This is a genomic window from Aliikangiella maris, from assembly GCF_040719265.1.
Classification (GTDB): Bacteria; Pseudomonadota; Gammaproteobacteria; order Enterobacterales; family Kangiellaceae; genus Aliikangiella; species Aliikangiella maris.
The window spans coordinates 173015-230685 of record NZ_JBFDAH010000004.1 but is presented as its reverse complement, the minus strand read 5'-3'; the positions used below and the strand labels follow the sequence as shown (position 1 = coordinate 230685).

44 protein-coding genes (2 of these 44 running past the window's edge) are annotated in these 57671 nt (G+C 40.6%); 3 read left to right on the top strand and 41 right to left on the bottom strand.

All coding sequences use genetic code 11. From position 1 onward, the window contains the following. The 26 genes from ABVT42_RS05335 to ABVT42_RS05210 all read right to left on the bottom strand — a co-directional run. Positions 1 to 233, bottom strand: partial view of a pyrimidine dimer DNA glycosylase/endonuclease V gene (locus ABVT42_RS05335; RefSeq protein ID WP_353873778.1) — the beginning only. The gene continues 247 nt to the left of window position 1, outside the view; the window shows 233 of its 480 coding nt (coding positions 1-233); it begins with the start codon at positions 231 to 233; its stop codon lies beyond the left edge, outside the window. 139 nt (positions 234 to 372) lie between these two features. Beyond that, positions 373 to 912 carry a manganese efflux pump MntP gene (locus ABVT42_RS05330; RefSeq protein ID WP_353873779.1) on the bottom strand — a complete coding sequence of 180 codons (540 nt, stop codon included), beginning with the start codon at positions 910 to 912 and terminating at the stop codon, positions 373 to 375. Between the two features lie 54 nt (positions 913 to 966). Next, positions 967 to 1950: a signal peptidase I gene (gene lepB / locus ABVT42_RS05325; protein ID WP_353873780.1), complete on the bottom strand. Its 984-nt coding sequence runs from the start codon at positions 1948 to 1950 to the stop codon at positions 967 to 969. Between the two features lie 221 nt (positions 1951 to 2171). Further along, positions 2172 to 2816, bottom strand: coding sequence for an OmpW/AlkL family protein (locus tag ABVT42_RS05320; RefSeq protein ID WP_353873781.1), 645 nt, complete (start codon positions 2814 to 2816; stop codon positions 2172 to 2174). Between the two features lie 656 nt (positions 2817 to 3472). Beyond that, the gene (locus ABVT42_RS05315) at positions 3473 to 7012 is read right to left on the bottom strand and encodes an eCIS core domain-containing protein (RefSeq protein ID WP_353873782.1); all 3540 of its coding nucleotides are present in this window, start codon (positions 7010 to 7012) and stop codon (positions 3473 to 3475) included. A 234-nt stretch (positions 7013 to 7246) separates the two neighbouring features. Next, complete coding sequence (locus ABVT42_RS05310) at positions 7247 to 7678, bottom strand: tetratricopeptide repeat protein (RefSeq protein WP_353873783.1); 432 nt, start codon at positions 7676 to 7678, stop codon at positions 7247 to 7249. Positions 7679 to 7769: 91 nt separating this feature from the next. Continuing rightward, a complete protein-coding gene (locus ABVT42_RS05305; protein WP_353873784.1) occupies positions 7770 to 11420 on the bottom strand; it encodes an eCIS core domain-containing protein in 3651 nt (1216 codons plus the stop codon). 48 nt (positions 11421 to 11468) lie between these two features. Continuing rightward, the gene (locus tag ABVT42_RS05300) at positions 11469 to 13664 is read right to left on the bottom strand and encodes an ATP-binding protein (protein WP_353873785.1); all 2196 of its coding nucleotides are present in this window, start codon (positions 13662 to 13664) and stop codon (positions 11469 to 11471) included. A 9-nt stretch (positions 13665 to 13673) separates the two neighbouring features. Continuing rightward, the gene (locus ABVT42_RS05295; RefSeq protein ID WP_353873786.1) at positions 13674 to 15683 is read right to left on the bottom strand and encodes a hypothetical protein; all 2010 of its coding nucleotides are present in this window, start codon (positions 15681 to 15683) and stop codon (positions 13674 to 13676) included. 109 nt (positions 15684 to 15792) lie between these two features. Then, positions 15793 to 19839 (bottom strand): hypothetical protein, encoded by a 4047-nt coding sequence (locus tag ABVT42_RS05290; protein WP_353873787.1) that lies wholly within the window; start codon positions 19837 to 19839, stop codon positions 15793 to 15795. Continuing rightward, positions 19836 to 21707 carry a hypothetical protein gene (locus ABVT42_RS05285; RefSeq protein ID WP_367023466.1) on the bottom strand — a complete coding sequence of 624 codons (1872 nt, stop codon included), beginning with the start codon at positions 21705 to 21707 and terminating at the stop codon, positions 19836 to 19838. The genes ABVT42_RS05290 and ABVT42_RS05285 overlap by 4 nt, the downstream gene beginning before the upstream one ends. A 5-nt stretch (positions 21708 to 21712) precedes the next feature. Next, positions 21713 to 22570, bottom strand: coding sequence for a hypothetical protein (locus tag ABVT42_RS05280; protein ID WP_353873789.1), 858 nt, complete (start codon positions 22568 to 22570; stop codon positions 21713 to 21715). 74 nt (positions 22571 to 22644) lie between these two features. Next, entirely contained in the window at positions 22645 to 25164 is a 2520-nt protein-coding gene (locus ABVT42_RS05275) for a phage tail protein (protein ID WP_353873790.1), read from the bottom strand. Next, positions 25164 to 27359, bottom strand: coding sequence for a baseplate J/gp47 family protein (locus ABVT42_RS05270; protein ID WP_353873791.1), 2196 nt, complete (start codon positions 27357 to 27359; stop codon positions 25164 to 25166). The genes ABVT42_RS05275 and ABVT42_RS05270 overlap by 1 nt, the downstream gene beginning before the upstream one ends. A 4-nt stretch (positions 27360 to 27363) precedes the next feature. Next, the gene (locus tag ABVT42_RS05265) at positions 27364 to 27762 is read right to left on the bottom strand and encodes a GPW/gp25 family protein (protein ID WP_353873792.1); all 399 of its coding nucleotides are present in this window, start codon (positions 27760 to 27762) and stop codon (positions 27364 to 27366) included. A gap of 117 nt (positions 27763 to 27879) precedes the next feature. Further along, positions 27880 to 29451, bottom strand: a complete 1572-nt coding sequence (locus tag ABVT42_RS05260) for a hypothetical protein (RefSeq protein ID WP_353873793.1) — start codon at positions 29449 to 29451, stop codon at positions 27880 to 27882. Beyond that, positions 29445 to 30134 (bottom strand): phage baseplate assembly protein V, encoded by a 690-nt coding sequence (locus ABVT42_RS05255; protein WP_353873794.1) that lies wholly within the window; start codon positions 30132 to 30134, stop codon positions 29445 to 29447. Before ABVT42_RS05255 ends, ABVT42_RS05260 begins: the two co-directional genes overlap by 7 nt. Then, positions 30135 to 31229, bottom strand: coding sequence for a phage late control D family protein (locus tag ABVT42_RS05250; protein WP_353873795.1), 1095 nt, complete (start codon positions 31227 to 31229; stop codon positions 30135 to 30137). Positions 31230 to 31250: 21 nt separating this feature from the next. Beyond that, entirely contained in the window at positions 31251 to 31421 is a 171-nt protein-coding gene (locus ABVT42_RS05245; protein WP_353873796.1) for a hypothetical protein, read from the bottom strand. 25 nt (positions 31422 to 31446) lie between these two features. After that, on the bottom strand, positions 31447 to 32541 hold the full coding sequence (locus ABVT42_RS05240) for a CIS tube protein (RefSeq protein ID WP_353873797.1): 1095 nt from the start codon (positions 32539 to 32541) through the stop codon (positions 31447 to 31449). Continuing rightward, on the bottom strand, positions 32534 to 33010 hold the full coding sequence (locus ABVT42_RS05235; protein WP_353873798.1) for a phage tail protein: 477 nt from the start codon (positions 33008 to 33010) through the stop codon (positions 32534 to 32536). Before ABVT42_RS05235 ends, ABVT42_RS05240 begins: the two co-directional genes overlap by 8 nt. Continuing rightward, on the bottom strand, positions 33007 to 34938 hold the full coding sequence (locus ABVT42_RS05230) for a hypothetical protein (RefSeq protein ID WP_353873799.1): 1932 nt from the start codon (positions 34936 to 34938) through the stop codon (positions 33007 to 33009). Before ABVT42_RS05230 ends, ABVT42_RS05235 begins: the two co-directional genes overlap by 4 nt. Before the next feature lie 56 nt (positions 34939 to 34994). Beyond that, a complete protein-coding gene (locus ABVT42_RS05225; RefSeq protein ID WP_353873800.1) occupies positions 34995 to 35441 on the bottom strand; it encodes a phage tail protein in 447 nt (148 codons plus the stop codon). A gap of 30 nt (positions 35442 to 35471) precedes the next feature. Beyond that, positions 35472 to 37823, bottom strand: coding sequence for a phage tail sheath subtilisin-like domain-containing protein (locus tag ABVT42_RS05220; protein WP_353873801.1), 2352 nt, complete (start codon positions 37821 to 37823; stop codon positions 35472 to 35474). 18 nt (positions 37824 to 37841) lie between these two features. Then, entirely contained in the window at positions 37842 to 38753 is a 912-nt protein-coding gene (locus tag ABVT42_RS05215; RefSeq protein WP_353873802.1) for a hypothetical protein, read from the bottom strand. Continuing rightward, positions 38743 to 39327 carry a Pvc16 family protein gene (locus ABVT42_RS05210; protein WP_353873803.1) on the bottom strand — a complete coding sequence of 195 codons (585 nt, stop codon included), beginning with the start codon at positions 39325 to 39327 and terminating at the stop codon, positions 38743 to 38745. Before ABVT42_RS05210 ends, ABVT42_RS05215 begins: the two co-directional genes overlap by 11 nt. A 111-nt stretch (positions 39328 to 39438) precedes the next feature. On the opposite strand from ABVT42_RS05210, the gene ABVT42_RS05205 reads away from it, so the two are divergent. Next, complete coding sequence (locus ABVT42_RS05205) at positions 39439 to 39633, top strand: hypothetical protein (RefSeq protein WP_353873804.1); 195 nt, start codon at positions 39439 to 39441, stop codon at positions 39631 to 39633. Positions 39634 to 40958: 1325 nt separating this feature from the next. On the opposite strand, the gene ABVT42_RS05200 is transcribed toward ABVT42_RS05205, so the two are convergent. Both ABVT42_RS05200 and ABVT42_RS05195 read right to left on the bottom strand, forming a co-directional pair. Beyond that, the gene (locus ABVT42_RS05200; RefSeq protein WP_353873805.1) at positions 40959 to 41891 is read right to left on the bottom strand and encodes an electron transfer flavoprotein subunit alpha/FixB family protein; all 933 of its coding nucleotides are present in this window, start codon (positions 41889 to 41891) and stop codon (positions 40959 to 40961) included. Between the two features lies 1 nt (position 41892). Next, positions 41893 to 42642, bottom strand: a complete 750-nt coding sequence (locus ABVT42_RS05195) for an electron transfer flavoprotein subunit beta/FixA family protein (protein ID WP_353873807.1) — start codon at positions 42640 to 42642, stop codon at positions 41893 to 41895. Positions 42643 to 43008: 366 nt separating this feature from the next. Here ABVT42_RS05195 and ABVT42_RS05190 point away from each other — a divergent pair, with 366 nt between their 5' ends. Further along, complete coding sequence (locus ABVT42_RS05190; RefSeq protein ID WP_353873808.1) at positions 43009 to 44664, top strand: electron transfer flavoprotein-ubiquinone oxidoreductase; 1656 nt, start codon at positions 43009 to 43011, stop codon at positions 44662 to 44664. Between the two features lie 122 nt (positions 44665 to 44786). On the opposite strand, the gene ABVT42_RS05185 is transcribed toward ABVT42_RS05190, so the two are convergent. The 13 genes from ABVT42_RS05185 to paaG form a co-directional block, all read right to left on the bottom strand. Continuing rightward, positions 44787 to 46106 carry a DUF3466 family protein gene (locus ABVT42_RS05185; protein ID WP_353873809.1) on the bottom strand — a complete coding sequence of 440 codons (1320 nt, stop codon included), beginning with the start codon at positions 46104 to 46106 and terminating at the stop codon, positions 44787 to 44789. 34 nt (positions 46107 to 46140) lie between these two features. Then, positions 46141 to 46791, bottom strand: a complete 651-nt coding sequence (maiA, locus tag ABVT42_RS05180) for a maleylacetoacetate isomerase (protein ID WP_353873810.1) — start codon at positions 46789 to 46791, stop codon at positions 46141 to 46143. Between the two features lie 218 nt (positions 46792 to 47009). Next, positions 47010 to 47597: a MarR family winged helix-turn-helix transcriptional regulator gene (locus ABVT42_RS05175; RefSeq protein WP_353873811.1), complete on the bottom strand. Its 588-nt coding sequence runs from the start codon at positions 47595 to 47597 to the stop codon at positions 47010 to 47012. A 67-nt stretch (positions 47598 to 47664) separates the two neighbouring features. Beyond that, on the bottom strand, positions 47665 to 49722 hold the full coding sequence (locus tag ABVT42_RS05170; RefSeq protein ID WP_353873812.1) for a 3-hydroxyacyl-CoA dehydrogenase NAD-binding domain-containing protein: 2058 nt from the start codon (positions 49720 to 49722) through the stop codon (positions 47665 to 47667). Between the two features lie 137 nt (positions 49723 to 49859). After that, positions 49860 to 50765: a PaaX family transcriptional regulator gene (locus ABVT42_RS05165; RefSeq protein WP_353873813.1), complete on the bottom strand. Its 906-nt coding sequence runs from the start codon at positions 50763 to 50765 to the stop codon at positions 49860 to 49862. Between the two features lie 47 nt (positions 50766 to 50812). After that, positions 50813 to 51904 (bottom strand): 1,2-phenylacetyl-CoA epoxidase subunit PaaE, encoded by a 1092-nt coding sequence (gene paaE / locus ABVT42_RS05160; protein ID WP_353873814.1) that lies wholly within the window; start codon positions 51902 to 51904, stop codon positions 50813 to 50815. A 107-nt stretch (positions 51905 to 52011) separates the two neighbouring features. Further along, positions 52012 to 52536, bottom strand: coding sequence for a 1,2-phenylacetyl-CoA epoxidase subunit PaaD (paaD, locus tag ABVT42_RS05155; protein WP_353873815.1), 525 nt, complete (start codon positions 52534 to 52536; stop codon positions 52012 to 52014). A 75-nt stretch (positions 52537 to 52611) separates the two neighbouring features. Then, positions 52612 to 53373, bottom strand: a complete 762-nt coding sequence (gene paaC / locus ABVT42_RS05150) for a 1,2-phenylacetyl-CoA epoxidase subunit PaaC (RefSeq protein WP_353873816.1) — start codon at positions 53371 to 53373, stop codon at positions 52612 to 52614. A gap of 10 nt (positions 53374 to 53383) precedes the next feature. Further along, on the bottom strand, positions 53384 to 53671 hold the full coding sequence (gene paaB / locus ABVT42_RS05145; RefSeq protein WP_353873817.1) for a 1,2-phenylacetyl-CoA epoxidase subunit PaaB: 288 nt from the start codon (positions 53669 to 53671) through the stop codon (positions 53384 to 53386). Between the two features lie 23 nt (positions 53672 to 53694). Next, positions 53695 to 54651: a 1,2-phenylacetyl-CoA epoxidase subunit PaaA gene (paaA, locus tag ABVT42_RS05140; RefSeq protein ID WP_353873818.1), complete on the bottom strand. Its 957-nt coding sequence runs from the start codon at positions 54649 to 54651 to the stop codon at positions 53695 to 53697. 325 nt (positions 54652 to 54976) lie between these two features. After that, positions 54977 to 56179 (bottom strand): 3-oxoadipyl-CoA thiolase, encoded by a 1203-nt coding sequence (gene pcaF, locus ABVT42_RS05135; RefSeq protein WP_353873819.1) that lies wholly within the window; start codon positions 56177 to 56179, stop codon positions 54977 to 54979. Next, positions 56179 to 56607, bottom strand: a complete 429-nt coding sequence (locus tag ABVT42_RS05130; RefSeq protein ID WP_353873820.1) for a PaaI family thioesterase — start codon at positions 56605 to 56607, stop codon at positions 56179 to 56181. Before ABVT42_RS05130 ends, pcaF begins: the two co-directional genes overlap by 1 nt. Before the next feature lie 57 nt (positions 56608 to 56664). After that, positions 56665 to 57453: a 2-(1,2-epoxy-1,2-dihydrophenyl)acetyl-CoA isomerase PaaG gene (gene paaG / locus ABVT42_RS05125; protein ID WP_353873821.1), complete on the bottom strand. Its 789-nt coding sequence runs from the start codon at positions 57451 to 57453 to the stop codon at positions 56665 to 56667. Positions 57454 to 57641: 188 nt separating this feature from the next. Here paaG and ABVT42_RS05120 point away from each other — a divergent pair, with 188 nt between their 5' ends. After that, positions 57642 to 57671, top strand: the start of a protein-coding gene (locus ABVT42_RS05120; protein ID WP_353873822.1) for an acyltransferase. It continues 558 nt past the right edge of the window; 30 of the gene's 588 nt are visible here — the first part of the coding sequence; the start codon lies at positions 57642 to 57644; its stop codon lies off the right edge, out of view.

Here is a 57671-nt window from a genome sequence, read left to right as displayed (position 1 = left end):
GCATTAAGTGCGATAGTTAAATCAATTAACCATTCAAAATTATCAAATGACGACTCAACCCACAACACACAAGGATGCTTCATATGCGTTGACTTGTAGGGTGTTTTAAATCCTTTTTTATTTAATGCGGTACAGAGTAGCTGAACGCTTTCTAATATCATTTTAACGACATGTTTATCACAGTGATATTCAGCACAGCGCTGAATATCTTCATCGAGAATAAATATATTCATTTAGGTTTAACCTGATAAGTATTGTTTTTTTTAAAGCAAATAAAGCACTATCAGGCTACATACGCTAATTATAAGATTTTGGAGCACCCGAATGACATAATACTAAAGCATCAAACAAGCACTCAATTAAATTGAATAATCAGAATAGTAGAATTTTAATACCAATTAATATGAGTATCACGCCACCTAAAAGCTCAGCTTTACTCTCTAGCCAGGTACCATTTTTTATACCAACTATTACCCCAAACCAGCTCATTATGAAAGTTATTATACCAATCAGTAGACAAGCAATAAAAGCATTCACGTTCAGTAAAGTTAAACTAAAGCCAGCGGCCATCGCATCAATACTCGTTGCAATTGCCAGCGTCAACATCACTCGATGAGAAATTTTCACAATATCTTCTTCAATGCCTTCACTAATTGACTCATAAATCATTTTTGCACCAATTAAGAGTAATAAAGCAAAAGCTATCCAATTAGCATAATCTTCAATAAATCCTAAGACGCCCTTTCCACCTAAGTAGCCAATCAAAGGCATCAAGCCTTGAAATAAGCCAAAATAAATTGCGCAAGTTAACCCTAAACGAAATTGGCTTTGCTGATTTTTAGAACCTAAACCAACAGAAACAGCAAATGCATCCATACTCAATGCAAACGCTAATACAAATACTTCAATCAAATTAAATCACTCAATAACTTTATTAATAATCATTCGGTTTATTACTGATTTAAATTACAGCACTTCACCAATAATATTTGAAATAGAAACCATTCCAAAAAATCGAGAATCATAACTGTTATCCCGGTTATCTCCCATAATAAAAACCTGATCAGGCAAAACTTGAAAAGTATTACCATCTACTAACTGGCAACTTTCTGAAAATCCATTTTGGTTGTGCAAAATATTAAATGTTACATTCTCTATCTTTTGCTCATAAAGAAGTAACTCATCTGAATTAGCAAGCTGTTCATTCTCTATCAAATGATGCTGATTATTCAATAGCTGACGACCTACAACAACCTCATTACATCCCTGTTCATTACAGTGTGTAATTTCGAATGAATGCCCAGTAAAGTGAAGCGTATCACCCGGCACACCGATAATTCTACCTTGAAACGCCTGCGGACTGTCGATCGACTTTAAGTATAAAACGGTATTACCACGTTTTGCCATTTCGTACATTGCGCTATTTTCATTGATATATAATACATTACCGTTTAAATAAGTTAATGCTGACTTTCTTTTATCAACATATAAAATATCATTTCGGTAATAATTAGGCGCCATGTTAACTGAGCTCACCTGATAAGTTTCAACTAAAAAGCTTTTTACCAAATTAATCCCTATTATATAACCAAAGACATAGGGTAATACCACATACCAGCGACTATATAGTGGCATAAGCGTATGTGGCTTAATTTGCTTATAACAACGCCAGCAATCAAATATGCCGACAAGGAGAATGATTAGTTGTATCAGCCAGATAGATTCAACTGAAAATTTTTCTATTATTTTTAAATCGGCATAAAAGGTCGAAATAGCGAGCAAAACAAATGCTAAATACACTAATCCCCTTTTAAATCGACCCAAATACAACATGCCACAAAATGGCGTTCCCAAAATACAAAATATGAGTGCTAGAATAAAGCTTTTTGGTGGTTGACTTGAAGTATTAACAGTGCCTGCTTGTCCCGGCTGATAATAAGAGTTATCCATATGTTACCCGTTTAATACCTTTTTATTCACTCAGTATATTATGAACTGAATGACTTTAATATTAACATAATTTGTTATCAAAGTTCATGCAGCGACACGGCGTAAAAATCGATAAAATATTGGCAATAGCTTAAAATAAAAAAGCAAACCTTTACAATAAGGTTTGCTTTAATGCAGTCTTAACGATGTGCCCTAGAACTTAGACACATCCGTATTATTAATTAAAAAGTTGTTGAAACACCTAACATTACAACCCAAGGGTCAATATCAACATCAACACTGGCGGCTACAGAGTCATTGATAATAACATCAGCAGTTGTGTCAATCTGAATATAACGAAGGCTACCAGTAAATTTCCAGCCATCAGTCATTGGTGTATCAAAGCCTACTTTAAATGCAAGACCCGTTGAAGATTCCAGATCTAACTTAGCTTGTGCATTTAATGCTGTGTCTAATGTGCTACTGCTCTCTTCTTCAAAGAAAACGGTATAGTTTAAACCAGCACCAACATGGAATTGGGTTTCTTCACCCCATTGGTAAACCAGACTGACCACTGGAGGTAAATGTTTAGTTTCACCTAATTTGGCACCTGATAAAGAACCAGTACCAACAATATCATGAGAAAATGGCAGTGCGCCTAATACTTCAACACCCCAGTTTGCATCAACCATATAAGTTGCACTAAATGCTAATCCTGTATCTGAATCAACACCAACGCCGCCACCTAAAACTTCTCCACTGTCATCATTAGGAGAAACATGCGCGACGCCAACGCGGAAAATCCAGTTATCAGCATTGTCTTGTGCAGCAACGAAAGGTGTCGATAAGGCAGCAGAAATTGCCAAAGCAATGGTTAGTTTTTTCATTGTCATTAACCTTAGTTATAATGTTAGTTAGAAGCGCGCACAGTCTAATCAGACTGACCGCAAAGAATATTGATAAATATCAATTGATTTTGAAATTTTGCGGCATTCTAAATTAAAAAGATTGATAATGACATGTGAATTTAGTGACTATTTTGTGAACTGATAGACAATAATTAAGATGCTTTTTAAGATTTCTTCTATTGATTACAAACTGACATATTTTTGCGCTTAATACTTAGATTAAAACCCGCTTGCATATCAGTTTATTATAAAACGTTCAACTAAAAAGTTGAGCAAAATCAATAACTTTAACCACAATTTATTTAGGTTTAATTTTAAATATCCTGGCTAACAAATGGTAAAAAAATATCGATAATCAGCATTTAACTTCGTGTATTTATCAAGCAACTGACTCCCATGGTTGCGACATTTTTCTTGTCATTTCGGCATAATCAAACTGTTGACTCTGTTGATTTTGCTGCCACCAAAATTTTTCGTCGGTAATAAAAATTGTCTTAACCAGATTGCTTCTGGCACAAATGCTAACTCACATTTTCGCTTTTTTAATTTGATTATTTTTATTTTTTAGTCACATTTTTAATAGATAACCAATTTACTTTTCACACATGCAATATCCACGTAATATGTTCTTAAGTTCAACCCATTTGAGTCTGTCCACTTGGTATAGGAAAATCACCAAGCTCCGGTACTGGTTCAAGTAAACTTTTGTCAATTTCTACCATACCCGATTCAAGCGCTACTGAGGTTGTTTCTTCCCACATTCCTCTTTGACCAATATTCAACTGCGTTTTTTGCGTAGTGAGTCGGCGCAACGCAGCGTAAGTATTATAATCAGCCCCACCAACCTGATATCGACCACCTTGTTCTCCATAAACATAAAAACTTGGATTACTTGACCACCACTCTACTTCTCGAGCAAGCAATCCGATATTACGTCCTTGAGTGGCAACATAAACCGTGGTCGAAGATTGCGGCGTTTTAAATTCAGCTTTCCAGGGTTTGTTGCCAAATCGAGTTTGTATGGCAACAGTTAAACCGCCCAGTTTCGGATCAGGTTGTTCCGCAGTTGGTGCTTCACCTCGCCCCTGCATATCAAGTAATGTTTCGGTATTGGTAATCATGTGACGAACATAAGTTTGCATTAATTGCGTCAACAGCGGCACTTCAACCCACCTTTCAGTGGTTTCATTTTCCCAATCGGTATCATAGCCACCGGCTTTCACCAACCACCTGCGCTCAGAAAAACTGCCATCGCCCACCCAAGTAATTGCATCTTGGCCACCATCAATAAAATAAGCGGCAAACTCATCATAGTTTCGAATATTTTGAGCTAAAAATACGCCGAGTCTGAGTACTTGCGCATCAGGCAATGCTGGATCATTATCACTATGAGCAATCCATAGACCATCCCAGCGATCTTCTTTTAATCCTTCAATAACAGTTGCCGGATTACTAAAATAATCATTTGAAAATATCCCCTCATCTACAGCCCCTAAACGTGGCATTACGCCCATTTGGTTCCACCAGGCAATACGTCTTAAAAATGGTGCAACATGTCTGCGACGGCTGGTATTGTGGGCCATTTGATAACTTTGATAACCTTCCATACCAATATTAGCCAGTTCTATACCCGCCAGTAGCCCGCCAACTCCGCGAGCCCCTATTCGGCGTCCCCGCGACATACCAGCTAACGAAACAGTATGACCATTTGGCAAGATATTTTGTTGAAATATATACTGCGCACGCAACCGGCGAAAAGCCACATCCCTGGGTCTTGGTCCGCCTCTTTTGCCATATAAAACACTATCGCGAATAGTCGGATCCATTTGTGAAAGCATATAACTAAAAGCGGTATCAGAATAAGTGCCGTTTCTTAATGCCGCTTCCAAAGCAACTTGTCTAGGCGCTTGATTAATGTTGCGCCGTCGATACTGACGCAAAGTTTCAAATCCAGCAGGCCCAATCATGGTTTCCGCTGGCGTCGTTGCAGGAATGGCAGCCAGTGCACGCTGATAAGCTGCGCCCTGTGTCCCTGCGGTATAGTCACGTGCCCCCGCAGCGGTAGTACCACCGCTGGTTCTAACTCTGGCAGCCGCTTCACTGGCTTGCCGAATACTGCCTCGCAGCGTCTCCATTGAGGTGTCAATTTCACTGATTGTCCTATCCACATCGACACCACGGCCACTAAATACTGAGCGCCAGGCACGTAATGTTGACTTTGACTCATGTAAGGTTTGTAGTCGCTGAATAGCACCAGTCAATGGGCTTTGGATAGTGGTTAACTGTGTCGCTCGGCTACCGTAAGCGGTCACACTATCGCGGGTTGCCGTAACACCCGATGAACCTTCTCCAACGGCTTGTGCACGCTCACTGATCGTGACGTTAATACCCAAGCGACGCATCAATTCGATCGTATCTTGCCTAGTTTGAGAATGCTGCGTTAAATCAGTCTGCACAACCACATTAAGTTGTCCGTTTTTATAGAGCGTTGCATCTAGCATTGCCATTAAGCCGCGAATATCCCCGGTTTCCATACGGCCCGCATGGTGACTGAATCCATTAATTGTAGTGACGCCTCTAAAAAAATCATTAAAACGAGTTGCTCCCATGGCATTACGAAACAGTTCGAGATCATTAAATCGCACATCCCCTAAAGTAATCACCCTGGCACCGTCACTACGACGGGTCACTCGCGTGATAAAGCTGGCGGTATCGACTTGTTTAGCGGTGACTCTTGAACCACTAGATAAATGCTGCATTGCGCCTGGCAGCGATAAGTATTCAATGGTGACATCACCATGAGTTGAACGAGTTAAAGTAAATTCATTGGTACCACTGCGATTTTTGCTGATTTGTCCGGGTACCCAACCGGTCCAGTCACCACCTTGATTGCGCAACTCTCGAATAGCACGCTGTAAATCACGTCGAATAGTGCCGGTAACAAACTCTTGAGGAATGGCAATGCTGCCGGGTGACAGATTAAATTCGACTGCAATACGTGCGATTTCAGAAACATGGTCTCGATGAATATGAATAATTTTCAGTTGCGATATTTCACTTAACCCCATACGCCCCATCAATCCATGTACCTGATCCATATAAATTGCCGCCGTCACTCGAGCCCCACGTCCCGCATCGAGCTGAATGGCTCGACGTGTACCAATTCGAATAAATCGAGAACCTGATGCGCCGGTTGAGGGTACGCCCATAATAGTACCCTGATCAGCCAGTCGTCCATTAACGCCTTGCGCTGCTTCTAGCGTTGACGGTTGATGAGTGAGAATAAAGCCACCAGGTAACAGTGCCCACTGTCCACCCAGATTAAGTAGTGCTAAATGATCACCTGAAGCCTGCCATTCTGACTCATCATTTTCAATCAGCTGCTCTAGCGGATCTCGAAAAACATTGGCTTCACCGACCGATAAAGCACCCAAAGTTTGCTGCACGACGTGAGTGGCTTCATGCGCCATAAGTTGCAAATCGTTGGCACTTTGTCCTGCGCCCAAAAAGATATGGTTATCGGTTGTAAATGCCTTAGCATTAATCGAATTGGCCGCTTGCCGGGCTTGCGGGTTATCATGGACTCTCGCATGACTTAAGTCGGCATTGACGACAGGTTCAATACGCGTACGAATTGACTCACTTAACGGTTTGCCAGCCCCAGGTGAACCAATGGCTTGTGCGGCCTGTTTTGTAACGGGTGCACCGCCATCATGGTGTCTTTTAGGTTGTAGCAATGCTTGTCTTGATCGTCCCGACTCACTGCTGGCAGAATACTTATGTGAAGGTGAGCGATAAGGTGTCAAACGCGGTTTCAGTGCAACCGCTGAATCATTAATGGCGCTTTCAATTTGCTGAGACGGGTTTGTTGCCGTCACTTGCTGCGCGACTTCATCGGCTTGTTTCTCTTGTGGACTGTCGATGGCACCAATCTTGAGCTGCGGTTGAATGAAAGGCGATGGAATATGCGTAGTAAAGCTAGTTTGTGCTTGTTTTGCATGATTCAAAAACAGATGATGAATATAAGCTGGATTGTTCGAGTTAACCAGCGGACTTGCTGCCTCAGTTGTGAGGTGTTGCTTAACTACCGTGTCGGCATTTGCAGTACTGGATTTACGGGCATTACCCGAAGAAGTCACCGATTCGGCATTGGATTGACGATTTGAAGTAATCATAAAACGCTAACACTCCTGACTCAATTCACAACAGCTTTCTACAAGATTTTTACCATAATTATTTTTCAGTTCACCAACTTACTTTACACTCGACATTTTAGTTTTACACCGATCAATTTGCTCTTAAGCTAATCACATTGGTTTTAAACTCAGATTTTCGGTTTCAGACTCAGATTAAAAACAAAACACTTCAATTGATATTCGATTGATTGATAATTGTAAAAATGCTTTAGGTTAATTCAAAATAATCTTACTTTTTAAAAAGTTTAGATATTTTTCATCTTCTTCACCCAATAAATCGAGTTCGGAGCCCATATAGCAACGGGTTAAATGGTCGGCCGCTTTATCCAAATCATTCACTTCATAATAGGCTTGTCCCAAACGCAAATGAATATAAGGGTTACCCAAACCGCCAGGACAAGCCAGCGCATATTCAAGTGTTGAAATCACATGTGCAAAATCTTTAGAATAAAAGTACACATCACCAAGTGCAGTCATAATCCAGGTAGCCGCTTCCCATTCGTGTTGTGGTTCTGGCAACATATCCCATGCTTTTTTATAGTGTTGGTAAGCCTGATTTAAATCATTTTGTTGCATGGCTGAATCCCCTTCACTACACAACTGAGTGATCTGTTCATAGGTCTTTTCATCAAGTTCGAGTTTCAAAATCTTTTCCTTTAATCTTTCATCAATATTATTACTGCTAGATGATTATGCCATTTATCATGAGTTTCATAATTACCAGTACGACCAATAACTACGGCGATATGGTTGGCGGTGGTAAATCAGGTACTACCGGCGGCAAATAGGTTTCGCCCAATCGCGCTCCTGCTGAACGATTGATACTTCGAGGTTGAAACTCATAGTTTGAAGAGTCCAACATAAAAGTTCGTACCGGTTGACTACGCGCGCCGTGAAAACGTCCCACTCGATTCCACCAGCTCACAGCATCGTCAATATGCCCCATATCAATCGTGTGATCAATAGCATACCAATTTCCGTCACTGGCTTGCACCTCGAGTCCGTGACCCGAGCCAGATGAAAATTCAACCGGTTGCCAACTTCCATCAGGTGCTCGCACTTCGAGGCTGCTACTACCGCTAGTGCCCGCGCGTAATTCTCTCGGACCTCTGATTTTACCCTGACCAAACATGCGCCTTAATACTTCTCGACCAGTTCTGGAGTATTTACTGGGAGTTGAGCCCATGTACAGCAAGCGGCGAGAAATACTGGCATGACTGCCTGCCCCAGCAATGCGGTGGTAATGACCATCTAAAAAATAAGAAGTCGTTGGGTTGTCTCGTGCCCACTGTGGTGGACTGGCTCCCGCATCAAGGCGTTGTTGAATAGTTTGCGCCCCTGCGGGTAGTTCAACATCGGGTGCGGCCAGTCCTGGCGACGCTGTTGAAGCGGTTGATGTTGCAGCGGATGGTGTACCCGATGCCGATACCGTCGACGATGGCGGTGGTAAATCGGGCACCGTCGTTGAAGTGCTGGGTAAATCAACCGGTGTATCGCCGGTGGCTGCCGAAGCAGGCACATCTGGAGCACCGGATGCTGGGACATCAGCAGTCAATCTTGGAGTCCCATCAGCATCGGCGTCCAGTCGAACACGACCGTTTGGTCCGGCACTGATATCTCGCGCGCCACTAGCGACACCAAACAGCATCACTCCGCCCGTTAAAACCCCTGTTAGTACTAACCTTGTTAATGCCGCATCTCGCTCTCCGGGTGGCAATGATGAGTTATTTTTCAACGCATTGTATTGCGCTAAAAATTGTCCGGTTACCGCAAATACTTGAATCAAATTAACCGAAAAATCTACCACCTTGGCTCGAAACAAATAACGTCCGGCCAACAACGCGGCGTTGGCCAGTCGCGTTCCAGCCTGAGCCGAAATACTGGCTATTTTGCCCATGCCTAGAGTAAAAATTGATGCGATATCGGCGGCAATACTTATCCCACCGATCACCAAGTCACCCGTAGTCAACATGCCATGCTGCGACCGCTCGTGCCAACCAGCAAGTGTAGAACCAATACTCGCAGCCGCAGCCAAACCAAACGCCAGCGGCACACCGGCGGCACCGGCGGTAAATAAAATTAGCCCCAAGACTGCCAGCGCAATGCCTAAAGCCGCCAAAAAGCTCGACACAGTCCAGGGTTCTGTTGTTCTGAGTGACCAGATTCTGCCACTTGGCATAGTCCAATAAAGTTTTCCCTTTGAAAAACGCAGTGCTGAATTCAATTGCTCAAACAAAGCCGTTGGCGGATCGACCTGCCTGCCTGCAGCCAGAGCGGATGCATCAGTATCACTGATTGGCTGAGTATTCGAACGCCGATCACTGGCCATTAAGTCTTCGAGTACCCAGTTATTACCTTGTCGATACAAATAAAACTGCCAGGGAATTGCTTTTGCCACGTTGTCAGTTTGGCCATCGTCCCGGCGGACATCCATGAATTGATCTTCTGGATAAAATACCGCTGGTATGCGCACGGCATCTTCATGACGGCGTTGCAGGTCCTGCTGTCGGCTGAGTAATGACTGAAAATATTCAAATCCCTGACGAGCCTGCGAATTTGCAGGTAATCGATAAGTCAGTAAACCGTCCATTGATGCCGTTGAGTGAGCAAAATCCTGCAATACTGCTCGCCAGTCGGCATCAACCTGAGCGGCATAAACCCGGCGTAATCTAGCTCGCAACTCAGCCACAATTGACGCGGGTGCACGATAAGGCGGCGAAGGACGCGGAAAACTGATCGACATACCAGCGCAAAATGCACGCTCCCCCGGTTCTCCTATTGGTGAAGAACGCATTGCACTTTGTTGCGCGCGCCAGCTTTGCATATCTGATTCGTATTGTGTCTGCTCTTGTTCTGCGCGTGTCCGTTGACGTGATTCAGTATCGCTAACAAACGGAATAAGATAGGTATAAAAGTCAGCCATCGCCCGACGAGGCACTTCGACATCAACATCTGAAACATTTTCTGTCAGTAAATCGGTATTAATCGCTACGGTACTTTGCTGAGCCGCAGCCCAACTGGACTGTAATTCAGGATTACTCATTTCAACCAGCATGGCAACGCGCTGCTGGGTCAGCATACCTTGGGTGCGTCCCATTTCACCACTGAGTGTTGTTTGCTGTCCGCGTAATGTGCCACGGAACTCTCTGTCTCGAGAGCTGGTCCAGCGGTCACGCGTCTGCCTTTCCCGTTGCAATTGCTCATAAACCATTCGCCCCATTGTCTCAGCGTATCGATCCGCAATCGGTCCATCAGGTAAACGAGAAATTAAATTAAGTGGTGGTAAATTTTGCTGTTGAACCACATGGGTTGCTTCGTGAGCCATTAAAGGTAGATCAAACGGGCTTTGTCCTGCGCCAAGAAAAATATGGTTTTGATGGGTAAAAGCCTTCGCATGTAATGTTTGCGCAGCTCGATTAGCCTGACTGTCGTTGTGCACTTTTGCCTGCGACAAATCAGCACCAAGTACAGGCTCTACTCGGTTTTTCACCACAGATGGAATACTCATTCCCCCAACGGGCGATCGTATCGTATTTAGTGTTAATGCAGTGGCTGAATGTGCTACTCCCCCGCCGTCAACGCCGATACTGCTCACAGATTGTTGCTTTTTAGCGAGTTTTGGCGAAATTTTACGTTGCAAATACTGACGAGGCAAATAAGCAGCAGAGGTTGGCGCTACCTGATTGCATGTCGGTAAACCTACAGCGATTTTGTTATTGCTTAGTGCCGATTCTTGAACAGCCACCTGAGCCGCAACTTGGTCCGCCTGCTTTTCATATTCGTCATCAGGTGCACCAATCATCAATTTTGTTTGCACTATCGGTGAGTTCAGTTCTTCATTATCTTGTTCCTCAACAATTGCTCCGTTGTCCGTTGCATTGCTTTGCGGTTTGCGTTGAACAACCTTTTGATTACCATGAGATGCAGTATTTACTGATGTTTGGTTAGTTGGCAAAATTGTTTTTTGAAAATTTTTCGTACTTGCCGGGGCGCTGGTATTTGAAGGTATATTTGTATTGGAAAGTGTATTTGTATTGGAAAGTGTATTTGTATTGGAAAGTGTATTTGTAGAATTTTCTATTTGACTATTGGTAAATTGGCTATGAGCAAATTGAGCATTGGCAATTTGAGTATTAGTAGCTTGCGAAGCCAGGCCAGTTCGTTTTAAAAATATGGGTAATGTAGCTATTGACTCTGCATTATCAATATCAGACTCAACCGTTGAATGAAAAGATATATTATTAAGTAAAGCTTTTTGCTGATTCGCTTGTTTTGAATTTAAGTTTCGCTCTGATTGTTCAATTGATGTCTGATTTTTTTTCGAATTAAAATGCTTTAGACTATTTTGCTGATCACTCGACTTTGATTTCTTTTGACTAAAGCTCATTTGATATTATCCTGTCGTCGATTGCATTTTCATTCATAGTGTTCACATTCAATGAATGAGTTGCGCGAGCTCGGGAGAAATCTGTTTTCCCAGCTTTCGATACTCGATAGTTAACGCCTGAATAATATGTGACAACTGAATTGGCGTGCTCTCACTTTTTGCCAACACGGCAGCCGCTAACACCGCATTGCGAATATGTCCGCCGGTTAAATCACTTTTAACCGCAACCTGATTAATTTCTTTAGTCGTTAATTGGTGATGTGTGCCCAGATGCTTTAACCAAATGGCTCGACGCGTCGATGGCTCAGGATGAGCAAATTCAATGATGGCATCTAAGCGTCTAATAAACGCTTCATCAAATCGGGTTTTACTATTGCTGGTCAGCAATACGATACCTTTATAGGATTCGATTCTTTGTAATAAATAGTTGGTTTGGGCATTAGCAAATCGATCATTGGCATCTTTAACATCGGTGCGTTTACCGAACATTGAATCTGCTTCATCAAACAGTAAAATAATTTCATCTTTTTCTGCTTGAGTGAGTAACTTCGCGAGATTTTTTTCTGTCTCACCAATATATTTACTGGTTACTGATGCCAAATCCACCCGGTATAAAGGCAATCCTATTTCACTCGCCAACCAGCTTGCCGCCAATGTTTTTCCCGTACCTGAAGGACCAACAAGCAGCCCTTTCACTCCCATTTGATAACGAGCATTAAACGTAATACCAAGGTTGTCAGCCAAATGCTCGCGGTACATACAACGCTGTTTCAATAAATCAAGCTCTTGGCGGGTTTGTTTCCGTACAACCAAAGCTTCACTGTCCACCTGAAAACGAATTGGTTCAGCCAGCCCACTCATCGGTCCCCCGTCATTTAACCAGGCGACACTTCGAATATCTGACAATTCAATGTACTCTCGCTGTGCAATCCTTGCCTGATGCTGCGCTAATTGACCTAATGTTTCAATTCGCGAAGCCGCATGAATATGATCACAAGAAAGCTTGTCCACCAAAGCAGTATCCGTAATATATTTTGACCAAAGTAGTTTTCTCTCCTGCTGGTTTGGATAAGGAATCTGCCAATGGATGATTTGTCCTGAATCACATGCAAAAAATTCATCAACACCAGCAATAACAATTATCGGTCCTTGAAAACCAACAATTTCTGGCAGTTTTTTATTTTCCGGGAGATTATTTTCTAAAATCAATACTGGTAATAAATGGTGACAGTTGAGTAACACAGCAATCCCATCATGCGCTTGTTGCCAATTATGAATAAGTAACATTTGTTGTCTTAAATGTTCGCTGATAATTAGTGCCGCAGTAACTGCCTCTTGGCGTGCAACACTGTGAATAACTAAAATGCCTTCAGAAAAATGCGCCAGTGCAGCTGCCTGAATTTGTGCCTGATGTACAACTGACTGACTTAATCCCTGCATGTTTGACCAACAATTGAGTCTTTCAGTACCCGGCCAAGTTGCACTTTGCTGAGTGAGAGCAATCGCTAAGTTTAGCGGCGTAATAACTGATTGTTCGGGCAAAGGTAAATCAGATTGCAAACATTTCAATAATCCCAGTTGAAATGCACGCCCTTGAATGAGCTGACTAATCGAATGACTAGCAAAACTATTCAACATGGAAACATGACTCGACTCCGGCCATATACCGGCAAATACCGTATTGAGCAATCCTAAAGTTGGTCGAGAAAAAGCGAGTGGCTTTTGCAAGCAAGCCAGTATTCTTCCAGTAATAACATCAAACTCGACCATAAGGGTGAGACTGACAGTTAACATTTCAATTGGGGTTAAACCAAGTTTTTTAAGCGCAGCAATAAAATAGCTATCTTCGGCATTAGGCGCAGCAATATAGTCTTCAATAAATTCAGACCAGGAATGGTTGTTTAGCAAAGGCTCGAAATAAAGTGTGTATTGATACAGAAAATTGATTTCATCTGAAATCTGGTGATGATTATTTGAAACTGGTATTGATGCATTTTGGGTAGCAGGACAATCGATTTCATCTGAAGCTTGCTCTTGACTCAGGTTTTTGCGCTTTAATAACAGAAGTATTTCATCTGACAACAAACCCGCCAACAATCCATAAACGATAGTTTTCATTGTTAAACTCATTGAGCTTTCCTGCTGCGCATAACTTTCTGCCTGGTCAGACTGATTGTTTACACAATTCGGTTCTTCTTGTGGCGTCAATAACGCTTGATCGATTTGATTTTGAGGATTCTGCATAGTTTCGCCTTAATCCTGATAATGAATCGTGACAACTTTACCAAGCCAATTAACCCATCCTGGGTTAATATCGAAACCGGCCAGTCGTATCGCAAGATTTAACTGTGAAAAGTCGTAAAGCACGTCAACATGAGTTTGTGTGAAAGCAATTTTTCCTTGCCGCTTAATCAACCATTTAGCCGATTTTCCCAATTTTTGGCGAATAGAAAATAAAATATTTTTTATCCAGTGGTACATAATTTGCTGACCACTTGCAGTCGTCGAAAGCGGTTGCTCTTTAATGACTTGACGCCATAATTTAGGTAATGCATAAATATAATCAGTTTGTAACAATATGGGTTCAATAGATTGCGTTTGAGGCGACTGTCGTTGAAAATAAAGATGCTCAGTATTAAACCAAGCAATAGCGGGATCGATAGAGTCAATAGACAAATGCCGCGAAAAGTAATGAATAATCGCGCCAGGCAGCCAATATAGCATTGGATATTTCTCAATAAATGTTCCCATCGATAGCTGGTTCATTATTTGAATCAACAATGGAAGTCCGGCAAATTCAGTTGACTTGGGCATACCATCAGTGAAATTTTTCTCAATCGCAATATATAATGGTTTTTTATCTCGGTTATCTAAGCCTGAATAATGATAAGACGGCGCTCGATTTTCTTTGTTAGAAACAATTCCTTTCAGTTCATGAGTGGTCGACTGATTGGGCAGACTGATTGATGAATTTTGATATTGATTATCTGAATCTATTATTGCCTCTTGAACCTGCGGCCAAGCAATTTGATCATGACCTGGTTCAATTTTATTTGACGAATTGCCAAGTGAATGATCAGACTGGCTATCATGAGATGACATTTTAATTTGATCACACTCACGGTGACTCATATTTTGCTTGATAAAATCATTATTAGGATAATATTTATCAGATCGATGAGTATTTTTCTCAGTGATGATATGACCAGTAACTTTATCTTTTAATAAATCGAGTTCGTACCAATCAGGCTTATTTTCGAGCCGCTGCAAAAGATGAATTGCCTCTTGTTGCTGAGAGACATCCATTTTGTATATTCCGCCAGTTTCCTGACTGGTATTTGAAGCCAAGTAAAAATCAATCACTCGCCATGTTGCCAAAGATGATTTTAATTGCTGTGCAATGTAACACACACTAATATGACTCACTCTTTGAGATGCCATTATGCATAGCCAGTTTAATCGCTCATCAGTCATCAAGCATCGTGGCATTAAACCACTAAATAACTTACACCAACTCGTTGAAAATTGACTGCTTAATTGTTGATTTATTTGATGCTTAAGTTTAATCATTTGTGTCGTGAAATTGTTTGTGCTCAACATGTCATCATTAGCTTGCATTTTTGATAACAGGTTTGCTAGCAAAGTAAGCGGCCGACTCGCCAATTGATAATCAGGATTAAAATCTATGGGTGAATGTTGCTGGTTATACTTATCCATCCACTGTTTGACAGACTCAGTTTTAAGATGCGCCCATAGGTTTTGTACAGTTTGGTGCTCAAGCAAACTCTCAAAAACCCGACCCATTGCATGTAACGCATTCTCTCTTTTAACCAATTGTAACATGCAAAAATTGAGCATTTCCTCTGTTGAAAAATCTGGTTGCCAATGTGGTTTAAATATACTTTTCCAGTACCATGCCGTTAGTTTTTTTTGATGACAGCTTGCTCTAAGTAAAATTTCAAATGGCACAATATCATCGGCAAACTTGACACATTCAACCGAAGAATAATCAATATTTGGCCAGCTGATATCTTGAGGAAAAAGCTTTAATGACTGTTGGTCAATATGATAGCTAATTTGTGTTACCCCAAAATTCTTGGCCACTTTATCCAAAATTAATTGTTTAACAATAATGAGCGAAAACGAAGAAAGCCTTGGCAAACTGGCTGTGGCTAGTGCATCAGTTAGCTTTACTCGTAACGCATTAGCCTGAGCAGTATCTGGTGCTCGGATAGTTAACTTATTAACTTGTCGATAGTTCAAAAAACTCTCGCTTAAATTTTAGTTATTTTAATCGTTATATTATTTGAAATTCGCATTTAATTTCTTCTTTTCTATGCAACCCTTTAAAATAATTTTAGTTTTTTCTCGTTTACACTTTTTGTAAAAAACGCGCCTGTGCGCCACTATCAATATCAAATCGTTGATCGTTATTTGTTGATTGCAATACTTTAACTCGGGCAGACTGGGCAACGATATCCTCTACGATAGCCTGTACCACCATATTTTGACCTTGATAAATGGCGACCTTCATACCAACTTTAGGCCGTCCTTTATTGACAATTAAATCAAACATATCACCTATTTTTCCTTTAACCGGTTTAGGCAAGTGTCCGCTGATAATACTGCTAACTGGTGCATGACTGGCAAGCAAAATACAAACCCTCACGAGATCATTCATTAAATTCAAAGCGTCACTATAAGTTTGATCTACTCGACTAAATAACCAATCAACAAACCCTTGAAGTTCACGCTGTAATTCAAACGGTACACCTCCCCAGCCATCTAGAATCGATAAGTCGCCGAGTAGCACAGGTTGATCAAAAATACTGATTTGATCGGCCCACTTAAGTCGAAGTGCAGGTTCAATTTGGGCTAAACGATAATTCAAGCAAACCGCAACATCTTCTAAGTTTTCCATTCCTTGTATTGCTTTACGCGCCACACTTGAGGTTGCTTTTCCCGCATCAATAAGGTCAGCCAGAGACAAAGAGTCATTTGCTTTTTCAGTGGTTTCTTTCCATGAAAAACCAGCGAGATGCTGCTCATTTAAATGCATTTTCTGGGAGAATGTATTTTTTCTGATTTCATATGCAGACTGCATAACTTTATTAATCGACAAGCCATACTTTTGCGGTGTATAACTGGCTAGCTGATTAGTCGTTAATGCTTTTTCAAGCTGACTTAATTGTAACTGGGCACGTTTAGCCGCATACGCCATAATTTGGGCAATACGTTCTGGTCGCTTGATTTGCTTAATTAAGGGCTTGGCATAATTAAGCCACTTCAGAGGAACTTCGCGAAATAAGTCCAGCATTTCGGCTAATTCTTCTGTTGCTTCATAGTCTTCTTTTAGACATGCGGGCACCGGATTTCGATATTGCGCAAATAAAGGCTTACTGATTACATTCTCACGTAATGATACCATTCTCGGTCTGACAAATATTATTTGGTTAACCTGCGTTGCCAAGGTTTTCTTGCGGCGTAAATTAATCTCATTAACTCGCATTTTTTCTTCTTCATAAAGTGACCGAGTAACCGCTAAATCATGTCGATATTCAGCCAGCTTATCATTAATTGCACTCAATAGTTTTTGCCAAGCGGTTTGTACCGGAATTGATTCCCCAAGGCTTCTTTTTATTTCAATCAGTGCTAATTCATAAATGCCTGCGCGTTGTTCAACTAGACGTAAAGTAGCAACCGCTTTTTCTAATGAGGCAATACCAGCCGAAAAGTAATCGGCTTCATCCGCATCAACAGGCTCAGGGTCAAATATTCCAGAGCGGGTAAGATACGCAAGATCAGGGTGAGTTAAATCAATGACACTCCGTTTAGTGGGCATATCCTGTACCAACTTGATCAGTTTTTCCAATTTTAATAATTCATCACTATGTAATTGTTTTCTTTCAATCGCGGTAAGGGCATAAACTCGAACGACGACATCAACGCTTCCTTTTGAAGTACGATTTAAAAATGCGTTTTTAACATTAAGTTTATTTACCGTTTCCGAATTTTGAATTTTTTCTATCGCATCAAGAATGGCTTGATATTCAACTAACGTAATAATCGCAAACTCATTCGTATCAAGTGTTATCGTCAAACCACTTAAATCAATTGGAATTTGGCTTAAAGACTCATAGACCGATGCTTTAGTGCGTACTGCATTATTTCGCAATTGTACACTGGGTGATTGATAAACTCGTTCTTTTAAGCCTAAGTTGCGCAATGGCTCGATTGGCGTATAAATTTTATCAAAAACGTTTTTATACTTATCTTGAATTAACTGATATTCAGGTTGAATCAGCAGTCCACTGTCGATGGTGGCAACTTTATTGAAGTCGATGGCAAATTGGCTATCTGCGCTAGTGGCTTGTTTGTCGCCTGTAAAACGTTGATTGTCAGACTTGGTTCTCTTTTCGGTAAATCCTTGCTCGCTACCAAAATCATAAGGATAGTTAGCACGAGCTATTCGAGCATAGTCATGATTATCGCTTGATGCGCGTTTAAAAATATCAGTACTATCTTGATTATCGGATATAGCCGCAGTTGGTTTATCGCTATTTTTTGCATTTACTTCCGTTGTATCGGCTTCGGTCACACCAGTTTCCAGTGAAGCATGACTTGCTACAGCCATCTCATCAAAGTTTTGGTAATCATCCGTTACCCGCTTTACTGTAGATGGGCTTGGAGCCCCCACTACCGCTTGCTTAAAAAACAAATTAATGTTTTTTGCAGTTGGTTCGCTAAGCTGCCCCTTTAGAATATTGGCCAGTGCAGGTGAAGTTGATAAACGGCTGGCTTTTTCATTGCCCAACAAAGCTTGACGCAAACGATATGATTCAGCCTGTAACTGCATAAAGCCCGAGTCCAGGTGATCATTAGTTTTTTCAATTTGCTCAGTGTAATGTTTAGCTAAATGAATTAGCCCCTTAAATTTTTGTTTCATCAGAATCGATGGGTGGAATTGCTTTTTTTCCTGATCAGACCAAAAGTTCATATTTTTATCAATCCAATCATATAGGTTTTGCAAAATATCAAGCGTCTGCTGTGAAAACTTTTCATCATCATTCAGTTGATAATCATCAACTATCACATTCGGGTCTGATTCATCAGGCAACGCTTCATTGTCCTGTTCGGTGAAAATAATGATATTTTGCGGATCAATCATGCCTTGTACAATCTGAGCCATTTGCTGAATTTGCAAACGATGCTCTTTTTCTATCTTGATTTTAGCCACAAGCTTTTTTAACGTTTGAATAAAAACCGGATCAACGGTTTCGCCGAATAACAATTCTGCTTCATAAAAAGCTTGTGGAACTGGTACATAAATTTTTACACGGTCGGGCTGATAAAGGTCAAAGCAATTTAATGATGCGCAGGCTTCTAGAATCACTTCCACTTCTTCAATTGGTACTGGCGCCGCTTCAATTCGAAACTGACTAGGAAAGAACTCACACACTCGATTTTCAAAGTCAACGGCATCTCTCGGTAAAAAACCCATCGGAGGCAAGTAGCGAAAATGCGCAATGGCAGGATAAATTGATTGTTGCTCATTAATTAATGTTTGCAAATGCTCAGTAAATCCCTGAATTCTCGCCTGCCACAGAAAAGGTGTGCCATTCTGCCAATTTTTGGGCATTACACTCAGTGGCGCTCCCCCTTGGCGAATCACTGCAAAACGATCAATAAAAGCAACTTCTCCGCCAGGTAAAATCTGACTTAATCCAAGCGGAACACCGATTTCTTCCCAAGGCGCAATAAAAGAAGGGTCATTTTGTTGCTTTTGATAAATCAGATAACTAAGCGTATTTCTCAGTAATGCCGGTTCAACATCTGGTAATGGTGCGAATGATTCAGGCCACGGAAACCATAACAGGCGCGCACCATCGGTGTAAAGCTGATCATCAAAAGCATAGCTTTCGACATCTTGTTGACAAGTATTATTCCGATCAACCAGCATATCTTCTGCTTTTATCGGCTGTAATAAAAAAATACCGACACCTTCGATAACCTGCTCAATAGATTCAGGTGAGTTGACTGACGGTATTTGATTAACAGCAATCTGACGGCGCTGATTGACTGCGATATCATCGCCATAATGGGTAACACCAATACCGGCTGTTAATTCAATATGCCAGATATCTTGCAGACTTTCGTCCGCTTGTCTGACAGGCAATAATCGGGCAGAAAGCGTTAACCCATCGATAATACCCGCAGACAACTGACGACCAAATAACGCCAGATGTTGATCGTGATGCTTCACTTCAATATCCATGGCAGCTTTAGTCAGTGTTCGTCCACTCACATAATTTAGTCGCCGCAAAGTAATTTCGTTACTGGCCAATCGATTAGATATTTCTGGTACAACGTCAATCACCCGTTCAGAATCCAACCACTGTGGCACCTTGTGCAAGCTCATTGTTGTAATTCCTTCATTTTACTTTTAATAAATTTTGCCAAAGTGGTTGGTGTTTGTGGTTTATCACCACTGACTCTGGATTTAATTTCTTCCGCAAAGTTGATCAAGGATTCTTCTGGTAAATGTTGCGCAACATAATCTAGTTCGGGGGTACTCTTACTCAAGGCCAGTGCAATTGTTGCTTGTTGGTCTAATTGCATCATGGGTTCTATTTTACGAATCCCTTCGCCAACATTTTGTTGGGTAAAGCGATCATTGATTCGATTAACAGCTTGTTCACTCAATCTTTTTTCTGCTTTATACTCAAGTAACGCACTGCGCATTAATAATTCTGACTGTGTAAACTTAGGTATAGTTAATAGGCGCACCATATTCATGTCGGCAGCAGCGCTACCTTTTATTTTTAAATGGACAAAATCATCATATAATCCCAAATCAGTTAAGTAACGACGCATTTCAGTTTCGTCGCCGAATTCATCGGCTAGAATATTAACAGCTTTACCGGCAACCTCTTCCTTGTAGCTTAAATGCCTACGCCGAACAAACCAGATGTTTTCATGCACACCAAGTAAACTTTGCCAGTCAACTTCATTGAGTTGTGCAATCACATTATCTGATGGCTGAATATACTCGGGTAGCTTACGCTGAATTTTACTTAATCGTTCTCTAGGTGACATTGTTGATACAGCTCGTTCAATGCGTGTTTTGTTTAATATTTTTGCGGGCACCTGTTTTTTGAGGCTGTTTAAAACACTATTAAACTGAATTCGTGGTACAGGTATTAAAATCATCACTGCCGTCGCATCAATTTGCTTTGCGTCGGCATCCAATTCAATTGGTGGTAGTAATAGACTTTCTTCAATAAGCGGAGCGACTTCATCATCAGGAATCACCGAGATTTCCACATCCATTTTGTCAGGGAAAAAATATTGGGTGCTGGATTGGATATCAATACAGGCGGTTGGCATTTGTCCAGCTGATGGTAATGACAAAAAATAATCACTTGCCGCAAATCGCGAATCATTACTGCCACGCTGTTGTAAAATATCAAAATACATTTGTTGATATTGTTTAAAATGCGCATGACGCAGTCCGCGAGGCGCAATTCCTAAACCGAGGACATCACTAAATGCACTACCCATTTCTCGCCGAGCCAAATGATTATCGATCCACTTTATCAGTCCATTATTAATTTGGATCAATGCTAGTGGTAACGTATTTGGTGGAATTTCAAGTGATTCCTGTCGATTAAACAAGCTATCTGCTAACTGCGCTCTGACCGATGCACCATTGGCAAAGTGGCTGAAGTTCTGTTTTATTTCGATCAGACTAAGTGCGGTTGCTTCAATAATATCACCATCATGAAACTGACGTTTTTCGCCGATATTGTCTGGATACGCAGCAATAGGATTAGCGGTATATTCCAATGGTCTAAGTACCACCAAATAAATGCCATTTAAACTGCGCAGAGGTGCTTTGGGTGACTGGCTTAATCCTAACTTAATATTTAATTGGCGAATGTGAGTAATGTTACTCAATTGAATATTAAGTAGCTGGGCAATAACCACTCGCTCCCCCTGTTCAGTCACCCCAAATCCCGGTGTGATAGTTAGGCGATTATTTTCTCCATCCATACTCACCATTAATCCTTCTACCACGCCGGTACCGGTGGCAATTGACAAGTCAGCTTGGCGTGTCAAAAAATATTCTGTCTGTCGATTAAAGTCAGCCGCTCGAGCAAAACGCCCGTCAAACCATAGCGGCCGAACACGTTGTGAATCGAGAAAAACGGTGTTGGCAGCGTTTAGCGAGGTAAGTTCATCAATATCAATTTTCTCGCGCTTTGAGTGGTATTTATCAATTGCCATAGTCATTATTCTCCCGCTTGTTGAATCCAGCTCAGTTCATGAGTTGAATAAACAAACCTTCTCAGTTGATTATCAAAGTGAATTGATAAAGAATCGTTGTAAGTCACAGGTTCAGTCGTTGCGGGAATGCGCAATCGAGCTAAAAAAACTTCACTGCCATCTTGATCTTGCAAGTGTTCCTGATCTTTGTTGAGCTGACCATCGATGGTGCTCCACTGTGTATTTTCACGCCAGCCAAAATCAAGTTTAAAGTTTTCAACTGCCGACTTTCTTTGTAGTTTAGAATTTCCGGTTAAATCAGCAATACCTTTGTTAGGCACAGGAATATTTTCAATACCATCATCACGAATACGTAATTCCAATTTGAAAGCATCACGCATTCTGGCAAAGGTAAATGCATCAGTTACCTCTTGATTGCCATGACTGAACGCAGGTGTTTTACCACGTTCACAAATTGCAAACTTAATAAATAAATCGACAACGATACCTGCGGGTATTTCCCCGTCTGCTTCTCGAAAAGCTTGTGACATTCGCGTGAGTCCCAAGCTGGATTGCAGTTGTGCATTGAACCAGTCAGCAATATTGAGGCAGTAATTTTGAGGAACTTCGATCATACGCCCAAGACGATCAATTGCCAGTCCTGGCTCGATCACTAAAGTGGTAATATCATCAGGCTTTTCTCGAACCTTTAATCCCGCAACCGTACCTGAACCATGCAAATAAGCGAGTAATCTTGAAAGCCTTCCGCGGTGATATGTTTGCTCTGCTTTAAAATCTACTTCATCGAGCAGCACGCCGTTTTCATAGTTCACCCGGTCAGGGGGGATATTGTGCATTAGCGGATCATCAAAACGTACACTCATTGGTTTACTCCGTAATTTTACAAGCTGTAAAGCACGAATCGCTCTTCTGACTGTTTAAGAGAGCGATTAAATCTTTACATTAATCGCTCATCAACGCTTGGCTGACGAATAATCTGACCATCAGCACCAAAATAAAAATCATCTAGTTTTGCGGGTTGAAGTCCCGGTTCAGGTTTTAAGTAGGTATCTACACCAACCAGACTATACAATCCCACAATAAGTGGTTGGCTGGCTTCAAGTACTCGAGTTTGAATATGTGCAGGTGCTTCTAGCGATACTACTTTTCTAATCAGTTTAAAAATTGCCTCAGGTTTTTGTCGGTGCACTAAAATTGTAATTCGATTAGCCAATCGCGCGAAAAATTCGATAACGGCACTTTTTTCACGTCGATTAATCAACATACTGGCATCGAATAATGCCAACAGTTCTTGTTCAATCTGATTATTCGCTAAAGCTGTTTCACCAAGAAAAAAGGTATCTCCCAAATAAGAATTAGCACTAGTAATACTGTTCATCATTAAGGGATCAAACTTTTCTTCTAAATCAATACCTATAATCGTGGCAAAAGTCCGTCTAAGTTTGAAGTCTTCCAAAATAACCAGTTCGCCCCGTTCGACCATGCCACCCGTTGCAATATTTAATGCCAGCGATAATCCTGCATAAGTACCACGTATTCGATAAAGCGGCATCGCCTGTTTTATCATGTTACGTCGCTGCGCCGTATTGACACCTTGTTCAATACTTAAACCAACCCAATTTGCCAGCCAGTCTAATGACTCGGCAGGTACAGTATCCGGATTAGTCACTAAATGTGCATGGGCAATGCGGTCTTCTAGTGGTGTTAATACACTTTCAAATAGGCTCAGGTAACGCTGTAAAAAATCGCTACCACTCGCGCTCCCAGTTTCATCTGCTTTTTCACCAAAAAGTGTTTCTTGATAAATTTCAGGTAAGTAATGTTTCAAATAAGAAAACCGCGGTGAATAAATACGAATGGCCGCTATTTCCGGTGAAGCTTGTCCATTACCAAACAACTCCACTTTCACCTTTAGAAAACGCCCTTTGAGCTCTCTTACTCGGCGCCCTGTACGCTGAACCAGTAAGGTAAATAATCCACTTTGTTCTGGTTGATGCTGACAATAAAGTAAACTTTTATTTGATGGAGATTCAGATACCATCGTACAAAATGCTGCTTTAGGAATTTGTTGAATCGCAGCAGTCGAAAAATGATTCAAGGTATGAATATGTGCAGGCAGTTGCTCAGCTGGTAATTGAGTAAACGCAGGCACATAGCCGAAGTCGTGAGGAAATGCTTGAGCGACATCAAATGCCAGTTGCTCATCGCTGGCCATCAACCAAATACGAATGCCTGTTTCGGGTGGGATTTTTGCTTCAATGTAAATTCTATGCCAGCAAGTTGCAGGCTGTTGGCTATCGAAGTTTTGCAACAAACTGGCAGAACCCGATTTTGCCAGATTGGGTTTTGAAAGCGCAAATAGTGGCTTTATATTTAACCGTTCATTACCAGCCAAATAATAGGCTGGTGAAATCAGACTATGAGCAAACGGATAATTTTGGGTTAATCCTTGCTGGGTATTATTGGGTTGATCACTCACAACTAATGGATAATGAGCCCCTAAAGCTTGAAGCGCAATACCAGAATGTTCAATCTGATTAATCGGAGGCAGTTCGTAAACCACCGCTTCACCATAATCAACAAATTTTACTGCCCATAAATGATTTTTAACAAATGATAAAGAAATAGGCGCTTTCGCAGCAAGCAACTCAACCGGTGCAGACAGACCCGAAGCGGTAATAAAAATAATATAAGCATTAGCTAAATCATCATCAGGCCAGATTAAAATGCCAACTTCACCACGGTTATTCGACGCCATCGCAACAATTTGATGAGCGGGATTAAACTGACGCGATGTATCTTTAACAATCTGACAGGGTTGTTCATTCTCATCGCAAGGTCGTTCAATACCTGGATTGTAATTAGTATTTGGTCGGTTTAAGTGCGTATGGGAAAACGGCTTTATCAGTAATTGTGGTTGAGAATGATGCTGATGATACTCAGCCGTACGATTAATTATTTTGTACAGCTGCTGAGACTGTCTGTCTAAAATCCAGCCCCCACCCTCAGGTAATAATGCCAGTAAATCTGCTTGTGCTAAATCGGGTAAATTTAAAATAATCTGCTGGTTGCTGTCTGCCGGATTAATCAGTCGCAGTTCGTCAGGTTGTGCTTGCAGTTTCACAATGGCATATAAAGCGCCATCAGGACTCATTGCGATATCGACAAAGGTTAATTGTTCATCATTGATTAACTCATAAGCATCAGGTAGCGCACCCGCAACCAAAATTCGATGTCGCAGTTCATCAACATAGGCAAAATGCCCCAAGCTATCTACTGTACTAGTGGGTAAATTAAATGCATTTCTCGCGGCAACTCTATCGGCAGGAAATTCTCGATTTGCACGCGTCGATAATAATTGCAATACACGCTTATCATCATCCCATTCAGTCTCATACAATTCGGTTAGTTGCTCGCCACGGGCAATCATCCAAAAAGGTAATCCATTGGCATCCATTAACATATCTCCGGTACAACAGGAATGGGAATGCCTGGTATTTGGTGATTATCAGATTCCGAATCAACACTCGTTGCAGCGGTCAGTCCGTCATCAACAATCACGCTATTAAGTTCGGGTAATTGCCAACTTGATAAAGTAATACGCTGGGTTTTATTTTCACCAATTTGATCAACTATCACCCAAGCTTGTTGTGCGTTTAGCACAAATAAATTGATATCATTAACCGTGAGTACTCCCGACACTCTAGCCACAACAACTTCCAATTCTTGACTGTTAACTGTTTGTCCTAGTGGCCATCCGGTTTGTTCTCGACCTCCGGGTGTTAATGGCCATAAATAATCACGTAGTGCATCTCTAACTTGTTGTAATACTTCATCTCGGGCATAACCATCTTGATACGAAATCGCCACACTTAAACTCAATGCAACATATTCAACACCTATCACATAAAGCTCAACGCCCAAAGGTCGTCGCGGTTCGAGGAAAGCATGGACCTGCTCGAGTATATTGCGATCGGGCCGAGGATTGGGCGCGGTGTGTAAATTGGCTTTGGGTAGCACGGCCACACTAATCACGCCTGGAATATTTTGCAACCGCTGCTGCGGTTTAAAGCGCGGCAATACTTCAACTCGGCCAATTTCAACACCCGGCGTATTCATTGCCAACCGTTGGTAGTCTTCTCGATTGACCGCGCGATCACCATGCTTTAAATAAGCAGGAATTCTTTTTTCGGCCTGGTCTAGCGTTTCAGCATTGCGGCCACCAGTCGTTGCAACTGGCTGGATTATTTTAATTCCCGGAAAAGCAATCGCTGATAAATTATTGGCCGCCAGATTCCCTTGCTCTCCTCCTCCCGCTCGCATATATTTAACACGAATACGTCGATTAATTTCAGGTTGACGCCCGGTAATATTATTTCCAAATTTCACGATCCCTGCTTCACTATCTAAACTATAAACACGATCATCACGACCTGCGCTGGCTAAGAGATCAATTTGCTGGTAAGGCCGGAAACCATCGTTATTTTCTTCTACTTCAAGCTGTAAGCTGTTTTTATCGATAGAACCAGCAGGCAATTGAAATGCTTGATCAGAAAAACCATTGGCAACACCAACCACAATATTGTGATAAGATTTAAGTTGATCAATTGATATTGCATTAATACCTAGCCAGGAAACAGCTAACTGATGTGTTGGTTCACTTGGTTTGAGTCTAATCCAACCAAGTAGTTTTTGTGAAAGTTGTTCATCATCAATCCTTGGGGGTTTATCACCAACCCCTGCTCTAATATCTTGCTCCACATTATTCGCAGGTATCCCCCAGTCGTCACTATCAGGCAGTGCCAATTGAATAATACCAGCACGCGAAAAGTTTGCGGTGGTATCTAGACGTGTATCAAGAGTAAAATATTTTGGCTCGCCATTTTGTTGCAAATAACGAGTAGTCATTTGCCATTGCCAAATTTCTCGCTGCTGTTGTTTTTTATGAATTCGCTCACCAAATTCGGGGACAAGCATTCGCGGTTGAAATCCAATATTTAGTAATCTTTCACCATGTGAACCTCTGGCTAGAGAATCAATTACCTCGTTTTTCATTGCCTGGTCATTAACCAATAAGGCAATCCATAAACAGCCATCAACACTTTGCTGAATAACATCAATCCCTTTTCTGTCGGCTACACCATCGGCAAAGTATGGTGTGGCAATATAAGGACTGCCTTTATTAATGTTATATACCGACTGCAACTCATCAACAACGCCTGATAAATTTGCCAATTCGTTATCATCAGGTTTGCGTTTTAAATAAACTTTGCCTTGAAGTGGCATAACACTGACTTCATCACGTGTTTCAAAAGTAACCGGTCCAGGAACGCTGGTGTTTAATGGCACATTTATCGGTTGGCTTGCGGCTTGATTGGCCAAACTCAAACTCAATAAGCCTTTCGCTGGTGCCGCAGGAATCATGGGAATATTTAACAGCCTTAAAAATTCTAATCGTTGGCGTTCTGGAATTAAATTTGCACGATATAAAATGGTGTCGCCAAGCCAAGCAAATAAATCAATTAAAGTGCGTCCGGGATCGCCAATTCGGGGATTTGTCCACTCTGGAGTATGCCCTGGAATTTTAGCAAGCATCTCATTGATCAGATCTTGTGCAGTTCTGTCATCCAGTTTTATTTTTGGAATGGACATAAAATTAACTTCCCAGATTCATGGTGAGTTTTACTTCTTCTCTTGTACCGGTACGCTTAATGACATAGAAAATTTCAATTCTGATCGCATCGGGCTGCTCTTCGATTTCATTCACTAATACATTTTGTAATACGATACGAGGCTCCCATTGAGTTAACGAATCGACAATCGCATCTTGAATTCTTCTTCGAGTCACCAATTGATTTGGCTGGTGTAAAAAATTCTTAAGGCCCGCACCGAATTCCGCATGTAATAAAAGAGTACCTTTTACAGTAAGCAAAATTACTTTGATTGACTGTTTAATACTTTCTTCTAGTGTAGGGAAATGAAGTTCACCATTAACCGGAGTCACTAATAGGGGCCAGCCAATAGGTGCTTTTGGCAATCGATTTGATTGACTCATTAGTATTGGTTCCTTTTGGTTAAAATATTATGCATGTTTTAATCTTATTCATGTTTACTTTTTTATTTTTTTACTGAATTTATTCGTTATTTAACATATTGTTCACCTGGCTTGTAATTATTTCGGTTTAGGAAATGGAATACATATTTTAATAAAAGGTAACCACCAAAAAAGTAAATTCAACAGGACTAAAAATATTTGTAATACTATAAAAGCACATATTGTAATTAACGGAATACTAAACCCACAGATCATGCCAAAACCAATCCCTGAACCTTCATTTTTTTTGCCATCTAAAATATCATTCAAATTAATGGTATCCATAAATTTTTGAATTGATTCAGGCACTTTAAATGCCACATTAGGCTTTAGTTTTTTAAGGGTTTGCGTATTAATATCAGGTAATTCTATTTGAGTTGGCGCAACCCCGTCGTGTGACTCATACCAGGGCACAATTTTAAAGCGATGCGTTGGTGCCGACCAAATTGTGTTTACAGGACACCCAGATTGCCCGGCAACACGAATAAACGCATATAAACGGTATTCATTATTACCAGCATAACGGGTCTCACCCGGCGCGACACGCTGCCAACGATGACTCATAGTCGCATAAATAGCATTCACCAATGATTGCTGTTGAAGTGTGTTGAACTGAGGCCATTGCAAAGGAGTAAATGCGGCGCTTAGCGTTTGGGATTGTCCTTGTTCATCTTGAGGGAAACCATAAAACACTTGGAATGCCGCTAATAGAAACTGATAATAATTAGTCGATTGACTATTTCGTTGTGGTGAGAAACTCACCGGTATTTGTTGTAGCAAGTGTTTAAGGTTTTGTACTTCCTGGCCGCCAGTAAATAACCCTACTTCGTTGGCCAAATAACTCAGCAATTTTTTTAATGCGGCAAACGGTGGTGATTGCGCGTGAGTATCGCGAAACAATGCATCTGTAGGGGGCTTAGGAAAAGAATCCGTAAATCGCTCATCGCCTCCTTGCATCAATAAGACAGGTAGACGTTGTAAAATATTTTGTTTTGTAAACGGCGGCGGATTGATACTATCATCTTCTACCATTTCCTGACTGGCTAAGTTCATCACCCCATAAAGCAATGTTTTTCTGGTTTGCTGCATGATTTTAGGTGGTGTTAAAAATAGACTTTGATAATCTTCGCTGTAATCTTGATAAGGATTGATTGATGGTGAAGCTTGTTCGAGTATCAACCGATTACTACCTAATATTCTTTGCTGACGAATATTAGGATCGACATCATAGTTACGTAAGCAATCGGTGTATTCAGTATCAATGGGATTCACTGGTTTCCAGCCCACCACTTTACCTTGCGATTTCATCCAGCCATATTCCTGACCTTTTTCACTAACTTTACGGATGACAAACCCACTCGATAGTATTTTTTCTGGCGCCAATCTGGGCTCACCATACTGCAAGCAACAAGCATCCAACAAAATCAAATTAAATATTCGATGGACAGGTTGATATAAGCGCATCATATCATCGGATGTGGCGCTCACCTGTTTTTGAAGTAGTTTTTCCTGTCCACTGGCTGAAGATAAATTTGCGAGCAGACTTTCTACAAAGTTTTGTTCTTGAAAAGCGAATATGTTCGGCTGTGTTAAATCACCTGAAGATTGATTTAAATAACTGCCTTTCAGTTTTATTGGGTGATTTACCATACGTTTCCTGCCCCTGGTGTATAGGTAGAACTGACCACCGTTGTTGCGATCAATGTGTCACACTTAACGACGCCGCTAAAACTGGACATGCCAGCATTAACCGTCACCATTCCCGAATCAACTTTAACAGTTGAGGCGCTTACCGCAACTTCAGCAGGGCTATTGACCGTGACACCTGCGGAATCAAAGGTAATGGTATTGCCCGCACTCTGACAGATAATTTCTCCACCGCTGTTATCAGAAATTTCGACGCTCACACCTTGTGGCGTTGCAAATATTATTTTTGGCTGTCCTGATGCGCTTTCTTCAATTGCAATGCGCGTTCCTTTTTTTCCAACAAAACTCCAGCGATCAATCGCATCCCCAGCGCCACCCAAAGTTTCTGGTGCTTCATCTCGGCCATTCCAAAGAGAACCAATGACAACCGGGTAGCGCGAATCACCGTTAATAAAAGTAATCAAAACCTCATCACCAACATCAGGAAACAAAAATGCCCCTTTATTTTTACCCGCAAAGGGCACAGCGACTCTCGCCCATAGCTGACCTTGTTGTTGAGCCACGCCATCAAATGCCAATAACTTAATTTGTACTCGATTCCGATTTTCAGGATCTTCTACCGAGATCACTTCAGCCAATTGAGTTTGATCTTGCGCATGTAACGGCATCAGATTTGATAACTGCATTTAACCTCCAAAATACGCTGACTGCGCAACAAATTCGGTCAGATAACCACCGGCTGTAGTAAAGTAATGAGTCACTTCAATCACATAATATTGATTTTCAAAACGCTCACCGATACCATTTAATTGAATATGAGATCCCACTTTTAAGTTTGGATTACCTAATGATTTACCTTGAGCACGCACAAATCCTCGTGCGCGTTTGGCATAGGCACTGTTAACCAGAATTTGTGCTTCACTTTCATTCTGGACAGAGGTACGACATAGGTGTTCTTGTCGGTTGGCAAAGTATTGCGTTAGATAGTCGGCACCGATGCGCCCTTCACCAGGTCCAAGATCGGCATTGGCATTACTCTGCACTGCGATTTGCTGCCCTTGTTCGCTATCCCATCCAGCATAAGTGACTTGATTAACTTGATGTGCTAAATCAGCACATAGGCGACAACTGAGTAATTGACTGTTTAATTCTAGTGTTATTTGATTCTGCTGAATGGCGGCTCGAGATTTAACAACGACCTGGCCATGATTCATTTGTATATCGGCGTCATACCGTTGAATCAAGCGACGAATAAATCCTAAGTCAGTTTCATTATATTGTAGTTGTGCATCTAGTGAGTGTTGCAATCCATCAATATGATTATTCAGTCCATGTTCTCGCAATATATTTTCAATCATTGCTTTAAGAGTGGCCGCAGGATGTAATTGGGTTTTTCGCATCATACGTAATTGTTGTAAGCCGTCTTCGGCCAAGACAACCAGTTGGGGCTGTTGATCGATTTCTCTTACCCATTCTAATGCACTGATCACGCCAGAAAATATTTCAACAGGATCATTATTATCACCACAATAAATTTTAATTCGGCTACCTAAAGCTAATTCAGTTTCCGCACTACTTTCAAAACCAAATCCAACACCTTGCCCTTGAATATTGGCTGTATTAAAAAAGCACAATTCGGCGCTACATAAACCGCCTTCAGTTTCTTTGACTTGCATAGCAACTAACGATTCTTGTATGGTTTCGTTAGCAACTCCATTAATTTCCAATTGTGGAATTGCTTGATAAATACTACCGACTGAAATAGCTGTTTCTTCTGTCACAATAGACTCCGGCTTTTTTGTTTACTCAACCGATAAGCGTGCTTGTCGCGATTCGTAATGCTTGAGTATTTCAATATAATTTGTGGCCGCTGTTTGTTGTTCACTCTCACTCAAATCCTGATTTTGTTGATTCACCGCAGCTTCAGCTGGCTGCTCTATTTGTGCGACAACTTCATCAAAAATAATACTCATCGATTTCTCTCTATTTTAAAGTTGATTAATCATCAAACTTGATGCCAGCCTCAAAATCAGCATCTAGTCCCACATCAGCCGTTAGTCCGGCAGAAATTCCCATTGCACCACCAACACTTGCACTCCCGCCTAACCCCGCATCAATCCCAACACCTAATTCAATCCCTGCCCCACCACTTAAACTCACTCCCGCACTTATGCCGCCGGTTATACCGGCAGACACTGATGTTGTTAAATCGACTTTCGGGGCAGATATTTTTTGTGTTGTACCCACTTTTAAGCCACCAAATAAAGATTCTGTTGAACCTTGGGTATTGACCGAAAAATCAGAATTAGTTCCTCCCATCGACGACAGTGAGCCAGATGTTTTTAGTGACGTATTAAAAGATGCATTAGCAGTAGTATTTACATTGGTATGAGCTGAGAACGCTTTTTGATTCATGACCATCAAATTATCAACTTCTGGTAAGCGTAGATTTTCAATACCGTTCATTTCAGCCAACGAACGTGCAGCATTTTCATCCCCTAATTGACGCGCTTTATCAGCCAACGACAAATCTTTACCCATGCCACTTTGATAAGCATCTGTTGGCGCATCTAAACCCAGATTTCCTTGAGTATCGACTGCATCTTTTTTACCTTGCGAACTTGGTAATAAATTCTTTTGCGCATTGGTCATGCTTACCGTTAAACTTGATCGTAATGGCACGCCATCACTGGAAAAAAAATCGAGCTTTTCTTTAATATTATCGATATAACCTTCAAACTTGAAGGTCCCCCATTCAAATAAAACTTTAGCCGGTATACCAATTGAGTTATCACGTCGAGTCGCCTTTCGTGGATCTTTCGGATCCATCAGTTGTGCAATATCTAAGGTAATTTTACGTACATCGACACCAGAATGTGTCGTATCAAAAATCAGCTCGAAGCTCAACTGTGCTTTAGTTTCGGTAATAACTTGTGGCGGCTGTTTTCGCTGACCTTTTTGCACTGAGTTGGTATAAGTTAAATCGAGGGATTCAGGATTAAACTGTACCGCAATTGCAACCTGTTGACTGTCAGGCAAATCTTGTCCTTGTGGACTGGTTAGTGCAGTAAGCATCGCGATGCCATTACTCATGGGATAATCCTTCGTGAACCAGATGTAATTCTTCAACGCCAATTTGAGTCGATGTTGCGTTTAGATCTGCTGTTTTAAACTTTGTGGGCAGACAGTTCTTTAATTGCCATTTTAAAGCATACTCTCCATCTTGATCGGCAAAATTCATCAGCATAATTTCTGCGTCAAGTCGATAAGCATAGGCACCGCCAGAAACCAGATTAAACCAGTTCCACATGTCACGAGTTAAAGAAATTCCTCGTTTTAATATTACCGTCGAGTAATTGGTTCGACCGGCCAATTGTATTTCTCCTTGATTCATCCCACCGACTTTAATTGCTTTGGGCTCCATTGTTGCTTCAATACCTGAGCATTCGCTAAATGCACCAGAACAAACCGGTTTATTTTGTCCTTTATTACTGCCTTTTGCCGTCGCTACAAAGAAATCAATTTTAAAACGAAAAACCGGTAACGGAGCAGTAGTTTTCATAATGACTCCTCGGTAATTTGTAAACTCCCCTTATGATCAAAATTTAACGTGATAATAATTTTTTCAATTGGCAACGCTGGTTGAAACATGATTTGTACAATTACACGACCATTATCATGATCTTGCCTGGTCATTGTGGTTTTATCACAGCGTACGCTAAATGCCTCTTTAGCTGTCTTACCTTTTAATGCATTCTGTCGATAAATATCCATCAATAGTTGTGCAACACTACGTTGGATATGGTTCCATAAAACTGCCGAATTAGGTTCAAATACCGCGCTTATTCCTATTTGTCGAGTCAATCGATGAATCAACATGGTTAATCGTTTTACACAGGCATATTGCTGCTGCTTGCTGTTAGCCGGTGTTACGTCTGACTGAAGTTGTATTCCATTTGGCGAATGGGTAATCCAACAAATTCGTTCCTGTAAATATCGATCATTTAAGTCGGTTTGTTTTAACCCGAGATAAGCTTTAGGAAATAAATCAAACACATCAGGAAAAAAATTACCGGCCAGACTAAAATAACTTTGTTGATGTCGTGCTTGATTTGCCATTAAACCAGCTAATCTTCCCTCTGGTAATTCTGCGCGTGCAGGTAAGTGCTTTGATTGATAGGTCATTAACCAGGGAAATGCCAATTGAATTTGATCAGTATTGAAAAAATCGAATAACTCATGTTGATTGTTAATAAACAGTGATTGTTGTAGATAATCTTCAAATGGCTTTAAAATAGTTGCTGCGGGTAATGGAATACTGCTTATCAATAAAGTATCAGAAAAGTTGCGTATTAAATATTGACTGATATGACGGATAATCCGGGCCCAAACCAAAAAGCCAGTTTCATCACATACCGGCGCCTGAAACAACACTTGCTGATTATCTTTTTCACTATTTGGTTCGACGATGCACGCGGTAAATTCGGTTTGCTGACCAACTACCTTAATGCTTTCAGTTGTTTTTTGTTGACAAGAAAGTAAATCGGGCAGGTCGGGCAGACTCACAAAAGAAACATCATTTAGACTATGCAATAGTCCTAATCCATGCCATGCATGCTGCTCTTCTTCAGAACCATTCCAAAGTGGTAAGGTTAGCTGAGTTAACTGAGCAATTTGAGTCAGACCTCGGGAAAGTTTTTCATTTTGATAAAGCAATCGGCTAAGTGCCTGAATCTTGAGTGCGGTAGATTCGCCAGGAATAAGCGGATCCCCTGCTCGAATAACATAACACTTTTGACCGCCCTGCTGAAAAAAAGCACGCACGGTTGCACCAAGATAAGTATCTAAATAACCATTTCGAGCAACTGTTGAGCGAACAAATCCAAGGCTTTTATTTTGGTAAATATTAATGCTGCCTGTCGAGTATTGATCAATACGTTGAATTGTCAACGCATATCGTTCTTTTTCATTTGACTCATTGGCAATATCTTGATCAAAAACATCTTGATCAACAAAATCTTGTTTATAAGCAAAAGCCCCGTTTAGCTGCTGATTGATTTCTATCACCAGATCGTCAAGCGCCCATTCTCCGGGATTAAAAGTTATAATTTCGGGAGGTTGGTTATCGATAACAACATAAAGCTTTTGATCGGACTGTTCAATCAATACAGACGCCGATAAACTCGAACTGACAATTTCGGCGCGTTGGTTAATACGTTTATCCGGTGCAAACAACTCAGTAAACAAACGCCAAGAATCGATTGGAATTGGAATATCGAGCAATTCAATTAGAGGTTCACCAGATTCATTTTGATGAAAAATAATCCGCTCATACCAACGATGATTTATCAACCAGGTTTTAAGCGAGCCTGGTAATTGATTCAATGGCTGCATTGGTATAAAACCAGCAAAGCAGGCAATATCCATACGAGTAACTTGCGTCGAGCTAATCGGCGCTTGTGTATCAAAATGAATTCCTGGCGCCAGCATATTAGTTATCAACCCTCAACTGGATAACAGTTTGATATAACTTGATGGCAAGTCGTTTACTCACTGTAACTGATCCCTTCGGCAGACAATACCAGCTCTTCCATCGCTACATCACTGCCTCCTTTAGCATTTAAACTGGGACCCGAATATTTGGTTGGTACAGCCGCATGGAGTACCCAGCGAGAAACTGCATTTTCGTGACTTTCATCCATCAAAGTAATTGAAATATCACGCTGTCCTTCCCAACCACGATTACGTACCAGGTCGATCCATTCCCAAAGATCTTTTGATTTAATGATGCCACGTTTTAAAGTGACATCATTGACTTTGTTTATATTTGGAATTTTTCGCACATGATTTTGTTTATCAGTGCCTTCACGATATTCTGCCATGGTAATTTCGGCACCAATACCCGTTACCTCAGAAAATCCCGCGGAAATATCTTGTCCATTAAATTCAACTAAAAAATTAAACGCACTATAAGGTGAAGTTCTTTCTGCCATGGTAATTCTCCCATTGATTTATTCGTGCGCTTATTGCGCGTCAGCCGTTTTTTGACCAATTCTAAAAATTACAAATTCAGCCGGTCTTAACAACGCCACTCCAACTTCGCAAATTAACTGGCCATTATCGAGATTTGCCTGTGTCATGGTTTCACGACCACAGCGCACTTGAAATGCTTGTTCAGGCGTCGATCCCAATAATGCACCGTTACGCCATTCGTTGCGTAAGAAACTGTTCACCGTATCTGTAATGTTGGCCCATAATCGGGGACCATTCGGTTCAAAAACCGCCCATTGGGTACTATTAAAAATTGAGTGTTGCAAATAGATCATCTGACGTTGCAAGTTAACGTATTTATATTCGGGATCAGAGGTCGCGCTGCGTGCTCCCCATACTCGATAACCTCTACCAAAAAAGAAGCGCAAGCAATTGATACCTTCTGGATTTAACACCTCTTGTTGTCCATTGGTAATATCACGCTCAAAGCGTATTGCTCCCCTAACAACTTCATTAGCAGGCGATTTCCAGACACCTCGATTAATATCGTTACGCGCATAGATACCCGTCATAAAACCCGATGGTGGAAGATTGATTTCTCTGGGCAGATTATCTTGTCCGGGCCGCCATAGCGGATTGGCAACAGTTACCCAAGGGTAGTAAAGCGCCGCATAAGTTGAATCAACGGCGGCTCTTACTGCGCGAGCTTCATTAATGGTTTGATTGGGTGGTGTATCAAGTACCGCATAGCGGTATTTCAATCGTTCACAATGACCAACCAATTGTCCTTGTACTGTTGCAAAGGTAGTCGGATTAAGCGCGGAATGTCCGGGAGCGGCAACGATTGAAATATCATCGATAGTCTCTAACATATCTAATGCGTCGGCATAAGAATTCGCTTCGACTTCTGCACTGGTGGCTAACGGTTCAACGCCATCATTTCCACCAGTTAAAGTAAAACGGCTTATATTGGCTGCCGCAAAAAGCTCTTGATGTAATGTAAAAGCATCGAGTGCCGCATTGTCATCATAGTAATAAAGATTTTCCAGTGCTTCTGATTTTGAAGTGGGTGTTTCACGCAATACATGGCCAACAAATCGAGGATGTGCACTAATAAATCCCAAATCTTCATAGCTGGCTCGAACACCATCGGCATCAACCGCTTCCAAATTAAAGAGCACTATTTCTTGCGTACCAACGGGATTCTCAGCAAGCGGATTATCATTTGTGTCACTCCATGTACTACCATTTTTTACATAGAGGGTTTGTGTCGCCCCATCAGATCCAGACTCGGGCGCAGCGGTTAATCCGAGAATTGTCATCACACTGGTGGGTGCCGCATTATTAAATCCTAATGTTACATCTTCGCCTGTTGCCTGTGTTGCAATCAGTAAGTGACCATCACCATTTGTCGCAACACTGACATCTAGTGCAGCGGTCGTACAAATTGCCGCGATTTCGCCTACTGTCACACTTTCAATATTGGCAACATTACCATCACCCTCATCTTCCTTATTAGCAGCAGCAGTAAAACCCAGTTGATCAATTTGATTGACACTAATACTCGCGGCGGTCCCAGCCAAATCAGTGCCAACTGTAATTTGATTGGCATTTAAAGTGACATAAGCATGGCGAATTTCAGCGTTAAGTAAATTGACTATATCTTGTAATGGGGTTGCGCCATTGGGTAAAGCAATACTTTGTTCTGCGCCATTAATGGTGACAGTAAAAGTCAATCCGGTGGTATCAGGTGGAGCCCCAACCGCTTCCCCCGTGACTTCAGCATTGACGGCATTAAAAGTAATGGTTTCTTCACTGCCGTCAATATCCAGCGTTAACGTTGCACCATCGGTTAAATTAAATGGTGCGATACCACCCGTTTTTCTTGCCGGTTGTGCCACTGCATCTGCGTCACCTACAGTCAAACTCAGTAAAGATCCATCGGGTGCATTATTTCGCGTCGCATCGGTAACCAGCTTCCGTTTTTCATATACAGTAACATTACCGTTATATCCAGACCCCGGATGCCTGGCGACAAATCGTGTAGTACCCGCTCCAGTTATGTTTGCAGCGGCAATACCATTACTCAGTTCTTGAGGAATAAAAACCCTTGTCACATAAAGGCGTTTACCACCATTATTAAAATAGGCATAGACAGCATGCGCCATAAAGTTTGTTGTTCCACCTGCAAAATCTAAATCAGCAATCCCGCCATAAATACGTTCAAACTCTCCAGGATTAGTAATCACTTCTGGTGAGCCACTCAATGGGCCCTTGCGCGTAGGTCCAACAAATGCCGTTGTGCTGGTACTCACACCTTCAATTGATTTAGAGCGAAAGCTTACTTGTTCGGTAAATACGCCGGGAGCGAGATACTCAGGCATAACAGTTCTCCTATAAATTTATGGTTCGTCATCTGTCACCGAGACCGTGATGGTCGTCGTTTCAGTTCGGCCCGTTTTTAAAGAAAGTAAAGTCGGTTCATCATTGTTACGTATCCAGACTGCTGCATTTTGTTCCAGTTGATCGGTATCAACTGGCCAAGGTAATTGCGGATCAACAATCACTTCAATTCGCACGGGTGTGGTAACATTAGTTACTTCACCTACCGCCGCAAATTGCTCATCTAGTTCATTACTATTGTTATCTTCGTTTTCATTATCGTTGTCATCGTCGAGTTCATCTTCTTCCTCAACATCTTCTTCCTCAACATCTTCTTCCTCAACATCTTCTTCATTTGTCTCAACAGAAAAATTTGTCACAGGAATACCTGTAACGATAATAATTGCTTCACCGCGTAAATCTGATAATCCGGTTGCCAGCAATACTTCATCTTCAATCCTGATTACACGTAATAATGCACCTTGTAACGGACGTTGAGTCTCCTCATTCACCTGCTGAGTGAGGCTTGCACGTATGACACTCCAATTTGTGTTTAAACGCGCTTTCGCAGCACTATGCAGATTGATCTCGATTGGTTTGCCAACACTGTTTTCTTGTTGATTGACTGGATTGCGCGGTAGTTTTATTGAAGCAAAACGAGGCAAATAGTAGTTTTGTGGATCTTCGATCAGTATTTGAAAGGAGAGGCTTTCTATTGCTGGCTCAGAAGGCACCTCTTCAAACTCGCTGGTATGGGCATCTAATCCTTGTGCATTTTGAATTACAAAAAGTGCAGAGGCATTTTGAAATAATTGCAGTTGATTGGTTGAGACTTTAAATGCTGAACGCAACACCACGCCAGTTGCAGCGTCAATCAATTTCAATGCTCCTAGACAGCGCCGATTAATCGATTGAAATGCATTAAAGCTCATCTTCAATCACTCCATACCGAAACTGACTGGCAACCACAGGGCTGCTCTCTTGCCCTTCATCAGGGTTGATTCGCACCACTCTCGCCACATAAGGAATTGATAATCGATATCCAGGCGTGACAGCATCCCAAATACGCATCATGTCTTCGTTTGTTAAATCGATAGGGACAAGATGAATTTGGTCTTGCGGTTCCCACCCCCCAGAAGACGATAGCGTTGACTGATCTAAAATAGGAAACTGATTGAGTTTAGACATTGCCCACGCTGCAATTGTTTGTTCGGTTAATGCGCTATCACTCCAGATCGTAATCAAGTAATAAAGGGAAACAGATAGCGGCAGAGGCACTTCATTGGGTCGGTTTAAACGTGGCTTATTCCTTGTATGTTCATCGATGGCTATACGATATAAATAGACAGAAAGTGTTGTTGGAATTTCATCAATTGCATCGAGTTCTCCGCTGGATAAAAGTCGAAATTGGCAAACATGTTCCGAACGTAATGGTTCAGGATAGGTGTCTCGTAAAAATTGTACCAACGAGTCACCAACAGAGTGTATGCCAAACAAATTAGCCAACCTGTTTACTCCCACAAACGCCTACATACTTTAAATACCGATAATCCCAATAAGATATCAGCACCCCAGCATAATGAATTATAAACATTAAAGAGAAAGGTAATACCATGATTGAAAAAGATGGCAATTCAGATTTGCTTAAATTTTGCTTTTTTAGAAAAAACAAAAGTGCTAGACAAAGAAATCTATGCAAAACAGTTGACACTCCCTAAAAACAAAAATGATGAATCTAATCAAAAAAAAATAAATACATTTATAAATAATTTAATTAATAAATTAGAGTCAAAATCGACAAGCCTTTTATAAAAAAACAAAAATCCACAAAAAAATAACTGAGCTTTCTCTAGTTTTTTATATATTCTTTAATAAACACAGCACAGTTAGCTATCGTGAACTTTAAAAATATTCGCGAGTTTACAAACTGATCATTCCTGATTAGTCAGACTTTTTTAACTTGATTTTTGTTACTCTAATTATAATTTACCTGTTGTTATTTTCTTTTTTCCAATATGCACTTTCATACTCGCGCGCTCATTAAGCAAGAAGTAATACATATTAATACTATGTAGCAATCCAGATACTCATCTATCGATCACTAACTATAAATTCTCATATTTGCCTTTAAGGCATAAGATGTACAATTAGTTTTTTATTAAGCTTTCGCTTAAAGGTTAATGACATAAATTTTATCTTAAGCCAATAAAACAATTTAAAAAACTAATTAATGAACAAAGTATAATAAGCTTTTTACAATGTGCTTGTTGAAAGTTTACATACTAAAAAGCTTAAAGCCTGAGCACTACCCCATCGCTATTAACAACAAACTCTATTAATAACAAACTCTATTAATAACTTTATATAAACTCAACGCCAATAACTTCAACAATGTATTTAGCGATAGCTGCGGTAATACGTTACTTTTTCTAAATTATACGATACTGTTTACTTTGTTTTTTGGTTCAAAAAAATTTGACCACAATTTTATTGTGATTACAAACCATCATTTAAAAAAATTATTTATGATTACGACAAAACACAGAAAGTTGTTTTCTTTCGACTTTATTTTTTTAATGTGGTTGGAGTTTATCTTTAAGAATAAACCATAATTTGCGGCTTGCTGAGATATTTTCAAAAATACATTTTTCGAATCAACATAAAGCTGGATAGCTTATTTTTTATTAAATTATTTTTTTTAAACTTATTTTCGCTGCTATGCAAAAATTTTAACACTATGCCTAGTCAATATTTTTTTATTTGCATTATTGGAGGTTGAAAGTGTGAACAAATTCGACTTAATAATCATTTCAAATTGCTTTATATCAGAGAGTCCATTTGTATATATATTCGAACTAATTGATTAATTAAATCAACAAAAATTAAACTTTAGAATTATGCATGTGCCGTTGTACAATATTAAATAAAGCATTAACTATAATGCGTTTATTTTTATTCGACTTAGATTGGTACAAAACTGAATTCATTGCCCATTAAATGACTGTCGATTTTGTAAGGTAGCTATCAATATTACTCACCAATATTACCTTTCAATGCCATCTATTCATTGAGTCCAAAAAAAAAGGTTCCAACCAGGAACCTTTTTTAGTAATTTTTAGCGGTAACCTCAGTAATAACTACAAAGCTTCTTTTAACTCAGGTAACACTTTGAACAAATCAGCAACTAAGCCATAATCTGCAATTTGGAAAATAGGCGCTTCTTCATCTTTATTAATTGCAACGATTACTTTGCTGTCTTTCATTCCAGCTAAATGCTGTATTGCACCAGAAATACCTACAGCAATATAAAGTTCAGGCGCAACAATTTTTCCGGTTTGACCAACCTGATAATCATTTGGTACAAAGCCCGCATCTACAGCAGCGCGCGAAGCACCAACAGCCGCACCAAGTTTATCAGCAATTTCTTCCAACATAACAAAGTTATCGCCACTAGCCATACCGCGACCACCAGAAATAATCACTCGCGCAGCAGTTAATTCGGGACGCTCTGATGTAGTAAGCTCCTGTGATTCAAATTTTGACTTATCTGAAACTAAACCATCAGCCGCAATCGAAACCACTTCAGCTTGACCACCGGTTGGCTGAACGGCATCGAAAGCGGTACCTCTTACCGTAATGACTTTTACTGCGTCTGATGACTGAACCGTTGCGATAGCATTACCTGCATAAATTGGTCGTTTAAAAGTGTCGGCACTTTCAACTCCGACAATATCTGAAATCGGTTGAACGTCAAGTTTAGCACCAACCCGAGGTAAAAAGTTTTTTCCAAAAGTTGTTGCTGCTGCGAGGATATGACTATAGTCTGCCGCATTGGCAACCACGATATTGGTCAGGGTTTCAGCCGTAATATTGTTAAATTCAGCATTTTCAGCAACTAAAACTTTATCAACCCCTTCAATTTGACTAGCCGCCTGAGCCGCCGTTTGACAGCTTGTACCAGCAACTAGCAGATGGATGTCACCAGTAATTTGTTTTGCTGCGGCAACCGTTGATAAGACAGAAGTTGCAATACCGTCATTATGATGTTCTGCAATAATTAAAATACTCATCTTAAATCACCTTGGCTTCTGTTTTTAATTTTTCAACTAATTCAGCAACACTTTCGACTTTAATACCAGCCTGGCGCTGTGCGGGCGCTTCAACTTTTAACGTGCTAATTCGTGGTGTGATATCGACACCTAATGCCTCAGGTGAAGTTTCTTCTAGAGGTTTACGTTTGGCTTTCATAATATTGGGTAGAGAAGCAAAACGAGGCTCGTTAAGACGCAAATCAGAAGTAATAACCGCAGGCAGGTCTACTTTAATAGTTTCCAATCCTCCATCGATTTCTCGTGTTACCATTGCGCTACCATCAGCAACATTGACTTCAGAAGCAAAAGTTCCTTGCGGCCAATCGAGTAATGCTGCCAGCATTTGACCCGACTGATTATTATCACCATCGATAGACTGTTTACCCATAATGACAATTTCAGGCGATTCCTGAGCAACAATTTCTTTGAGGATTTTGGCAACAGCCAATGGCTGTACCTGTTCATCTGTTTTAACCAGTATGGCTTTATCAGCGCCCAATGCTAATGCTGTTCGTAATGTTTCCTGAGCTTGTGTAGGACCTATTGACACTACGACAATTTCGCTGGCAACGCCTTTTTCTTTGAGTCGCACAGCCTCTTCGACAGCGATTTCGCAAAAAGGGTTCATCGACATTTTAATGTTTGCAGTTTCCACACCGGAATTATCATCTTTTACACGAACTTTAACGTTGTAATCCACAACCCGTTTAACGGTGACCAAAATTTTCATACAAATACCTTAGTTTGGTTGGTTGATTTTTGAGCCCAAATTCAAACTTTTGCATTGTTTTTTTGCACTCAATAATTCAATATCCTTGATAAGTTGAAATTTCTAAATTTTGCATAGAATAGACGAATCCACCGATCTTGCCGCTTTACGCGTTTAACGTCAACCAAAATAAGGTATAATAGCCCACTTTTCAGGGCCTTAAGCGAGTTTAAACTGACTGAATTTACTCGATTTTGTGCCTAATAATTGCATCTTGTGATAAAAGCCACGTAACGTCTGATTATGCCGATTCCGGCACGTTTTCGCTGGCACAATGACACATCAGTGCAGATTTGAATTATCATTTTCGAAACGGGGGAAAGATTTGTGGAACGAGAATCTATGGAGTTCGACGTTGTTATTGTAGGTGCAGGACCTGCGGGCTTGGCAACAGCCATTCGTTTAGCACAACTGGCTCAGCAAAATGAGCAGGAAACCATGATTTGTATTGTCGAAAAAGGCTCCGAAGTTGGCGCACATATCTTGTCGGGCGCAGTATTTGAACCAACAGCACTTAACGAACTTATTCCTGACTGGAAAGACAAAGGTGCCCCGCTCGCTACACAAGTCACCGAAGATGAAATTTTTATTTTACGCAATGCAACCAGTGGATTAAAAATTCCTGGATTGTTTGTCCCCAAAACTATGCATAATGATGGTAATTACATTATTAGCTTAGGTAATTTATGCCGCTGGCTGGCAGAACAGGCTGAAGCACTGGGTGTCGAAATATTTCCAGGGTTTACTGCTAGCGAAATCCTATATCATGAAGATGGCAGCGTTAAAGGAATTTTAACTGGTGATATGGGCGTTGCCGAAGATGGCTCTCAAAAAGATGGCTATATGCCCGGCATGGAGTTACATGCCAAATACACCGTATTTGCCGAAGGTTGCCGCGGACACTTGGGTAAACAGCTCATTGAAAAATTTTCACTGGATGATGGTAAAGAACCACAGCACTACGGGATCGGTATAAAAGAATTATGGAAAATTCCAGCAGAGCAACATGTACCGGGCAAAGTTGTTCATACCGCGGGCTGGCCACTCAATGAAAGCGGCACCGCGGGGGGTTCGTTTTTATATCATTTAGAAGATAACCAGGTCGCTGTGGGGTTAATTACTGATTTATCTTACTCAAACCCGCATGTTTCTCCGTTTGATGAATTTCAACGTTATAAACATCATCCAGTAATCAGTCAATATCTTAAAGGTGGCGAAAGAATTTCTTACGGTGCAAGAGCAATTACAAAAGGTGGCTTACAATCTCAACCTGAAATGGTTTTTCCTGGCGGTTTATTGATTGGTGATGACGCAGGGACATTAAACTTCGCCAAAATCAAAGGATCTCATACTGCCATGAAATCAGGTATGATTGCTGCAGAAACTATCATCGAAGCAATTTCTGCTGGGCGTTCTGCCGATAAACTTGAAAAATTTATGCCTGCTTATAACGCTTCTTGGGCATGGAAAGAACTTCATGTTCAACGCAATTTTGGGCCCGCGCAGCATAAGTGGGGCAATATTATTGGTTCAGCTTATGCCTTTATTGATATTAATTTATTTAATGGTAATCTACCTTGGACTTTGAGCGATCCCAAACCCGATCATGCTCAGCTAAAAAAAGCTACGGATTGCCCTAAAATTCACTATCCCAAACCTGACGGCGTGTTATCTTTTGACAAACTCAGCTCAGTTTTTATCTCAAATACTAACCACGAAGAAAACCAGCCAGTACATCTACAATTAAAGGACAATAACATCCCGATTCAGGTTAATCTGCCCGAATTTGATGAGCCCGCACAGCGTTACTGTCCAGCGGGCGTGTATGAGGTGATTTATGATGATGAAGGCAACAACCCTCGCCTACAGATTAATTCACAAAACTGTGTACATTGTAAAACCTGTGATATCAAAGATCCGAGTCAGAATATAAACTGGGTAACTCCAGAAGGTGCTGGCGGTCCGAATTATCCTAATATGTAAAATATCCCGCATAAATAGTGGATTTTGTAAGGTAAATAGCCAGTTCTAAAAACAATAAAGCCATGCATTGCATGGCTTTATTGTTAAAACGAAAGAATTTCTTTGCTCTTATAAACGCTAAATTATACTTTAGACTGTCGGCGACGCAATCCTGCCAGAGTCATCAAAACCAATAACCCGCCCCAAGAAAAACTCCCTGAACCACTATCTTCCTTAATCACTAAGTCCTGACAAGGCTTGGGGGCAACACCATGCCGAGGCACTAACTTAAAAGCACGCTTCTGACCATTTAAAAAGCCGTTACCAACTATCACACCATTATTGTTAATTGCTCTTGCTTCTTGTAAAACCCAGTCGGGTTGACCGATCTGCTCAGCATCAGGATCAGCTTTACAATCGATTAGAGTATTTAAATCTTTAGTTTCACCATTTTCATAAATAAAAGCATGATATTGAACTGGAGCAATTTCGATAAGCGAAATACCGACAACCTGATTTTCACTATTAATATCATAGGGAGTAGTAATTGCCGCAACGCTTTGTGGAAAATAATCTTCCTTTAAGTTTGGAATATCTGTCAATGTTTCTGTGTTCGTATCAAATAAATAACCAGTAAAATAAAAGGAACGATCAACATTTCTCATTCCTGCAATGATTCCTTGCTGATTAATTGCCATAGCACGGTTAGAACGATCCTCAGCAGATGCAGGTATTTCGATCAATTCGGTAGGCGTGTTAACATTTACATAGTAGCCTCGAAGTGTATTGAAGCTATCTTTATATTGCTCAGACCAGCCAATTGCAAGACCATTATTATTTATGTCAACCAATGCCGCACTAACATAATACTGGTTATAATTTAGCGGTTCCAAACGGGTTAAGATATCATTTACAGAATCGTAAACAAAACCGCGCTTAGCAGATTTAGTCGCGTCTCCACCTGAAATATACTCATCGTCAGGAGCATTATAATCAGCAACACCAACAATAAAAGCGCCATCATTTATCGATAAAGCACGCATATTTAATGGTGTTTCTTCATCTAAAGGTGGTACAAGTTTCAATTCGGGGTTAATAATGTCAGTGTAAATTGCTCTATCTATATTGACCGACTGATCAGAACGAATAATTGTTTCTGATGAAAATCCTACCGAAACGCCATTATTGTTTAATTTAAAATAGGCGCTTAAATCGGTAGTTTCATTGACAATGGCAGGTAAATCAGTAGCCATACCATCTTTGACAGCAACACCGTGAAAAGGAATGTTATTAGCGGAGTATGAATAACCTACAATTTCATCAGCATCATTAATATCATAAACAAAAAATGGTTTATCTTCGATTTTACCTAAATCAATAACCGTATAAGATTCAACGGCACCCAGGCCGAAACTGGATATAGCCAGAGTGCTGGCTAGTACGCTTTGCTTCAAATTTATCACAATAAAGATCTACTTCTCTGTTAAGTTTCTAATTTTAAATGACTGCATCGGGTTGATTTTCCGGTACAGCATTTTGAAATCGCTCTAATTTTAAGCAATTATCATTAATGGCAGATAATTTTGGAAATTCTTCCATAGGAAAATTAAAACGATTCGCATTGTATATTTGAGGTATAAGACAAGCATCAGCCAATGTTAGTTCGTCGCCAAGCGAATAATTTCCCTGAATCTGATATTTTTCCAATAAAGCCTCATAAGCTTTGAATCCCTCACGAATCCAATGGTGGTACCATTGAATTTTTTGTTCATCAGAAGTCTTTAGTTCACCAGATAAATACTGTAGCACTCGCAAATTATTTAAGGGGTGAACATCGCATGCAACCAGTTGACATAATTGACGAGTGAGTGCACGTTTGGCAGGTTCAGTCGGTAATAACTGAGGCAGACAATATTTCTCTTCAAGATATTCAATGATTGCAATTGACTGACCGATGGTAATATTTTCGTCAATTAGCGTGGGAACCAATTGCTGTGGATTCAACGCCTGATATTCCGGTTTATGCTGTTCTCCACCATCTTTAACCAAGTGTACACTTTCCTGAGTATAAGAAACCTGCTTTAAATTGAGCACTATACGTACACGATAAGCGGCGGTTGATCGCCAATACCCATATAATTTGATCATTTATCACCTTTATTATATCAATGCCTTGGTTCAAAGAAGGAATTGCTAACAGGTTAATTGCAGCTAACCAAAGATTCGAACAATTGACCATCTGACCATTGCTTTAAGCAGAGCATTTTACACATTTCATTCATAGTCACAAAGTTTTTAACTACAAAACACCATTCATAATGGTGTTTGCTTAAATCAGGTAATATAAGTGAGGTTAAATCTTAGCGCTATTCCCATTCATCTTCCTGTTCATTTTCCAGATGATGCAAATGACGATCGAGTTTATTTAATAAATGATGTAATTGTTCTTTTTCGGAATACGAGAAACAAGATTCAATTAACTCGCCAGTTTCAATTCGTTTAGGAGTGATTAAATCATGAAATGCAGCACCTTCGGGAGTCAGATAAATCAGCTGCTTTCTTCTGTCGCGTTTAGAAAAACGGGTATCAACAAAATTTAGTTTTTTCAATACCTTAACGGCTCTGGTAACGGTGGCTGCATCCGTTTTTAATGCATCAGCCACATGACCATTCGTTAAACCACCATAAGAACCTAACACCGAAATGACTCGCCATTCTCGTTCACCTATGGGAACACCCGTTTCCGCTAACAGACTGGAAAGTTTATTTCCTGCTTGTGACATCTGTGCAGCTAACCGATACATTCGATAAGGCAAAAAGCTTTGTAAATCAATAGTATAGTCTACTTTGCCCGCTGGCTGTCGATCACTATTTTCCTTAATGTTGTCTATTCCCTGAATTTTGTCAAACGGCTCATCATATTGAACATTTTCTGGGGTCTTATCTTCAGTCAAAACGGCTAACCTCGGTATTAATTTTAATCAACGGCCTAATGACGTTAAATATTACCCCTAAATGACGTTAACTTAAACTCCCCATTTTCAGATCAGGCCAAATTTGTTTACCTGCGATAGATTGTTGTTTAACAAGTAACTGAGTAACCTTTTCTACACCGAGTTGACGTGCATAAAACATGGGTCCACCTTTATGTCTCGGAAACCCGTACCCATGTAACCAGATAACATCAATATCTGATAATTGTCTGACAATACCCTCTTCGTATAAGGAGAGTCCCTCACTGATCAATGCCAAAATCGCTCGTTCAACAATATCGTCGTCGGTAAATGAACGTTGCTCAATTGCTAGTTGTTGTGCCTTTTGCGCAATCAATTCACTGGCCTTCGAATCACTAACGGCTTTGCCACTTTCATCGTAATGATAAAAGCCAGCACCTGTTTTGCGACCAAGACGCCCATTTTCTACCATAACTGCCGCCGCACGGAAATATCCAGGATCATGCTCAGGAAATGGCTGCGCACTTCGTGCATTATGGCCAATATCAATACCAGACAAATCTTGTACTGCAAGTGGTCCCATTGCCATCCCCCAGTTAGTCATAGCTTTGTCAATCTGTTCAATGCTCGCGCCTTCCAAGAGCATTTGTTGAATCTCACGACCGTAGCGGGTATACATCCGGTTTCCGGCAAAACCAAAGCAAACACCAACCAGTACCGCAATTTTGCCTAGTTTTTTAGCAACCATCATTGCTGTTGCTAACGCTTGCTCTGACGATTTAGCTGCGCGCACAACTTCTAACAGTTTCATAATATTGGCTGGGCTGAAAAAGTGCATACCAATAACCTGTTCAGGGCGGCCAGTCGCCAAGGCAATTTCGTCGATATTTAAATATGAGGTATTCGTTGCCAACACACAGTTTGGCTGACAAATTTGACCTAATTGAGCAAAAATCTCTTTCTTAACTTGAATATCTTCAAAGACGGCTTCAATAACTAAATCACACTGCCGCAAAGGTTGATAATCCAAGGCGGTAGACAGGCGTTTTAAACCAGCCTCATATTGATGCTGTTTAATGATGCCGCGTTGCTCTGCTGTTTGCAGGTTTTTTATAATTTTGTCAGTTCCTGCTGCCAATGCACAATCATCACGCTCAATTAAAATAACATTAAATCCACTGAGCAAAAATGCGGTAGCAATACCAGCGCCCATCGTTCCACCACCAATCACCCCAACAATTTCAACTGGCAGAGGATCGCTATTAAAGTTTACTTTAGCTGCGGCCTTTTCTGCAGAAAAAGCATAGCGCAGTGCTGCCGACTGCGCAGAGTCTCGAAGTTTTAGAAAAGCGTCACGTTCAATTTTCATTCCATCAGTCAGCGATTTATCACATGTTTGTTGTAATACTTCAACAGCCACCACGGGCGCTTCTTTACCTCGGGCTTTTCGCTTGATTTTTTGAAGTGCATCAACCCAGTCAACATCATTAATTATTGGGCGCTCTCCCGACCGTTTGACTGGTAACTGGCGCTCACCTAATTTTTGTTTAACAAAATCAATAGTTTGATCACACAAATCGCTTTCAAGTGGAAATATTGCGTCAATCAATCCACTCTCAGCCAATGAAGTCACCGCATGATGTTTACCCTCGGTAATCATTTGTAAAGCTTTAGCCCCCCCGACAATACGAGGCAAGCGCTGTGTCCCACCAGCACCTGGAATTAAGCCCAAATTCACTTCTGGCAGCCCAACTTTTGCATTAGCTAATGCGACTCGATAGTGACAAGCTAACGCCACCTCGAATCCACCACCAAGTGAAGTACCAAACAATGCAGCAACTACTGGTTTATTACAATTTTCGATTTGGTTGACTACATCAGGTAAAAAAGGCTCAGTTGGAGGTTGGCCGAATTCTTTAATATCAGCGCCGGCAATAAAGGTTTTCTGTGCACACTGAATGATAATTGCTTGAACAGCAGGTTCATTTTGAAAGCATTCAATCCCTTGAGTAATACCCTGTCGTACTTGTTGTGACAGCGCATTGACCGGCGGATAATCAATGGTGATCAGTCCAATATTGTGTTCAATTTTATATGACACAAATGGGTTGTTATTTTTGAGCATTAGTTTTCTCGCGAATTTTTGTTAATTAATTAACGCAAAATCTAGTCAATTGATGATTAACGCTTTGCAATAGTTGCTTGATGCATTTGGTCGAACTTACCATTTGTCATGTCATTTGGTCTTTAGCCTTCATGGCCTTATCGAAAACGTTTTTTATAATCATCGCTGGCAGTAGGTAACAAGCCGGCTTCATTGTACAAGTGATTACCAATATATCGACTAGATGATCGCGTCAATAAGCAATAAAAATCACCCACCAGGTTGGCTGCAATATTGCCAGCCCAGTTTTCGGGTAACAAATTTTTGGGTAATTCGTGGTCACGCAATAAAATACGGCGATACTCATGAATTAATAAACTTCTTAATAAAAATCCCTGTTGATCGGTTAATTTATGCTGTTTATTTAACACTTCATAAATTGGTTGATAACAATCAATGAATGTTTGATAACTGTGCTGCAATTGATCAACTTGCCATTTTTCAAATACCAGTTTGCGCAGTACATCTTGGGAGTCACTATCAAAGGTATGACTCGAAAAAATAATAACAGCATCACTGATATCTAACTCTTGAATGGTTTCCTTTAATGAGTCTGCATCAATTGAAGGGTGTGCATAGGCGCCACTGGTTAACGGGCTAAATCCCAGCCATTGCAATTGACGTTTTAGACTGACCAATTTATCTTCTGGCACAAAACTTGGCATAACAATTAGCCAGCCGGAATCTTCCCCATTGTGCTGTAAACTGTATATTCTGCGAGCGGCTTTGGTGTAATGTCTGTTTGCAGTTGACGTAAATGCGTAAAAACTCCTGCGTCCGACCTTATTCACCTGCAACCAGTCATCTTGAACCAAACGATATACCGAGGTACGAATCAGTCGTTCGGAAAACCCCAGCGGTTGCAGGGATTCAATTAAACTGCCTAACCAAATCCAGCCGCCATGCGGTGACACAACATCGCCAAACACCGTCACAATATGTGACTTGCAACTAATACCGGCACGCAATGCTCGCTCGCTAATAAATTTTTTTATATCACTCAATTGAAACTACTTTAATTATGGGCTAATAAATTTCCCTTAAAATAGCATTAAGAAAAATCAAAGTCGACTTCAACCTCATCAGAAACCGGATGTGCCTGACAAGTTAATATCATACCTTCTGCAACCTCTTGCTCGGTCAGCGAATGGTTCATATCCATTTCAACCTCGCCCTTAATAACTTTCGCTTTACAAGTTGCGCACACACCACCTTTACATGAAAATGGCAAGTCAGCACCATTTTCCATGGCAGCATCAAGAATATTTTTGCCATCGGCGGCCAATGCTAATGTCGTCTTTCTACCTGCAACTTTAACTGAAACTTTTGCAACCTTACCACCAAACTTTTCGGCGCGTGCTTGTTGATTCTGACGTGCTTTATTCAATGCCGCTCCGGCGAAAAACAACTCATAGTGAATATTGTCTTCAGTAAAATTTTGCTGTTGTTTTAAATAAGCCACGACTTCATTAATCATTTCTTCTGGTCCACACAAAAACACATCATCGATAGAAGATAAATCGATTAACTTTGCATGGCTTAGTGCGCTAAGTTTTTCACTAGATAAACGCCCATTAAACAGCTCTGCTTCATTTTCTTCCTGGGTGAACAAATTGATCCATTGAAAACGTTGCATATCATGATTTTTAATAAAACTAAGCTTTTCACGAAACATCATGTGCGGCGTCGATTTATTGCCATAAATCAAAGTAACCTGAGACAAAGGTTCAGCATTTAACAGGGTTTGAATTTGTGAAAGAATAGGCGTAATCCCACTACCAACAGCAATAAACAAGTAATGTTTCTCTTGCTTGGCATCGACTTCAGTATAAAAGTGCCCTTGTGGTGGCATCACATCTAATGCCATACCCGGCTTAAGCTGTTCATTGGCAAAATTAGAAAATATGCCCTGCTCAATTCGTTTAACAGCCACCTGCAAACGTTGAGCTTGCGCACTTTGACAAATCGAGTATGAACGTCGAATATCCTGCCCATCAATTGTTGTTTTTAATGTTAAATGCTGGCCTTGAATATAATAAAAAGTATCTGCTAATTCAGGTGGCACATCAAATGTTATGGCAACTGAATCTTTGGTTAGTGGCTCAACAGCCTTAATTACTAAAGAATGAAATTCTGTATTCATAGGTTAGAACCTTTATAAATTCATCTGTTAATTAATATCAGGAATCCGTATTTTTTAATTATTCAGATAAAAGCGATTAAATCGATTAGCCAGGACTAATCAGTCAATTAAAAGTGCTTAAAATAGTCAAAATACTCGTGGCAACTATGACACTGATAAAGTGCTTTGCATGCGGTCGAACCGAATTGACTAACCAGCATTGTTTGCGAACTGTCACAGCGAGGACACTCAACTTTGTCTTGTTTATCTGGTGGTGCTATTTGTATATGTTTTAAATGTGCTCGACCTTGAGGTGACATCATGTCTGTAGTCCAGGCAGGCGCCAGTACAACGTCAACTTTTACTGGTGAATAACCAGCGTTGCCTAATTGTGCAGCAATATCATCACTCATTGCCTCAACAGCTGGACAACCACTATAAGTTGGCGTAATAGAAATATGCCAACAGTCTTCAATTTTTTTTACATCTTGTAAGACCCCCAGATCCCAGATAGTTAATCCTGGTAACTCTGGATCATAAACTTCATCGAGCAATGTCCAGATTTCTGGATACGTTGAATTACGTCGATGCTGTAATCGCTGTGCAAATATTGGAGCAAGCGTAGGAATTACCTTTGATGAAATGTTAGCCATAATCAATTACACTCACTAAATAGCAATAGTCCAAAATAGTTGAATCAATTAATATTTTTACAGCGACCTAAATGACTACCAGTTAAGTCCGGGGTAAGCTCGCTGTACATATTGCAGTTCGCACAATAAATGTCCTAAATGCTCTGTATGCACACCTTCTCTTCCACCACGAATCTGCAAAACGCTTGGATTAATAGTGATATCAGATTGCTTAAATATCCGTTGCACATATTCATCCCATGAAGACTTAACTTGTTGTCGATCTACAGCGATATTTTGTGTGGCTAAACGCTGTTCCCATTCACTCATAACAAACAATTCACCAACAAAGTTTTCCAGCTCTTCAACCGCATCCAATACTCGGCGTCGGCTTTCTTGTGTTCCTTGTGACAACTGAATAATCCACGGCTCACTTCGTTTTAAATGATAGCGACTTTCTTTAAGTGCTTTGCTGGCAATGGCGGCAACTCTTGCATCGGTAGAAGCCGTAAGCGCCTCAAGATAAAAGACGTAAAAAACGTCAACATAAAATTGGCGAACCATCGTAAATGCAAAGTCATTAATCGGTAGTTCATGAATTAATAAATTCGTATACTGACGTTCATCCCTTAAATAGGCTATATCGTCTTCGGTTTTGTTAGCACCTTCAATTTCAACAGCATATTGATAAAATAAACGGGCTCGTCCGAGATAATCAAGCGCCACATTTGACAAAGCAATATCTTCTTCGAGATAAGGCCCATTACTACACCATTCTGACAACCGATGGCTTAATACAAGAGCATCGTCGCCTAAGCCAACGGTAAACTGATAAAGATCTTGTTGATTTTGATTCATGTGACTTCCCTTACATATTATTGACACTATCAGGTAATTGATAGTGCGTCGCATGTCGAAAATCTTTATCGTTCATTGGCTCAACAAAATTTTCCACATCCTCTTCTTGTGAAGCGGTAATATTAGATGACTCAACCACCCAAATACTGACACCTTCCGAACGACGAATATAACAGTCTCGTGCATACATCAAAGCATGTTCTGGACTTTCTGCATGTAAACTGCCGACATGTTTATGATCTAATCCACGATTAGAACGAACAAAAACTTCATAGCTGGCTAGTTGTTCCTGACTCATATAATTCTCTCTTATTAATTTGACTAGGCTGCTGATTCAGCAGTCTGTGAATTTTGTTTAGCACGATAAGCTCTGACGGCTTCACGCACCCACTCACCGTCATCATGTGCACGTTTATGATGCTTGATTCTTTGATGATTACAGGGACCGCTACCATTAATAACCTGGTAAAATTCTTCCCAATTAATTTCTCCCGAATCATAATGGCCTCGCGATTCATTCCACCGAATTTCAGGATCTGGCATTTCAAGTCCAAGTACTTCAATTTGTGGAACAGTCTGATCAATAAATTTTTGTCGCAATTCATCATTAGACTGACGCTTAATTTTCCACTTCATAGATTTGCCCGAATGTGCAGAATCACTATCATGAGGGCCGAACATCATCAATGATGGCCACCAAAAACGATTCATTGCATCTTGTGCCATTTGCTTTTGTTGTTCGCTCCCCTTCGCCAATGCATACATAATTTCGTAGCCTTGACGTTGATGAAAACTTTCTTCTTTGCAAATACGAATCATCGCTCTTGCATATGGCCCATAAGAAGTTCGCTGCAGCGAAATCTGATTAACAATTGCTGCGCCATCAACTAACCAGCCAATCGCCCCCATGTCAGCCCAAGAAAGTGTAGGGTAATTAAAAATAGAAGCATATTTTGCGCGGTGAGTTTGCAACGCTTCGATCATTTCGCTGCGAGTGATCCCTAATGTTTCTGTGGCACTATACAAATAAAGACCATGCCCTGCTTCATCTTGCACTTTAGCTAATAACACGGCTTTACGACGCAATGTTGGTGCACGCGTTATCCAGTTACCTTCCGGTTGCATACCAATAACTTCAGAATGGGCATGTTGCGACATTTGCCGAATTAAATTCTGACGATAATCTTCTGGCATCCAATCGGTCGGTTCAATTTTTTGCTCCTGTTCAATCTTTCGATCAAACTCGGCCTGAGCCGCAGCATTATCAACAGTTTGCATGGTTTTACTCTCCAATTTTCAAAATGTCATCGGAATGACCAATTTAATTTATGATACTAATAGATACGCACAAATGCAATTTATGTATCATATAAATTTATAGTTTGACCTGACTGGATATCTCATTTGATAACTTATTCAGGACTGTTAATCGAATTTAATATAAAACTATTTATGATCAGTTAGTTACGATAAATTAGTGATAACTATCCGATAGTTCTATAAAAATATCACTCAATCATTTTGATTTAATTAAACAATGTTTATTATAAAAATTAGATTGAGTAATATCTAAAACAGCTTGATATTTGAAGCTGATTGGCATTTACGCACGTTCAATAATTAACGCAATACCTTGTCCAACGCCAATACACATGGTGCATAATGCATATTTACCCTGACGTCGCTGTAACTCATAAGCTGCGGTGGTTACCAGCCGAGCGCCACTCATTCCCAATGGGTGACCAAGTGCAATTGCACCACCATTTGGATTAACTCGAGGATCGTCATCTGCAATTTTCAACTCTCGCAATACCGCTAGTGCTTGTGCGGCAAACGCTTCATTCAGCTCAATAATATCCATCTGTGATAATGTTAGTCCGGTATTTTTAAGCACTTTTAAAGTTGCACTAATTGGACCGATTCCCATTAATCGGGGTTCAACACCACTAGTGGCCATACCAACAATACGCGCAATGGGTAACAATTGTTGCTGTTTGATTTGTGCTTCATTAGCAATTAGCAATGCGCATGCCCCGTCATTAATTCCTGACGCGTTACCTGCAGTAACACAGCCATTTTCTCTGAACGGGGTGGCTAATTTCGCTAATCCCTCAAGTGTACTGGGTCTTGGATGCTCATCAACAGAAAAAAGTCTGGTTTCTTTTCGATTGACAGGAACGGTAACCGCAACAATTTCTTTTTCAAAAATTCCATTCGCCAATGCAACTTGTGTTTTTTCTTGGGTTTTTAATGCAAAGCGATCTTGATCTTCACGACTGATATTAAATTTTTCAGCAACATTCTCAGCAGTTTCAGGCATTGAATCAACGCCAAAATTTATTTTCATTTGGCGGTTAATAAAACGCCATCCCATCGTGGTATCAAAAATTTCTGCTTGCCGCGAAAATGCGGTATCAGCCTTGGGCATAACAAATGGCGCACGCGACATTTGTTCGACACCGCCAGCAATAGCGAGGCTTTGTTCGCCACAAGCAATGGCTCTGGCTGCGCTGCCAATAGCATCCATTCCTGAACCACATAGTCGATTAACGGTCACTCCAGGAACACTTTGCGGTAATCCTGCTAATAATAAACTCATTCGTGCAACATTTCGATTATCTTCGCCAGATTGATTAGCACAACCATAATAGACATCATCAACCATCTGCCAATCAACTTGTGGGTTTCGAGTCATTAATTCACGCATAGGTATAGCACCTAAATCGTCAGCCCGAATACCCGATAAAGCCCCACCGAAACGACCTATTGGCGTTCTTATGGCGTCACAAATAAAAGCATTATTCATTATTTAAAACCTTCTAGATTATCTTTTATATTTGCAGCTAATGATTTATTGACTAATTTAGCATTCATCACTGCCAGTAATTTTTCACTTTGATTTGTCACCTTAACATCGCAATAAATCACTTTGCCACACACGCTGGTCACATGCGCTTTTGCAGTCAAAAAATCATTAAGATATGCAGGCGCCAAATAGTCAATCTGATTACTTGCAGAAAGAACAATTTCACCTTGTGAAGCACTAGCAAAAGCACTGGCAGTATCTGCAAAAGTAAAAATAAAACCACCATGACAAACCTGATAGCCATTTGTCATCGATTCATTGACCCACATTTTTAACTGACATTGTCCTGTATCGACCGAATGAATTTTAATACCCAATAACCTTGATGCGGGATCATTTTTTAATAAATTCTGTACAGCATCATTCACGGATTAATGCCTCATGTTAAATTCTTTATTTAGTTGAATATTATATAGTAAATAGCTTTAGCGACCTTTAAAAGCCGGTTCACGCTTTTCCATAAAAGCGGCCACCCCTTCTCGGTAGTCTTCGCTGCGTCCTAAATGTTGCATTAATAATCTTTCCTGCTCTAATTGATCATTTAAGGTATGATCAAAAGTGTTATGCAGTAATCGCTTGATATTTGCCAGTGCTTCAGTGGGCTGAGTGGCCAGGTGTTGTGCCAGCTTTTCGGCTTCAGCCAAATAAACTTCATCCTCCTCAACACCATAGATCAATCCCCATTGCTGAGCCTGTTCAGCTTTTAATTTGTCACCTAACATAGCCATTGCTTTAGCTCTGGGTAGTCCAATAGCTCTAGCAAAGTGCCAGGAACTTCCCGAATCTGGAATCAAACCAATTTTTGCAAAAGAAAGAATAAAGGAAGCTGATTTTGCTGCTATAGTAATGTCACATGCCATCACTAAACTGGCCCCCGCTCCAGCGGCAACACCATTCAGCGCGCAAATAACCGGCATTTTCAAATTGACAATGCGACGAATCAGTGGATTGTAAAATTTTTCGACTGACTGCCCCAAGTCGGGAGCAAACTCGTCAGCACTTACAGCACGATCGTTTAAATCCTGACCTGCACAAAATCCGCGCCCTGCACCAGTCACTAAAAGGCAGCGCGTCTCACCATCAGTTGCAATATTATCTAACGCATTTTGCAATTCCTGATGCATTTCAACATTAAAGCTATTTAATCGATCAGGCCGATTTAAGGTCAATTTACAGACGCCATTTTGTTTTTCTACAATGATGGTTTGGTACATAGTTATGCCTCATTTATAATCAACAGCACTAATTATTCTGTTTCATCGGTGAAACGCTTCACTCGTGAAAAAATTTATCAATGACAATGAAAACATGTCATTAAACGATTAATATCAACTATTTATTAAATAGATTAAGTTAAAGTAATAAATCAATCCACTAATTTAAAACATTCTGGAGAATTCTCGTGCCAATTTATGCTATTGACAATTTAATT

Coding starts and splice junctions, on each gene's coding strand:
- lepB (WP_353873780.1), bottom strand. CDS start 1,950: ATGGATAACTCTTATTATCAGCCGGGACAAGCAGGCACTGTTAATACT.
- ABVT42_RS05320 (WP_353873781.1), bottom strand. CDS start 2,816: ATGAAAAAACTAACCATTGCTTTGGCAATTTCTGCTGCCTTATCGACA.
- ABVT42_RS05315 (WP_353873782.1), bottom strand. CDS start 7,012: ATGATTACTTCAAATCGTCAATCCAATGCCGAATCGGTGACTTCTTCG.
- ABVT42_RS05305 (WP_353873784.1), bottom strand. CDS start 11,420: ATGAGCTTTAGTCAAAAGAAATCAAAGTCGAGTGATCAGCAAAATAGT.
- ABVT42_RS05300 (WP_353873785.1), bottom strand. CDS start 13,664: ATGCAGAATCCTCAAAATCAAATCGATCAAGCGTTATTGACGCCACAA.
- ABVT42_RS05290 (WP_353873787.1), bottom strand. CDS start 19,839: ATGAGCTTGCACAAGGTGCCACAGTGGTTGGATTCTGAACGGGTGATT.
- ABVT42_RS05285 (WP_367023466.1), bottom strand. CDS start 21,707: ATGGCAATTGATAAATACCACTCAAAGCGCGAGAAAATTGATATTGAT.
- ABVT42_RS05280 (WP_353873789.1), bottom strand. CDS start 22,570: ATGAGTGTACGTTTTGATGATCCGCTAATGCACAATATCCCCCCTGAC.
- ABVT42_RS05275 (WP_353873790.1), bottom strand. CDS start 25,164: ATGGATGCCAATGGATTACCTTTTTGGATGATTGCCCGTGGCGAGCAA.
- ABVT42_RS05270 (WP_353873791.1), bottom strand. CDS start 27,359: ATGTCCATTCCAAAAATAAAACTGGATGACAGAACTGCACAAGATCTG.
- ABVT42_RS05265 (WP_353873792.1), bottom strand. CDS start 27,762: ATGAGTCAATCAAATCGATTGCCAAAAGCACCTATTGGCTGGCCCCTA.
- ABVT42_RS05260 (WP_353873793.1), bottom strand. CDS start 29,451: ATGGTAAATCACCCAATAAAACTGAAAGGCAGTTATTTAAATCAATCT.
- ABVT42_RS05255 (WP_353873794.1), bottom strand. CDS start 30,134: ATGCAGTTATCAAATCTGATGCCGTTACATGCGCAAGATCAAACTCAA.
- ABVT42_RS05245 (WP_353873796.1), bottom strand. CDS start 31,421: ATGAGTATTATTTTTGATGAAGTTGTCGCACAAATAGAGCAGCCAGCT.
- ABVT42_RS05240 (WP_353873797.1), bottom strand. CDS start 32,541: ATGAGTAATGGCATCGCGATGCTTACTGCACTAACCAGTCCACAAGGA.
- ABVT42_RS05235 (WP_353873798.1), bottom strand. CDS start 33,010: ATGAAAACTACTGCTCCGTTACCGGTTTTTCGTTTTAAAATTGATTTC.
- ABVT42_RS05230 (WP_353873799.1), bottom strand. CDS start 34,938: ATGCTGGCGCCAGGAATTCATTTTGATACACAAGCGCCGATTAGCTCG.
- ABVT42_RS05225 (WP_353873800.1), bottom strand. CDS start 35,441: ATGGCAGAAAGAACTTCACCTTATAGTGCGTTTAATTTTTTAGTTGAA.
- ABVT42_RS05220 (WP_353873801.1), bottom strand. CDS start 37,823: ATGCCTGAGTATCTCGCTCCCGGCGTATTTACCGAACAAGTAAGCTTT.
- ABVT42_RS05215 (WP_353873802.1), bottom strand. CDS start 38,753: ATGAGCTTTAATGCATTTCAATCGATTAATCGGCGCTGTCTAGGAGCA.
- ABVT42_RS05200 (WP_353873805.1), bottom strand. CDS start 41,891: ATGAGTATTTTAATTATTGCAGAACATCATAATGACGGTATTGCAACT.
- ABVT42_RS05195 (WP_353873807.1), bottom strand. CDS start 42,642: ATGAAAATTTTGGTCACCGTTAAACGGGTTGTGGATTACAACGTTAAA.
- maiA (WP_353873810.1), bottom strand. CDS start 46,791: ATGATCAAATTATATGGGTATTGGCGATCAACCGCCGCTTATCGTGTA.
- ABVT42_RS05170 (WP_353873812.1), bottom strand. CDS start 49,722: ATGCTCAAAAATAACAACCCATTTGTGTCATATAAAATTGAACACAAT.
- paaE (WP_353873814.1), bottom strand. CDS start 51,904: ATGAATACAGAATTTCATTCTTTAGTAATTAAGGCTGTTGAGCCACTA.
- paaD (WP_353873815.1), bottom strand. CDS start 52,536: ATGGCTAACATTTCATCAAAGGTAATTCCTACGCTTGCTCCAATATTT.
- paaC (WP_353873816.1), bottom strand. CDS start 53,373: ATGAATCAAAATCAACAAGATCTTTATCAGTTTACCGTTGGCTTAGGC.
- paaB (WP_353873817.1), bottom strand. CDS start 53,671: ATGAGTCAGGAACAACTAGCCAGCTATGAAGTTTTTGTTCGTTCTAAT.
- paaA (WP_353873818.1), bottom strand. CDS start 54,651: ATGCAAACTGTTGATAATGCTGCGGCTCAGGCCGAGTTTGATCGAAAG.
- pcaF (WP_353873819.1), bottom strand. CDS start 56,179: ATGAATAATGCTTTTATTTGTGACGCCATAAGAACGCCAATAGGTCGT.
- paaG (WP_353873821.1), bottom strand. CDS start 57,453: ATGTACCAAACCATCATTGTAGAAAAACAAAATGGCGTCTGTAAATTG.